Annotated in this window: 46 protein-coding genes and 1 pseudogene (1 of these 47 running past the window's edge); 21 read left to right on the forward strand and 26 right to left on the reverse strand. The window is 70.0% G+C overall.

Annotated elements, in window-relative coordinates:
- Window positions 1–217: 217 nt before the first annotated feature.
- A complete protein-coding gene (locus J2Y46_RS06325) occupies window positions 218–1,213 on the reverse strand; it encodes a LacI family DNA-binding transcriptional regulator (protein WP_396653169.1) in 996 nt (331 codons plus the stop codon).
- Between the two features lie 221 nt (window positions 1,214–1,434).
- On the opposite strand from J2Y46_RS06325, the pseudogene J2Y46_RS20675 reads away from it, so the two are divergent.
- The 5 genes and pseudogenes from J2Y46_RS20675 to J2Y46_RS06345 all read left to right on the forward strand — a co-directional run.
- Window positions 1,435–1,875: pseudogene (locus J2Y46_RS20675) on the forward strand (hypothetical protein); the annotation flags it as partial.
- Between the two features lie 297 nt (window positions 1,876–2,172).
- Window positions 2,173–4,557, forward strand: a complete 2,385-nt coding sequence (locus tag J2Y46_RS06330; protein WP_310241115.1) for a family 43 glycosylhydrolase — start codon at window positions 2,173–2,175, stop codon at window positions 4,555–4,557.
- A gap of 79 nt (window positions 4,558–4,636) precedes the next feature.
- Complete coding sequence (locus tag J2Y46_RS06335; protein ID WP_052676876.1) at window positions 4,637–5,257, forward strand: hypothetical protein; 621 nt, start codon at window positions 4,637–4,639, stop codon at window positions 5,255–5,257.
- Window positions 5,258–5,396: 139 nt separating this feature from the next.
- The gene (locus J2Y46_RS06340) at window positions 5,397–8,399 is read left to right on the forward strand and encodes a family 43 glycosylhydrolase (RefSeq protein ID WP_310241116.1); all 3,003 of its coding nucleotides are present in this window, start codon (window positions 5,397–5,399) and stop codon (window positions 8,397–8,399) included.
- A gap of 164 nt (window positions 8,400–8,563) precedes the next feature.
- Window positions 8,564–8,866 (forward strand): hypothetical protein, encoded by a 303-nt coding sequence (locus J2Y46_RS06345; protein WP_052676877.1) that lies wholly within the window; start codon window positions 8,564–8,566, stop codon window positions 8,864–8,866.
- Window positions 8,867–8,930: 64 nt separating this feature from the next.
- On the opposite strand, the gene J2Y46_RS06350 is transcribed toward J2Y46_RS06345, so the two are convergent.
- Window positions 8,931–9,788: an aldo/keto reductase gene (locus tag J2Y46_RS06350; protein WP_310241118.1), complete on the reverse strand. Its 858-nt coding sequence runs from the start codon at window positions 9,786–9,788 to the stop codon at window positions 8,931–8,933.
- A gap of 123 nt (window positions 9,789–9,911) precedes the next feature.
- On the opposite strand from J2Y46_RS06350, the gene J2Y46_RS06355 reads away from it, so the two are divergent.
- Window positions 9,912–10,301, forward strand: a complete 390-nt coding sequence (locus J2Y46_RS06355; protein WP_310241120.1) for a PPOX class F420-dependent oxidoreductase — start codon at window positions 9,912–9,914, stop codon at window positions 10,299–10,301.
- Here J2Y46_RS06355 and J2Y46_RS06360 read toward each other — a convergent pair whose 3' ends face one another.
- Window positions 10,302–10,787, reverse strand: a complete 486-nt coding sequence (locus J2Y46_RS06360; protein ID WP_310241121.1) for an SRPBCC domain-containing protein — start codon at window positions 10,785–10,787, stop codon at window positions 10,302–10,304.
- A 142-nt stretch (window positions 10,788–10,929) separates the two neighbouring features.
- Between J2Y46_RS06360 and J2Y46_RS06365 the strand changes: the two genes are divergently transcribed.
- Window positions 10,930–12,063 carry a peptidoglycan-binding domain-containing protein gene (locus J2Y46_RS06365; protein WP_310241123.1) on the forward strand — a complete coding sequence of 378 codons (1,134 nt, stop codon included), beginning with the start codon at window positions 10,930–10,932 and terminating at the stop codon, window positions 12,061–12,063.
- A gap of 10 nt (window positions 12,064–12,073) precedes the next feature.
- On the opposite strand, the gene J2Y46_RS06370 is transcribed toward J2Y46_RS06365, so the two are convergent.
- Window positions 12,074–12,535, reverse strand: coding sequence for an isoprenylcysteine carboxylmethyltransferase family protein (locus J2Y46_RS06370; protein ID WP_310241125.1), 462 nt, complete (start codon window positions 12,533–12,535; stop codon window positions 12,074–12,076).
- 51 nt (window positions 12,536–12,586) lie between these two features.
- Between J2Y46_RS06370 and J2Y46_RS06375 the strand changes: the two genes are divergently transcribed.
- The 3 genes from J2Y46_RS06375 (at window position 12,587) to J2Y46_RS06385 (ending at window position 14,379) form a co-directional block, all read left to right on the forward strand.
- A complete protein-coding gene (locus J2Y46_RS06375) occupies window positions 12,587–12,955 on the forward strand; it encodes a hypothetical protein (protein ID WP_310241127.1) in 369 nt (122 codons plus the stop codon).
- A 146-nt stretch (window positions 12,956–13,101) separates the two neighbouring features.
- Window positions 13,102–13,542 carry a VOC family protein gene (locus J2Y46_RS06380; RefSeq protein ID WP_310241129.1) on the forward strand — a complete coding sequence of 147 codons (441 nt, stop codon included), beginning with the start codon at window positions 13,102–13,104 and terminating at the stop codon, window positions 13,540–13,542.
- 30 nt (window positions 13,543–13,572) lie between these two features.
- On the forward strand, window positions 13,573–14,379 hold the full coding sequence (locus tag J2Y46_RS06385) for an isocitrate lyase/phosphoenolpyruvate mutase family protein (protein ID WP_310241131.1): 807 nt from the start codon (window positions 13,573–13,575) through the stop codon (window positions 14,377–14,379).
- On the opposite strand, the gene J2Y46_RS06390 is transcribed toward J2Y46_RS06385, so the two are convergent.
- From J2Y46_RS06390 to J2Y46_RS06400, 3 genes are all read right to left on the reverse strand, one after another.
- Entirely contained in the window at window positions 14,380–16,068 is a 1,689-nt protein-coding gene (locus J2Y46_RS06390; RefSeq protein ID WP_045301204.1) for an MDR family MFS transporter, read from the reverse strand.
- Complete coding sequence (locus tag J2Y46_RS06395) at window positions 16,065–16,706, reverse strand: helix-turn-helix domain-containing protein (RefSeq protein ID WP_310241134.1); 642 nt, start codon at window positions 16,704–16,706, stop codon at window positions 16,065–16,067. The genes J2Y46_RS06390 and J2Y46_RS06395 overlap by 4 nt, the downstream gene beginning before the upstream one ends.
- 156 nt (window positions 16,707–16,862) lie before the next feature.
- Window positions 16,863–17,966, reverse strand: coding sequence for a substrate-binding domain-containing protein (locus J2Y46_RS06400; protein ID WP_310241136.1), 1,104 nt, complete (start codon window positions 17,964–17,966; stop codon window positions 16,863–16,865).
- Window positions 17,967–18,204: 238 nt separating this feature from the next.
- Here J2Y46_RS06400 and J2Y46_RS06405 point away from each other — a divergent pair, with 238 nt between their 5' ends.
- The 3 genes from J2Y46_RS06405 (at window position 18,205) to J2Y46_RS06415 (ending at window position 26,506) form a co-directional block, all read left to right on the forward strand.
- Complete coding sequence (locus J2Y46_RS06405; protein ID WP_310241137.1) at window positions 18,205–23,604, forward strand: fibronectin type III domain-containing protein; 5,400 nt, start codon at window positions 18,205–18,207, stop codon at window positions 23,602–23,604.
- A gap of 112 nt (window positions 23,605–23,716) precedes the next feature.
- Entirely contained in the window at window positions 23,717–25,429 is a 1,713-nt protein-coding gene (locus J2Y46_RS06410; protein ID WP_310241139.1) for an IlvD/Edd family dehydratase, read from the forward strand.
- Window positions 25,430–25,498: 69 nt separating this feature from the next.
- Window positions 25,499–26,506, forward strand: a complete 1,008-nt coding sequence (locus J2Y46_RS06415) for an alcohol dehydrogenase catalytic domain-containing protein (RefSeq protein ID WP_310241141.1) — start codon at window positions 25,499–25,501, stop codon at window positions 26,504–26,506.
- 61 nt (window positions 26,507–26,567) lie between these two features.
- Here J2Y46_RS06415 and J2Y46_RS06420 read toward each other — a convergent pair whose 3' ends face one another.
- The 4 genes from J2Y46_RS06420 to J2Y46_RS06435 form a co-directional block, all read right to left on the reverse strand.
- Window positions 26,568–26,957, reverse strand: a complete 390-nt coding sequence (locus J2Y46_RS06420) for a DUF5684 domain-containing protein (RefSeq protein ID WP_211255951.1) — start codon at window positions 26,955–26,957, stop codon at window positions 26,568–26,570.
- Between the two features lie 147 nt (window positions 26,958–27,104).
- Window positions 27,105–27,275: a hypothetical protein gene (locus J2Y46_RS06425; protein ID WP_157005639.1), complete on the reverse strand. Its 171-nt coding sequence runs from the start codon at window positions 27,273–27,275 to the stop codon at window positions 27,105–27,107.
- Between the two features lie 151 nt (window positions 27,276–27,426).
- Entirely contained in the window at window positions 27,427–28,836 is a 1,410-nt protein-coding gene (locus J2Y46_RS06430; protein WP_310241144.1) for an aldehyde dehydrogenase family protein, read from the reverse strand.
- 89 nt (window positions 28,837–28,925) lie between these two features.
- Entirely contained in the window at window positions 28,926–29,843 is a 918-nt protein-coding gene (locus J2Y46_RS06435; protein ID WP_045301213.1) for a helix-turn-helix domain-containing protein, read from the reverse strand.
- 161 nt (window positions 29,844–30,004) lie between these two features.
- On the opposite strand from J2Y46_RS06435, the gene J2Y46_RS06440 reads away from it, so the two are divergent.
- Window positions 30,005–31,528 carry an APC family permease gene (locus tag J2Y46_RS06440; RefSeq protein ID WP_045301215.1) on the forward strand — a complete coding sequence of 508 codons (1,524 nt, stop codon included), beginning with the start codon at window positions 30,005–30,007 and terminating at the stop codon, window positions 31,526–31,528.
- A gap of 106 nt (window positions 31,529–31,634) precedes the next feature.
- On the opposite strand, the gene J2Y46_RS06445 is transcribed toward J2Y46_RS06440, so the two are convergent.
- The 7 genes from J2Y46_RS06445 to J2Y46_RS06475 form a co-directional block, all read right to left on the reverse strand.
- Window positions 31,635–33,026 carry a DUF222 domain-containing protein gene (locus J2Y46_RS06445; protein ID WP_310241146.1) on the reverse strand — a complete coding sequence of 464 codons (1,392 nt, stop codon included), beginning with the start codon at window positions 33,024–33,026 and terminating at the stop codon, window positions 31,635–31,637.
- Window positions 33,023–33,592, reverse strand: a complete 570-nt coding sequence (locus J2Y46_RS06450) for a dihydrofolate reductase family protein (protein ID WP_056372133.1) — start codon at window positions 33,590–33,592, stop codon at window positions 33,023–33,025. Before J2Y46_RS06450 ends, J2Y46_RS06445 begins: the two co-directional genes overlap by 4 nt.
- Window positions 33,589–34,164, reverse strand: coding sequence for a dihydrofolate reductase family protein (locus J2Y46_RS06455; RefSeq protein ID WP_310241150.1), 576 nt, complete (start codon window positions 34,162–34,164; stop codon window positions 33,589–33,591). Before J2Y46_RS06455 ends, J2Y46_RS06450 begins: the two co-directional genes overlap by 4 nt.
- A gap of 54 nt (window positions 34,165–34,218) precedes the next feature.
- Window positions 34,219–36,291: a primary-amine oxidase gene (locus J2Y46_RS06460; protein ID WP_310241152.1), complete on the reverse strand. Its 2,073-nt coding sequence runs from the start codon at window positions 36,289–36,291 to the stop codon at window positions 34,219–34,221.
- 322 nt (window positions 36,292–36,613) lie between these two features.
- Entirely contained in the window at window positions 36,614–37,144 is a 531-nt protein-coding gene (locus tag J2Y46_RS06465; RefSeq protein WP_045301222.1) for an NADPH-dependent FMN reductase, read from the reverse strand.
- Window positions 37,145–37,169: 25 nt separating this feature from the next.
- Window positions 37,170–38,522: an LLM class flavin-dependent oxidoreductase gene (locus J2Y46_RS06470; protein ID WP_045301224.1), complete on the reverse strand. Its 1,353-nt coding sequence runs from the start codon at window positions 38,520–38,522 to the stop codon at window positions 37,170–37,172.
- Window positions 38,519–39,457, reverse strand: a complete 939-nt coding sequence (locus tag J2Y46_RS06475; RefSeq protein WP_310241154.1) for a PLP-dependent transferase — start codon at window positions 39,455–39,457, stop codon at window positions 38,519–38,521. Before J2Y46_RS06475 ends, J2Y46_RS06470 begins: the two co-directional genes overlap by 4 nt.
- A gap of 209 nt (window positions 39,458–39,666) precedes the next feature.
- Between J2Y46_RS06475 and J2Y46_RS06480 the strand changes: the two genes are divergently transcribed.
- On the forward strand, window positions 39,667–41,193 hold the full coding sequence (locus tag J2Y46_RS06480; protein ID WP_310241155.1) for a glycosyltransferase family 39 protein: 1,527 nt from the start codon (window positions 39,667–39,669) through the stop codon (window positions 41,191–41,193).
- 8 nt (window positions 41,194–41,201) lie between these two features.
- Here the strand turns inward: J2Y46_RS06480 and corA are convergent, their stop codons facing one another.
- On the reverse strand, window positions 41,202–42,200 hold the full coding sequence (gene corA / locus J2Y46_RS06485) for a magnesium/cobalt transporter CorA (protein WP_310241156.1): 999 nt from the start codon (window positions 42,198–42,200) through the stop codon (window positions 41,202–41,204).
- Between the two features lie 155 nt (window positions 42,201–42,355).
- Complete coding sequence (locus J2Y46_RS06490) at window positions 42,356–44,989, reverse strand: penicillin-binding protein (RefSeq protein ID WP_045301228.1); 2,634 nt, start codon at window positions 44,987–44,989, stop codon at window positions 42,356–42,358.
- Between the two features lie 99 nt (window positions 44,990–45,088).
- Here J2Y46_RS06490 and J2Y46_RS06495 point away from each other — a divergent pair, with 99 nt between their 5' ends.
- From J2Y46_RS06495 to J2Y46_RS06505, 3 genes are all read left to right on the forward strand, one after another.
- Window positions 45,089–46,057, forward strand: coding sequence for a squalene cyclase (locus tag J2Y46_RS06495; protein ID WP_310241158.1), 969 nt, complete (start codon window positions 45,089–45,091; stop codon window positions 46,055–46,057).
- Window positions 46,058–46,118: 61 nt separating this feature from the next.
- Entirely contained in the window at window positions 46,119–47,042 is a 924-nt protein-coding gene (locus J2Y46_RS06500) for a trypsin-like peptidase domain-containing protein (protein WP_310241160.1), read from the forward strand.
- A 58-nt stretch (window positions 47,043–47,100) separates the two neighbouring features.
- Window positions 47,101–47,568 carry a hypothetical protein gene (locus tag J2Y46_RS06505; RefSeq protein WP_245619634.1) on the forward strand — a complete coding sequence of 156 codons (468 nt, stop codon included), beginning with the start codon at window positions 47,101–47,103 and terminating at the stop codon, window positions 47,566–47,568.
- A 42-nt stretch (window positions 47,569–47,610) separates the two neighbouring features.
- Here the strand turns inward: J2Y46_RS06505 and J2Y46_RS06510 are convergent, their stop codons facing one another.
- The 3 genes from J2Y46_RS06510 to J2Y46_RS06520 form a co-directional block, all read right to left on the reverse strand.
- Window positions 47,611–48,474 carry a serine hydrolase domain-containing protein gene (locus J2Y46_RS06510; protein ID WP_310241163.1) on the reverse strand — a complete coding sequence of 288 codons (864 nt, stop codon included), beginning with the start codon at window positions 48,472–48,474 and terminating at the stop codon, window positions 47,611–47,613.
- A gap of 67 nt (window positions 48,475–48,541) precedes the next feature.
- Complete coding sequence (arr, locus tag J2Y46_RS06515; RefSeq protein ID WP_045301636.1) at window positions 48,542–48,952, reverse strand: NAD(+)--rifampin ADP-ribosyltransferase; 411 nt, start codon at window positions 48,950–48,952, stop codon at window positions 48,542–48,544.
- Window positions 48,953–48,990: 38 nt separating this feature from the next.
- Complete coding sequence (locus J2Y46_RS06520) at window positions 48,991–49,986, reverse strand: Lrp/AsnC family transcriptional regulator (protein WP_310241166.1); 996 nt, start codon at window positions 49,984–49,986, stop codon at window positions 48,991–48,993.
- A gap of 143 nt (window positions 49,987–50,129) precedes the next feature.
- On the opposite strand from J2Y46_RS06520, the gene J2Y46_RS06525 reads away from it, so the two are divergent.
- Genes J2Y46_RS06525 through J2Y46_RS06535 form a run of 3 tightly spaced genes read left to right on the forward strand, consistent with a single transcriptional unit; the run spans window position 50,130 to window position 54,198 of the window.
- Window positions 50,130–51,359, forward strand: a complete 1,230-nt coding sequence (locus J2Y46_RS06525; protein WP_310241168.1) for an amidohydrolase — start codon at window positions 50,130–50,132, stop codon at window positions 51,357–51,359.
- Window positions 51,360–51,409: 50 nt separating this feature from the next.
- Window positions 51,410–52,807 (forward strand): DUF3100 domain-containing protein, encoded by a 1,398-nt coding sequence (locus tag J2Y46_RS06530; RefSeq protein ID WP_045301236.1) that lies wholly within the window; start codon window positions 51,410–51,412, stop codon window positions 52,805–52,807.
- Complete coding sequence (locus J2Y46_RS06535) at window positions 52,807–54,198, forward strand: L-serine ammonia-lyase (protein ID WP_310241170.1); 1,392 nt, start codon at window positions 52,807–52,809, stop codon at window positions 54,196–54,198. Before J2Y46_RS06530 ends, J2Y46_RS06535 begins: the two co-directional genes overlap by 1 nt.
- A 21-nt stretch (window positions 54,199–54,219) precedes the next feature.
- Here the strand turns inward: J2Y46_RS06535 and J2Y46_RS06540 are convergent, their stop codons facing one another.
- The 3 genes from J2Y46_RS06540 to helR all read right to left on the reverse strand — a co-directional run.
- The gene (locus J2Y46_RS06540) at window positions 54,220–55,617 is read right to left on the reverse strand and encodes a hypothetical protein (protein ID WP_045301238.1); all 1,398 of its coding nucleotides are present in this window, start codon (window positions 55,615–55,617) and stop codon (window positions 54,220–54,222) included.
- A gap of 60 nt (window positions 55,618–55,677) precedes the next feature.
- Window positions 55,678–56,649 carry a hypothetical protein gene (locus tag J2Y46_RS06545; RefSeq protein WP_310241172.1) on the reverse strand — a complete coding sequence of 324 codons (972 nt, stop codon included), beginning with the start codon at window positions 56,647–56,649 and terminating at the stop codon, window positions 55,678–55,680.
- Between the two features lie 62 nt (window positions 56,650–56,711).
- Window positions 56,712–57,671, reverse strand: partial view of an RNA polymerase recycling motor ATPase HelR gene (helR, locus tag J2Y46_RS06550; RefSeq protein ID WP_310241174.1) — the 3' end only. The gene runs 1,215 nt beyond the window's last position; only the last 960 of its 2,175 coding nucleotides appear in the window; the start codon falls outside the window, past its right edge; it ends in the stop codon at window positions 56,712–56,714.

Below are 57,671 nucleotides of genomic sequence, written 5' to 3' on the forward strand. Positions count from 1 at the left end.
TGCAGGGGGGACCCTGTGGGAGAGTAGGACACCGCCGGACACCCATTCACGGAATGGCCACCCCCACGGGTGGCCATTCCGCGTTAACAGCCCGACATTCGCGGTCGGATGAGCCGCCCGTTCATCAGGGGGTGGGCAGTCGCTCTGCGCGGCTGCCCAGCGGAGCGCGCGTTCCCGCCTGGTCGGTGCGGCGGGACGGCCAGGACGACGGGGCGTGCTAACGCGTGGTCTCGCGCACGATGAGGCGTGTCGGCAGCATGCTGCGCCGGGGCTCCTGCGTCGGGCCGCCGGTCTGGAGGCGCATGAGCATGATGTCCACGATCTCGTCGGCCATCTCGTCGTTCGAGGGCTCGATCGTTGTCAATCGAGGCGAGGTGTAGGAACTCGCCCGTACATTGTCGAACCCCACCACCTGAACGTCCTCGGGAACGCGGATGCCGCGATCCGTGAGCGCCCGCAACGCTCCGTGGGCGCTGGAGTCAGTGAGAGCGAAGACGCCGTCGAAGGGGACGCCGGCGTCGACGAGCGCCGAGATCGCCCGGAATCCGTCGGCCATGTCGAGCCCGGTGTTGAGGATGAGTTCCTGCCTCACTCCGAGGCCGCGTCCGCGGTGCGCATCCGCGTACCCCCGTGTGCGAAGGGTCTGAAGGGACTCGCCCCCCGACCCGGCGCCGCCGAGCGCGACCACCGCCCGCGCACCGCGGTCGAGCAGATGACCTGTCGCCATCGCCCCGCCGCCGACGTTGTCCATCAGGACGTGGTCGAACCGGGCGGACACGGCGCGTTCGCCGAGCAGGATGATCGGCTTGTTCGGGAGGATCCGATCGAGCTCGGCGGACTCGCTCGCCGCGATCGCAAGGATGAATCCGTCGTATGTCTCGAGCTGCGACGCCGCGAGGGAGTCCATCTCCGCAGCCATCGCGCCGCGCGTGTTCTCGGTCACCAAACGGATGCCGCGTTCAGCGAACAGGCGAGAAAGCCGCTCGGCCAGCTCGCCGTAGTACTCCGATGCCAGGACGGGCACGCCGAGGCCGACCATCCCCGTCCGCCCCTTCCGCAGCGAGCGAGCACTCTGATTGAGTCGATAGCCCAGCTCGTCGATGACGCGGGCGACACGGTCGATCGTCTCCACACTGACCCGCTCGGTACGACCGTTCACAACGTTGGACACAGTCTGCGCCGAGACCCCCGCCTGCTGGGCGACATCCTGCATCGTCACGTGCGGGTTCGTACGGGATCTGGCTCGTTGTTGCATCCGGGTCGGTTCGTTTCGGCGCCGTGGGATAGAGCGACTCTACCGGCGTCTCGCCGTTCGACGCGCTCAGATCCGCAGTCTGCGCCGCCACTCTCGTCCATCGGTCATCGTGAGACGTGAGCCCGCGTGGTCCTGCAGCCTAGGCGGAGACGTCTTCCGCCCACCACTATGACGTCGCCGAGACCGCCGGTGTCTCGCACGCGACGGTGTCCCGGGCGATCGACGGCGGGGGAGGGCTGACCGATGAGACGCGCCGCCACGTGCTGGTGGTGGTCGCCCGCGTCGGGGACGAGCCGAACATCTCGGCGTGCGTCCTCGCCGGACGCGTGCGTCCTCAGCTCGCTGCCGTCGTGGCGACAAGCGGTGGTTCGCCGCGGGCAGCACGGCCGCTCGATGCGGTCGATCGCGCGACCAGGCGGAGCGGATTCGCGCTGACGATCGTCGCCGCTCACGGCGATCGGCACCCCGACCGACGACTTCGCCGAGCTCGCCGTCGCGATAGTGCTCCATTCGATCGGAGAGGGGCCGCCGTGGCCGGATCCGATGGCGCGGCTCGGCTCGTGCTGCGCGCGACCGCTGGACCTTTGAGCACTCCACGACGGGTGGACGGGGCAGTCTGAGGAGTAGGCGCGATCTGCGGGATGTAGCTCGGGAACATCTTGAGGTAGACGGGTCTGTTCGTTGATAGCGCGAACATTCGCCCTTGTGAGCCCAAGCTGTGACCGCTAACATGCGAACGACCGCCGATGAGGACGGGCCGCACGCAGCAGTGCTCAGCAGATCTGGGGCGCGGGAGACTGCGACCGGCCGTCGTCTCCGCGTTCCGACACGCGGTGCAGGCGGCTCGAGGTTGATCGATCAATGAGGAGGAGACCTTGACCAGAGAAAAGATCCATCACGCGGCAAGACGCCGCAGGATGGCGGCCGTCCTAGGTGTGGCGATCGCCGCCAGCGCGCTCCTCGTGAGCGGGCTCGCCCAGCCGGCCACCGCGGCCGACGAGGAGCTCATCGCGAACGGCGGATTCGAGTCCGGCCTCGAGGGCTGGTTCGTGAACAACGGGAACGCCACCGACGGCGGCACCCTGTCGATCGTCGGCGACGCCTACTCGGGGGCATCCGCGATCAAGATCGCCGGTCGCACGACCACCGGCTCCGGGCCCATGCAGGATCTGAGCGGCAAGGTGCAGGCCGGCCAGACCTACACGATCAAGGCCCGGGTGAAGTACGACAACGCGAGCAGCCCGGCCACCAAGCAGTTCTTCGCCACGATGCACTACGGCGGAGGGACCTACACCAACCTGGGCAGCACCACGCCTGGGCGCGGGCAGTGGGGCTACATCAACGCGACCTTCACGATCCCCGCGAGCCAGAGCGTGTCGACCGCGCGCCTGTTCATCGAGACGCCGTGGACCAGCTCGCCCTCGAGCGACCCGAACACCCACCTGATGGACTTCGTGGTGGATGACGTCTCGCTCGTCGGCACGCCCCCGCCGCCCCCGCCGTCCAAGACGATCGAGGTCGTCGGCAAGCTCCCCGGTGAGCACAACCCGCTCATCGGGCACAAGTTCGGAGCCGATGGCTTCGGCTACGCCGAGGACGGCCGGGTCTACATGTTCATGACCAACGACACCCAGGGCTACGCGCCCGACCCGGTGACCGGCATCTCGCCGCAGATCAACTACGGCAGCATCAACCAGATCACGCTGATCTCGTCCGAGGACCTCGTGAACTGGACCGACCACGGCGAGATCCAGGTGGCCGGGCCGCAGGGCGTCGCACCCTACACGAGCAACTCGTGGGCACCGGGCTTCGCGAAGAAGACGATCAACGGCGTCGACAAGTACTTCCTGTACTACGCGAACGGCGGGGGATCCAGCAACGTCCTCGTCGGGGACTCGCCCATCGGGCCGTGGACCAATGTGCGATCGAGCACGCTGATCAACGGCACCACCCCCGGCGCGTCGGGCGTCAGCTGGCTGTTCGACCCGGCACCGCTGGTGACCGACGACGGCAAGGCATACCTCTACTTCGGTGGCGGCCCGGCCTCGACGAGCTTCCCGGCGGCCGAGCGGTTCAACAACCCGAAGAACATCCGCGTGATCGAGCTCGGTGACGACATGGTCTCCACCAAGGGAACCGCGGCGGTGGTGGATGCCCCCGTGGCGTTCGAGGCCGCGCAGGTCTTCGAGCGCCAGGGCAAGTACTACCTGTCGTACTCGTCGCACTTCGGAGGCAACGACTTCGGCGGCAGCCAGACCGCGCTTCCGGGCTACCCCGGCGGCGGCCAGATCGGCTACATGATCTCGGATGACCCGATGTCGTTCCCGAAGGAGGCCTACGCGGGCGTCCTGTTCCCGAACCAGTCGCAGTTCTTCGGCGCTGGCACGGGCGGCAACAACCACCAGTCGGTGTTCGAGTTCGAGGGCAAGTACTACTTCACCTACCACGCGCCCACCCTGAACAAGCGCGTCAACGGCAACACCACTCAGGGGTACCGCAGCCCGCACATCCAGGAGCTGACCTTCAACGAGGACGGCACCGCGAAGCAGGTCGTGGGCGATTACGCCGGTGTGGCCCAGGTGAAGGACTTCGATCCGTTCCGCACGTTCGAGGCGGAGACCCTCGGCTGGAGCAAGGGCATCGCGACGCAGAAGGTCGATGGCGGATCGCCGCAGTTCGGTGCCGCCGCGCCCAACCTCGTCGTGAAGGACATCGACAACGGCGACTGGACGGCGCTGTCGTCGGTGGCGTTCGGGGACGCCGGGGCGGCCTCCGTCACGGTGAAGGTGAAGCCGCTGCAGAGCGGTGGATCGATCAACGTGCGCACCGACAGCGAGACCGGACCGATCGTGGGCACGATCCCTGTCACCGGCACGGCCGGCCAGTGGACCGATCTGACCGCCGACCTCGCGGGACTGACGGGCACGCACGACGTGTTCTTCACCTTCCAGGGCGGCAGCGGCGACCTGTTCGAGCTCGACACGTGGTCGTTCGCCGAGTCGGCGGCGCCGTCGCTCGACGTCTCCGCCGACGCAGCTTCACGCTGCGTCGCGGGCAAGTCGGTGCTGACGGTCAAGGTGACCAACTCCGATGAGGTGCCCGTGACCGCGACGGTCACGACCCCGTACGGCTCGAAGTCGTCGATCGTCATCGCACCCGGCAAGTCGGTCTCCAGCGCGTTCACGACGCGTCAGGCGAACACGCCGGCCGGCGCAGCCGACGTCGCCGTCACGGCGACTGTCGGGGGCCAGCAGGTGTCCACCGCCGTGTCGGCGCCCATCGCCGCGCACAGCTGCGGTTGACGAACCCGGGGTGGCGGCTCCGTCCGGCCGTCACCCCGACTTCCGCGAGCGGCGATGCCGCCGAGAATCAGGAGACAGAATGAAGAAGCCAGGAATGCTCGCCCGCACAGCGGCGTGCGCTCTGGGAGGGATGCTGCTGCTCGGCGCTGCCGGTGCGGCCGCCGCCGACGAACTCGGTGATGACGACGTGCAGGTCAGCGTCGACATCGCCGCTCTGCCGCCCGTGGGCGCGCTGACGATGAGCGTCGTCGCGGGCGGGGCGGTGCTGACCGAAGCGCCCTCGACCGACCCCGATCTGCGCGAGTTCACCGGGGTGCTGCCGACGGTGACCGTGACCGACGATCGGGAAGAGGTGCCCGAGGGGGCGTTCTGGTACGTCACGGGTCAGTCCTCGGCGTTCACCGCCGCGGGCGCGACGCCGATCGGTCCGGAGCAACTGGGCTGGACCCCGCGCCTGCTCACCCCGAACGACGGAGAAGTCGCAGAGGGGCCCGAGGTCGGTACCGTCTTCGACTCCGCGCCGAACAACGTGGGCCTCGAGGGCGAGGAGTTCCTTGCCCTCGCGCTGGACTCCGGCGAGGCGCGAACGGTCGGGCAGTGGCAGGCGAACGCCGACCTGCGCCTGAAGACGCCCGCGGACGTCGAGCCGGGAAGCTACTCGGCCACCCTCACGCTCACGCTCTGGGAGGACGCGCTGTAGCGATCCCGCGCGTTCCGGGGCCGGCGGGACACACCCGCCGGCCTCGGGACGACGGTGGACCGTCCCGTCGCGGACGGCATCCGGACCACACCCCTCTGCGCAGCCGACTGCGCTCGCGCTCTCGACCAAGGAGAGACCCTTGTCCCCGTCATCCACCTCATTCGGGCCGCGCTCGGCGCAGCCCGACGTTCTCGACCGCCCACCCGCCGGCAGGTCCGGCAGAGGCCGGCTGCGGCACCTCGCCCTCGCGAGCGCCGCCATCGTCGCTGCCGGCCTGCTCCTCGCCGCTCCGCCCGCCCAGGCCGCCGATCCGTGGCAGCCGGACTCCGGTTACACGTCCACCGACAAGGGCGACGGGACCTACAGCGTTCCGCTGCTGAACGCCGACGTCCCCGACGTCTCGGTCGAACGCGTCCCCGCGGCCGAGAACGACGAGGGCCGCGACATCTACTACATGATCAGCACGACGATGCACCTCAGCCCGGGTGCTCCCATCATGAAGTCGTACGACCTGGTGAACTGGGAGATCGTCAACTACGTCTTCGACCGTGCCGACATCAGCGACTCCTTCTCGCTGCGCAACGGACAGACCTCCTACGGGCAGGGGCAGTGGGCGTCGTCGATCCGGTATCACGACGGCAAGTGGTACGTCGCGTTCAACACCAACAACCTCGGCGGGTCCTACCTCTATGTGACGGACGACATCGACGACGGGTCCTGGGAGCGCATCGCGTTGGGTCGTGCGTTCCACGACCCGTCGCTGTTCTTCGACGTCGACGGCACCGCGTACATCTTCTACGGCTCGGGATCGACGAGCGCCGTGAAGCTCAGCAGCGACATGCGAACCGTGGTGGCGGAGTACCCGCAGATCCTCCGGACCTCCGACTACCCGGGGTCGTCGTTCATCGGCGGTCTCTTCGAGGGCGCGCAGGTGCAGTACATCGACGGCAAGTACTACATCGTGATCATCACGTGGCCGTCGGGCCAGGGCCGTCAGGTCGCACTGTTCCGCTCCGATCACCTGCTCGGGCGCTATGAGACCTCCAACGGAAGCAACCCGTACGAGGCGAAGGGCGTGCTCAACTCGAACGGCTTCGCCCAGGGCAGCCTGGTGCCGATCGCACGCGAGGGCGGTGGGACCGACTGGTGGGGGATGTTCTTCCGCGACACGTTCCCGATCGGACGCATTCCCGCGCTGATCCCGGCGACGTGGTCGAACGGGTGGCCGACGTTCGGCAACAACGGGTCGGTCCCGCTCAACGGCACGTTCGCGAAGCCGATCGACCTGAGTCCTGCCGAAGAGCTGTACGAACGGCAGAAGAGCATCGTGGTCTCGGACGACTTCGACAACGACGCGCCGCAGCGCGCGTACATGGACGAGGACTGGACGATCCCCGCGGCTCCCGATGTCGACCAGTCCCTGCTGGGCGTGGAGCTGCTCACCAACCCGGGATTCGAGGGCGGCGCGCAGGGGTGGATCGTGAACGACACGGCTACGCTCGCAGCGTCGACGGATGCCGCCACCGGCGCGGGCTCGCTGCAGGTGACCGGTCGCACGACGACCGGCTCGGGTGCGGCGCAGGACGTGTCGGGGAAGGTGCAGCACAACGTCACGTACGACGTGTCCGCGAAGGTCAAGTACGAGAATCCGAACAGCCCGGCGACGAAGCAGTTCCTGATCACCGCCCGCTACGGCAGCAGCACCTTCACCAACCTCGCGAGCGTCACGGCCACGCGGGGTCAGTGGGCGACGATCTCGGGCAGCTTCACCGTCCCGGCATCCCAGCCCCTCTCGTCGATGCGGATCTTCATCGAGACACCGTGGACGAGCAACGCCAATGCGCTGGCGGCGCCCGACACGCACCTCATGGACCTCAAGGTCGACGACGTGTCGTTGAAGGGCCGGCCACTCACGACCGAGCTGCCCCACCCCGACGAGATCGCCCCGAACGGGTCGCGCCTCGCGATGCAGTGGGAGTGGAACCACGCCCCCGACAACCGGTACTGGTCGCTGACCGATCGCGACGGCTGGCTGCGGCTGACCACCGGCAAGGTCGTCACGGGCAACTTCCGTCACGACAAGCTCTCGAACAAGGATGAGGTCACGTATCTCGAGGAGGCGCGCAACACGCTGTCGCAGCGCACCTTCGGACCGCGCCAGTCGGCCGAGACGAAGCTCGACATCTCGGGGATGAAGAACGGCGACGTCGCGGGCCTCGCGGCCTACAACCGCGGCTTCTCGTACGTCGCGGTCAAGCGTGTGAACGGCGTGAACACGGTGGGCGTCGTCCACCGCGGTCAGCCCTTCGCCGCGACGATCGACCAGGCGGCCATCGAGACGTTCGTCGCCGGAACGACGGCCAATCTCGGAGCGGCCACCGAAGTGCACCTGAAGGCGGACCTCGACTTCGCGAATCCCGCCGGTCAGCTGTGGACGACATTCTTCTACAGCCTGGACGGCGTGACCTGGCAGCAGCTCGGCAACCGCGTCGGACCCCAGACCCTCGATGGCAGTCTCTCGCATTTCATGGGGCATCGAGTCGGTCTGTTCAACTACGCGACGCAGCAGGCGGGCGGGCACGTCGACTTCGACCACTACCTGCTCAGCGACACCCTGACTGCTCAGGGCCTTCCGCTCGACAAGAGCGATCTCGATGCCGCCATCGCGTATGCGGCGACGCTCCAGGAGGTGGACTACCCCGAGAACGAGTGGGTCGAGCTCGAGGAACTCCTGGCGGAGGCGGCCGGAGCCCGCGCGCGCACCGCGGGCACGCAGAACCAGATCGACGCGCCGGAGCGTGCGTTGAGTCTGCAGCTGGCACGGCTCGGAGTGCTCAAGGCCCCCGAGCCCACGCTCGAGGTGTCGATCACGACCGGCGCGCGCTGTGTCAGCGGCAAGGCGGTGCTGACAGTGCAGACGGCGAACGGCGCAGGGGTGCCGGTCTCGCTGGTCGTCACGACGCCGTACGGCGGAAAGTCGATCGCGGCGCTCGCGCCGGGAAAGACCACATCGAGCGCGTTCACGACGCGTCAGGTCGCGATCCCCGCGGGTGTCGTGACCGTCGAGGCGTCCGCGACCGTCGACGGTGACGCGGTGACGGTGCCGCTGGAATCGCCCATCGCGGCGCGCAGCTGCGGCTGAACGATCGGTGCGGCGGTCCGGACGAGCTCCGGACCGCCGCACCCCGCGCCATCCTGCCTCCCGGCAACCCTTCAACACGGCGGCCGCAGCGGCGTGCGCAACGGACCGCGCGCGGGCAGAATGGCCTCGACGACCGCGTGGCCGTCAGGACGAAAGAGGTCGGCGTGGCAGCCATCGACGGCAAGTGGGCGATCGAGGTCGCGACGCTGGCGGGATCCCACCACTTCGACGCCACGCTGACGACGGTCGGAACCTCGCTCACGGGCACTGCGATCGGTCCCACCGGCCCGATCGCGATCCGAGGCGGCACGGCCTCGGGCGACACGGCCGAGTTCACACTCGACCTCGTCGCGCCGCTGCCGATGTCGCTCGTGGTCGCGCTGCACGTCGTCGGCGACCGGCTCACGGGCACGGCGCAGGCGGGTCCCTTCCCACCGTCGACCATCGTCGGCACCCGCACGGGCTGAGCCGGCTCGGTCATCGACGGCAGACGGATGCGCCGCCGCGGCGTCTGTCTGCGTTCGGGCGCGGCTACCCGAGCGGTCGCGGGCGGGCGAGTGGCATGGTCGCCGCCATCATCCAGCGCGGCAGGCGGAACATCGGGCGGTCCTTGCCGAGCGCGTCGATGCCGGCCATCTCGGCGGGACTCAGCTCGAAGTCGAAGACGTCGATGTTCGCGGCGATGTGCGCGGGATCGGTCGACTTCGGGATCGCCACGAAGCCGCGCTGCACGTGCCAGCGGAGGATCACCTGGACTGCCGACTTGCCGTGTGAGGCCGCAGCCCCCACGACCGCAGGCTCCGAGAGAAGCTTGGCCGACCCGTGGCCCAGCGGGTACCACGCCTCGGGGACGATCGCGTGCTGGGCCAGGAACGGGAGCAGGTCCGGCTGCTGCCAATGCGGATGCAGCTCCACCTGGTCCACCGCGGGTGGGATCCGCGCCGCCGGAAGCAGGCGCTCGAGGTCGGGCACCGCGAAGTTGCTCACCCCGATGGCGCGCACGACACCCTGGTCGACCGCATCCTCCATCGCCCGCCACGCGCCCTTCACGTCGCCGACGGGCTGATGCAGGAGCAGCAGGTCGAGGGGGCCGCAGTCGAGCCGCTCCAGCGCGCCGCCGATCGCGGCGCGCGCTTTGTCGTAGGCGTAGTCCGAGGGCCACAGCTTCGTCGTGAGGAAGATCTCCTCGCGGGGGACTCCGGACGAACGGATGCCGCGTCCCACCGCCCGTTCGTTGCGGTAGATGGCCGCGGTGTCGATGAGGCGGTACCCGGAGTCGAGGGCGGACTTCACACTCGATTCGCACACCCCCACGTCGGTGACGAGGTAGACTCCCAGGCCGAGCTGCGGCATCCGTGTTCCGCTCGAGAGCGGGATGCTGGTCACCATCTCTGCTGCCTCCTCCGGGGACTGGAGGCGCATCTACGCGTCCCTCATCGAACTGTAGATTCTCCGCGGCGCGAACGGGAGTCCCGGCGCGTGCGTACGCATCCGGCCGGTAGCGTGGGACCCGTGCGGGAACTGTCGGAGGCGGGTATCGAGTTCGTGCGCGAACGGCACATCGGCACACTCTCGACGCTGGCGCCGTGGGGCGGCATCCACGCGGTCGCGGTCGGCTTCACGCTGCACGACGGGCTGTTGCGGATCATCACCTCGCGTGACTCGCAGAAGGTGCGGAACGTGCGGCGCGACGGCACCGCCACGATCAGCCAGGTGGACGGCGCCCGCTGGCTCTCGTTCCAGGGCGCGGCGACGGTGCACGACGACCCTGACGAGGTCGCGCTCGCGGTCGCCCTCTACGCCGAGCGGTACCGCCAGCCCCGCGTGAACCCCCTCCGGGTCGCGATCGTCCTCACGCCTTCGCGGCTCATGGGCAGCGGGGGGCTCTTTCGGGAGGCGTGACTACGGTCGGGCACCACCCTCGGCCAGGGCGGCGAGCGCTGCCGTGACCGCACTCCATCCCTCGAAGAACCCGAGCGCTTCGTGGCGGGTGCGGGCGGCGGCATCGCCGTGCCGCACCACCACGCGGTAATCGGTGCCGTCCGCGTGGTCGTCGAGGCTGATCTCGGCGGTCATCGCGACGGGCTCCGGCTTCGCAGGGTGCCAGCCGCTGTCGACGGCGTTCGTGAAGACGAGGCGGCGATGCGGCTCGACGACGAGGAACACGGAGTCGGTGTGAGGGGCGAACAGTGCACCGTCGTCGCTCATGCTCGTGACGAAGGCGCCGCCGGGGCTGACCTCAAGCCGGTCCACGCGGGCGACGGTGGGCGCCGGCACCCACCACTTCGCGAGCAGGCTCGGTGTGCTCCAGGCGTCCCAGACGGCCTCGCGGGGCGCGTGGATCACGCGATCGAGGGTGAGGTCGCGCTCAGGGTCGATCGTGGTCATGGCTTCTCCTCCGGATCGCCGGCTCGTCGCAGACTACCTCCGCGTCGACACACGCGGAACTCATGCGATCCGCATGAGGCGTCGAGACCGTTCGCGGTGCCATGATGTGCCTCACATGCTTCGGTTCAGGAGGAGGCGCCACGTGGGGACGATCCGCACCAGGGTGTCTGCGCGGCTGGGCGCCGTCGTCATCGCGGGCACCGTCGCGGCCACGGTCCTCGCCGGATGCTCCGCCGAGGCCGACCCGATCGAGCGGGCGAAAGCCCAGGTCTCGGCGAAGGAGAAGGCGGTCGCCGAGGCGCAGACCGAGCTCACCGCTGCGTCGGGTGCATTCTGCGGCGCGAGCAAGGACTACATCGAGGCGCTCGACCGCTACGGCGACGTGCTCAACGACACCGCTCCGACGGTCGGCGATGTCCGAAACGCGGGCGCGGACCTCGCCGAACCGCGGCAGGATGCGGTCGACGGTGCTGAAGCGGCCGTCTCCGCGAACCAGGCGCTGTACGACGCGCAGCAGGAACTCGTCGACGCGCAGATCGCGCTCGCCGAGGCGGAGGCGGGTCCGACAGGAACGCCGAGCGGACCCGCGCCCGCGGAGCCGTCGAGCACGCCGCTCGCGCCCACTGCGTCCGTCGAACGCGTGAAGCAGGCGGAATCCGAGTTCGCGGCGGCCGAGGCATCCGTTACCGACGACACGCCCCTGAAGGACGCGGCCGAGCAGTTCAACAGCGCCGCGGTCGCGCTCGAGATGGCGTGGCTCGCGCTGGTCGCCGACGCCGGCTGCCTCACCGACGAGCAGGCGGTGCAGGCCGAAGCGGCGGTCCGCGCGTACACGTCGGCGCTCCAGCAGGACCTCCTCGTCGCCGGCTACTACACGGGTGACGTCGACGGCGTCTATGGGCCGCTGACCGTCCAGGCCGTCGAGGATCTGCAGAGGGCGGCCGGACTCCCGGTCACCGGCACCGTCGACAAGGCGACCGCCGAGGCGCTGCAGGCGAAGCTGGCCGAGCTGGGCGGCGCTGCCGCCCAGGAGTCGGTCGCGACGACGGCCGCGATCCAGCAGACGCTCACGCTCGTCGGATTCTGGGACGGCCCCGTCGACGGCGTATGGACGCCCGAGCTGACAGCCGCAGTACAGGCGTTCCAGACCGAGCTGGGCGTCGAGCCGACGGGAACGGTGGATGCTGCGACAATCGCCGCGTTCGAGAAGGCGATCTCCGATCTGCAGAAGGCGGCGACCGCACCGACGCCGACCCCCTCGGGCTCGGACGGCTGAACGCCGGCGGTTACAGCCAGCGGCGCACCCGCGCGCGGTAGTCGTCGTACTCGGCGCCGAACTTCTCGCCGAGGTAGCGCTCCTCGGGCGTGATCGCACCCCACCACAGCGCCGCCACGCCGAGCGGCGTGAGAACCAGCGCCCAGAACGACGGCCACAGCAGCGCCAGGGCGATGTCGAGCGCGATGAGACCGAGGTAGAGCGGGTTGCGGCTGACGCGGAACGGACCGCGGTCGAGGATCGTGCTGGTCGCACCGCCCGGCAGCAGCGCGGTGCGGTGCCGGGCCATGAGCCACAGCGCCCAGCCGTTCCACAGTGCGAACCCGGCGATGAGCACGAGCGCGATCACCCGCGATGGTCCGACCGGGAGTGTGATCGGGTCGCCCACCACGGCCGTGAGGATCCACCCGGCGACGAGGGGCACCCCGAGCGCCACCGGCGGCCAGATCCGATACGCGGGCGCGTCCGCCATTCCCGCAGTGTAGCCGCGAGCCCCCAGGTGTCGGGCCCTAAGGTGGGCGGCATGAACGGATGGGTCCTGGCCCTCGCCCTGGTCAGCGCCGCGGTGAACGCATTCGGGATCCTGGGCGGCCGGGCCGCCGTCGAGGGCGCCCGCGCCGAGGACCATGTCGCGCGCACCACGGGGTGGTACCTCCTCATCCGGTGCGCCGCTCTCGTCGTCGCGGCACTGATCGGCGCACTCGGTGTCTGGCTCGCGTGGAGGTGGGAGGTCAGAGGCTGGGTCTTCGCCGTCGCGGCCGTCACGGTGCTGGTGCAGCTGCTCGATGTTCCCGTCTGGCTGTCGCAGCCGGACAGGTGGAAAGCGGCGGTCGCGCTCTTCCTCGCGCTCGTCGTCGTCGCCGTGGGGGCGGTCGCGCTGCTTGCGCCCTGACGCCTGCGCGATTCCTTCGGGCGACGCGGTCGGATGGTCCGTCTACGCTGAGGCGGTGATCATCGTCCCTCCTTCATTCCGCGACGTGCCGCGGTGGCGGTACGACGGGGTACCGCTGCGCCCGTTCGACGCCTAAGGTCGCGAGGGTGGGTGTCCGCAGCTTCGAGCACATCGGCCTCATCGTCGAGGATCTCGAGGCGATGGCGGGCTTCCTCGAGATGCTCGGATTCCACCGCGGCGAGAAGGCTCGGGTCGGCGGTCCGTGGGCGGATCGCGTCAACGGGCTCACCGGCACCGATGTCGAGATGGTGTTCCTCACCGCGCCCGACGGCTCGGGGACGATCGAGCTCTCGCAGTTCCTGCAGCCGGAGAGCCCCCCATCCGTCGGCGATCTCCCGTCGAACACGCTGGGCCTGCGCCACCTCGCCTACCGCGTCGACGATGTCGAGGGGGTGCTCACCCAGGTCCGCGCCGCCGGGTACGACACCATGGCGGAGCTCGTGAACTACGAGGACGTGTGGCTCGTCTGCTACGTCCGCGGGCCGGAAGGGCTCATCATCGAACTCGGACAGCGGCTCGACGACTGAGCCCGCTCAGCGTGGAGGGAAGGGCGGCTCGTGCCGGCAGATCAGGCTTCGGAGTTCCTCGCGCTGCACTCGGGCGCCGGATTCGTGATCCCCAACGCATGGGATGCCGGGACCGCACGCATCCTCGAGCAGGTGGGTTTCCCCGCCGTCGCCACGACGAGTGCGGGCATCGCGTGGTCTTACGGTGTGCCCGACGGGGGAGCGCTGGACCCCGGCGTCATGTTCGAACGGGTCGCGGAGATCGCCGCCGCGGTGGGCGTGCCCGTCAGTGCGGATCTCGAGGCGGGCTACGGGGACACCGCGGGGGAGGTCGGGCGTACCGTCGCGCTCGCCGCCGAGCTGGGGATCGTCGGCGGCAACATCGAGGATGCCTCCGCAGGCGTCTTGTTCCCGGTCGAGGAGGCGGCGGAGCGCCTCGCGGCCGCGCGTGCGGCCGCGCCGACGGGCAGCTTCGTACTGAACGCGCGCACCGACGCATACTTCATCGGCACGGCGGAGGATCCGTTCGCCGAGACGGTCGAGCGCGCGCAGCGCTATGTCGAGGCCGGGGCCGACTGCATCTTCGTGCCGGGGGTCAAGGACGAGGACACCATCCGCCGACTCGTCGCGGAGATCCCGGCGCCCCTCAACGTCGTCGCGGGATTGGTGGCACCGGTCATCCCCGCGCCCACGCTCTTCTCGCTCGGGGTCAAGCGGGTCAGTGTGGGCGGCAGCCTCGCCCGCGCGGCGCTGTCCGCAGTGGAGCGTGCCGGCCGGGAGCTGATCGAGACCGGCACGCTCGACTTCCTCGATGCAAGCCTCGGCTACGGCGACGTGCAGCGCCGGCTCGGCGCCTGACTACCGCGCGGCGGAGTCCTTCTCGCGCGTGCGACGGCGTGCGCGCCCGGTGGGGGCGGCGCTGTGCTGCTCGGCCTTCAGCCGCTCGGCTTCGAGCCGCTCCGCCTCCTCGCCCCCGATCGCCTCGCCGCGCGCGACCAGCCCGGCAACGTCCGACAGCGGGATCTGCTTGAGGAAGAGGGCCAGCACGAAGGCGATCGCGATGAACGGCACGAGGTACCAGAACACGGGCGCGAGCGCGTCGGCATACGCGTCCACGACTCCCGTCCTGACCGTGTCGGGCAGCGAGTTCAGCACCGAGGGGTCGATGCTCGACGTCGCCTCGCCTGCCTGCTCGGGGCTGGCGCCGGCATCCGTGAAGACCTTCGTCAGGTTCTCGGTGAGACGCGTCGTGAAGAGGGTGCCGAACACCGCAGTGCCGAGCGCCGCCCCGACCTCGCGGAAGTAGTTGTTCGTCGAGGTCGCGGTGCCGAGATCCGCAGCGGGCACGGCGTTCTGCACGACCAGCACGACGACCTGCATGATGCAGCCGAGGCCGACGCCGAAGAGGAACAGGTACGTGCAGATCAGCCAGATCGGCGTCGACGCGGTGAGCGTCGTCATCAGCACCATCGCGATGCCGACGATGAGCGTGCCGACGATCGGGAACAGCTTGTACTTGCCGGTCTTGGTGATGAGCAGGCCCGACGCGATCGACATGCCCATCACGCCGACCATCATCGGGAGCATGAGGAGACCGGATGCTGCGGCCGACGTGCCCGACGACATCTGAAGGAAGGTCGGCACGAAGCCGAGAGCCGCGAACATGCCGATTCCGATCGCCATGCCGATCGCGGTCGCATTGATGAAGATCGGGTTGCGGAACATCGACAGCGGCATGATGGGGTCGGCCGCGCGCGACTCGGTGAAGATGAACAGTCCGGCCGAGGCGACGAGCCCCGCGCCCCACGCCCAGGTCGCCCCGGAGTCCCAGCCCTGGTCCGCCGAGCCGCCGAAGTCGGTGAAGAAGATGAGGCATGTGGTGGCGGCTGAGAGGAACAGCACGCCCAGCCAGTCGATCGGCTTCTCCGCCTTCTTGTTCGGCAGCTTCAGGGCGAACACGGCGATGAAGAACGCCGCGATGCCCACCGGGATGTTGATGTAGAAGGCCCACTGCCAGGTCATGTGGTCGACGAAGAAGCCGCCCAGGAGCGGGCCGGCGACGGCCGCGAGGCCGAAGATGCCGCCGATCGGGCCGAGGTACTTGCCGCGCTGGTCGGCGGGCACGATGTCGGCGATGATCGCCTGCGAGAGGATCATCAGCCCGCCGCCGCCGAGGCCCTGGATCGCGCGGAAGACGACGAACATCCAGAAGTCGGTCGCGAACGCGCAGCCGACCGATGCGAGCGTGAAGATCGCGATCGCCACCATGAACAGGCGTCGGCGGCCGAGCACGTCGCCGAACTTGCCGTAGATGGGCATGACGATCGTGGTCGCGAGGATGTACGCGGTCGTGATCCAGACCTGGTGCGAGACGCCGCCGAGCTCGCCGACGATCGTCGGCATCGCGGTCGAGACGATGGTCTGGTCGAGGCTCGACAGGAGCATGCCCGCGATGAGCGCGGAGAAGATGATCCAGATGCGCCGCTGCGTGAGCAGGAACGGCGCCTCGCCGCCGGGCTTGGCGGTGGGGACGGTGGCGGTGGTCATTCGGGGGTTCCCATCAATACGGTCTGCGTGGCGAAGAGGTCGCGCGCCGCGCCGATGCGCCGCTCGAAGATCTGGATGAACGCGTCGGGGCTGCCGGGCTTCAGGAACTCGCCGGCCGCCGAGCGGACGAGTGCGCCGACGACCTGTGAGGCGACCTGCGCGCGGAGATCGCCCGACGGCAGGTTCTCGCGCTGCTCGATGAGTCGAGCGTCGAACTGCTCGCCCTCGACCCCCAGTTCGAGCATGCGCGCGAGCAGCCGGGGCTCCTTCTCGACCGCGCGGAACAGGTCCTGCACGGTGTCGGGGGCGATGTCGAGCGCGCGCCAGCGCTCCTCGGAGAGGAGAGCGAGGTCGGTGAGCAGGTTCGGCGAGATGCCCGGCTCGTCGGACGCGCCGGCGAGGAAGCGGGCGATGGCGGCAGCATCCGATCGCTCCAGAGGGATGCCGAGGACGGCGTCGTCCTTCGAGGCGAAGTAGTTGAAGAACGTGCGTCGCGACACCGCGGCTTCGCTGCACAGCTCCTCGACGGTGAAGCCGGCCAGGCCGTGCTCGGCGGTGAACCGCCGTGCGGTGCGGATCAGGGTGCGCGTGGTCGCGGCACGCCGGCGCTCGCGAAGTCCGTCTGCACTATCTGTCACATCATGCAGTTTTGCACTAAAGGTGTGATCGTGCAAATTGGCCTGCGGCGGCGCCCTCCGGCGATGCGTTTCAACAGGTCAACCGCGCCTCCGCAGGACCGCACTGAGTTCGGAGGGCCTGCAGAGCCCCGGTTGACCTGTCGAAGTGGGGGCGGGTCAGTGCACGGTGCCCACAGTGGAGGCGCGCGGCAGCAGTTCCGGAAGGAGGTACACGCGCTGCACCGGGCGCCGCGCGCCCTCGCTCAGGCGGGCGACCATCGTCTCGACGGCGAGACGGCCGACCTGCTGCTTGGGCGGACGCAGCGCCGTGATGGCGGGCTCGGCGCTCTCGGCGACCTCGTCGTCGTAGGCCACGATCGCGAGGTCCTCGGGGATCGACCAGCCGTGGTCGCGCGCGTGCTGCTGCAACAGCACCGCCTGAGGGTCGTTGTGAATGAGGAGTGCGGTGGTGCGGGTCTCACGGCAGCGCTCGAGCACGTCGGCGATGAGGGCCTCGCGGGCGACCCCGTCGAGAGCGTCGAGCGTCGCGTCGACGTCGACGAGGCACTCGAGTCCCAGCCCCTCGACGGCGCGGTCCCATCCTCGGCGGAGCTGCCACGACGTGGGCGAGCCGGCCGAAGTGAGGATGCCGACGCGCCGGTGGCCGAGTGAGGCCAGGTGGTCGGCCGCGAGCGAGCCGCCGAAGACGTGGTCGGTGGTGACCCACTCGAGGCTCGTGAGCGCGAGCGCCGACGGCACGCGCCGCTCGGCGAGCACGACGGGGATCGGCAGCGCCTCGAGCCAGTGCAGCAGGGCGCGCCCGTCGGCGCCGAGGGTCTCGGGCGCCACGATGAGCCCGTGCAGGCTGCCGGACTCGACGAGCGAGGCGATCTGCCGGCGCTGATCGTCGACGGAGTAGGTCGCACCTCGGAGGATGAGCTGGACGCCGACCTCGGTCGCCGCGGCCCGCGCGCCGATCATGATGTGGGGCCAGTAGTAACTGAGCGACGGAACGACCATCCCGACCCGGAACCGGATGGGGGCGCCCGAGGATGCAGGAACCGTCGTGTCGAGCCGGCTGCGCAGCGTCGCGCCGCCGTGCACGCGTGTGACGAGGCCGCGGTCGGCCAGCTGTCCGATGTCGCGCCGGATGGTGAGCTCGGAGACTCCGAGCCCACGCGCGAGGTCGGCCACCCGCACCGAGCCCGAACGCCGCAGTTCGTCGAGGATGTGCTCGCGGCGCGAGAGGCCGAAGGCCGGCGGGTCGGTGGGCTGCTCCATGATCGCCTCAGCGTACAAGTGTGTTCGAGTCGGTTCAAGACTGAACGAATCTGTTCGTTTCGGTTTCCGCATCCGCACATCCCACGAGAGGATTTCGCTGCGGGCACGCGGTCGTGCCCCACTCGTGCGTCGACGCCGGTCCGGGTCCGCGTGCGCACGCGAGAGCCCCAGGGGAACGGAGACTGCGATGTCGCAGGGATGGATGCCTCGTCCGAAGGACGGACGGAGACCACGACGGGTGCGCACGACGCTGGTGGCGGTGGTGACCGCTGCAGTGGTCGCGGCGCCGCTCGCCGTGCCGACCATGGCTCAGGCGGCGGGCGCGGATCCGGTCACCGTGAACGTCACGGGCGCCGACATCGCGGCCGCCGCGCAGAATAGGAACGGCCTCACGTTCAAGGGGTTCGGCGTGCTGTCGGCGAACTCGACGAGCGCGCTGCTGCTGGACTACAAGTCGCAGCATCCCGACGCGTACTGGGAGCTCATCGAGACGCTGTTCGGCGGGGACCACCCGATCATGAACACGGTCAAGATCGAGATGGGCAACGACCGCAACACCTCGACCGGCCCGAACGCATCGACGATGCGCACGCGCGACGAGTACCCCAACGTCCTGCGCGAGCCCGGCTTCCAGCTCGCCGCCGACGCCCAGCTCGTCGCCCACGGCGACGTGCACGTGAGCCTCCTGCGCTGGAACCGCCCGGCGTGGGTCGCGAATGACGCCGACCAGTACATCTGGTTCAAGAACACCGTGCTCGCCGCCTACCGCGAGTTCGGGGTCATGATCGACTCGATCAACCCCGACACGAACGAGACCTCGAGCCCCAACATCCAGCTGTACAAGAACTTCTCGGGCTGGGTGCGCGGCGACGAGAAGGGCTACGAGGGAGCGACCGCGTCCGACCCGAACAACGGCTTCGCGTCGGAGGAGGAGAAGAGCCTCTACCGCGCCATCCAGACCATCGCGGCCGACACGGTCGGCACGCCGCCGGTGTCGTTCGGCAACGCCATGACCTCGGCCACCGACTCGTCGCTGCGCGACGCGGTCGACGTCGTCGGGTTCCACTACTCGAGCGCCGACGACAGCGCCGGCAACATGAAGAAGATCGCCGAACAGCTCGACAAGGAGGTCTGGAACTCGGAGGGCCAGTCGACCTTCTCGAGCTCCGCCGACCGCCCGAACAACAACGCGAGCGACGAGCAGGGCGGCTTCGGCACGCAGTTCGGCGGCACGAACAGCGCGCTCGAGATGGGCAACTGGGTCACGACCGGCTTCAACGCGTCGCGCCGCACCATGAACATCTTCCAGCCGGCGATCGGCTCGTTCTACGACGGATTCCAGTACTCGTCGAAGGAACTCGTGAACGCCCGTGACCCGTGGTCGGGCTGGATGTACTACGACGGCGGCCTCGCCGTCATCGAGCACTTCACCCAGTTCGCGAAGCTCGGGTGGGAGAACGCCGACAACACCGCCGGCATCTGGCGCGCGATCCCGAAGGCGTCGGGCAGCGAGCTCGGCACGGGCAACCCGCCGAGCGGCGCGCGAGCGGGCGGAGCGTCGTACACGACGCTCGCGGCGCCGGACGCGTCGGACTTCTCGACCGTCATCATCAACGACTCGAAGTTCACGAAGACCTACCGGATCGTCGCCAAGGACCTGAACCTCGGCGCCGACCAGACCGGTGAGGTGTGGGAGACGCGGGCGGCCGACGCCGGCCAGGCGTACGACGCGAACTACCTGAAGCCGGTCGGCGAGGTCACCCCCGCCGCCGACGGCACGTACAGCGTCACGGTCAAGCCGTGGTCGGCGGTCACGTTCACGACGCTCGACCACGCGACCGTCGGTGCGGCCGGCAAGCTCGCGGCGAAGGACGGCTACGGCAGCGCGCTGCCGTCGTCGAAGGAGTACACCGACGCCGACGGGGGCCGCGACGTGCTCGACACCGATGCGAGCGGCAACGTCAACGGCGTCACCGACGACGCGGTCCTCTACGCCGACGACTTCGACTACGCCGAACAGGGCAACATCAAGGACTACGACCCGGCGAGCGGTGAGCTCTCCGACGGGACGGTCTCGTACCTCGACAGCCGCGGCAACCAGACGAAGCCCGCCGGCACGCCTGCCGTCCAGAGCGAGGACAACGGCGCCACCCCGCGGTACGCGAACGACACGAACGGCGCGTTCGAGTCGGTTGCGACCCCGGACACGGCGCACGACCGTGTGCTCCGCCAGCAGGTGGGCCCGGGCATGGCCGGGGGTGCATGGAACGGCGGCGACCCGAAGACGACGATCGGCGACGCCCGCTGGGCGAACTACACGGTCTCCTCGGACGTGCTGTTCGAGGCATCCGGATCCCAGTACGCGACCATCGGCGCACGCGAGCAGGGCGGCACAGCCAACGGCCAGAGCGTCTCGGCCGCTGAGCTGAAGATCGACCCGACCGGCGCCTGGACGTTCATGCGCTTCGGCGCGACGCTCTCGACGGGCACCGTGGCGGGCAACGCCGCCGCGGCGTTCAAGACCGGCGCGGGCGTGTGGAACAACATCGCCGTGACGGTGGCCGGGTCGGTGTACACGGCATACGTCAACGGCGTGGAGGTCGCGGCGTACACGGATGCTGCACCCCAGGCGACCGGTCGCATCCAGCTGGGTTCCAGCTTCAACTTCGTGCAGTTCGACAACCTGAAGATCGAGACGGTGCCCGGCTACACGCCGTACTACGCCGCGATGATCGACGGGATGCACCAGACCAGCTGGGCGGACCGCTCGGTGCCCGTGCTGCAGTTCGACAAGAACTGGAGCCACGCGAACGGCCAGGGCATGTTCGAGTGGCAGCGCACGGCCTCCAAGAGCACGGCGAAGGGAGCGTCGATGACGTATTCCTTCACGGGCACCGGCATGGACATCATCGGCACCAACGCCGGGACCACGACCGTCGACGTGATCGTCGACGGCGTGCAGGTCGCAACGGCCGCGCCGACGTTCGCCGCCGGCAGTGAGCGCACCACGTTCATCCTCCGCGGTCTGTCGAGCGGCCCGCATACCGTCGTGATCAAGACCGCGAACGACGCGTCGATCAACGTCGACGCCGTCGGCGTGGTCACCGCGACGGCCGACTCGGCGAAGGCCGACACCACGGCGCTCGCCGCGGTGGCCGACGCCGTGAAGGGCCTCGACGAGGGCGAGTACAGCGCCGAGACGTGGGCGGTGTTCGCGGCTGTCAAGGCGAACGCGACCGCCGCGCTCGACGACCCGGCGGCCTACGGCCTCGATACCGAGGGTTCCGTGGCGATCGCGGCCCGACTGACGGCGGCCGCGGACGGCCTCGTGCCGAAGGATGTCAGCGCCGACGTGCTCGACCTGGGCGTCGTCACCATCACCTCGACCGATCGGGCGCTCCCCGCCAAGCTCGACCTCGGCGGCACGAACGCGAAGGTCACGTGGAGCCTCGCGTCGACGACGAGCGCGAAGAGCGTCGCCGAGCTGGGTACGTTCGTCGCGGCCGGCCGATCGACCGAGAAGCTGTCGTCGGGCGTGTACCAGCGCTTCAGCGCCACGGTGCTCGTCGTCCCGGCGGATCTCGACTACTTCATCGACTCGGGCGCGACGGGTGCTCCGGCCGGGTCGGTGTACGCGGCGGTGAAGGCATCCGCTCCGGGGCTCGTCAACGACACCAGCGACCAGAAGTGGGACGGCACGACGGCGGGCACGACGTGGGGCTACTCGACCACGGCGACCACGATCGCGGCGGGCACGCCGGCGGACTGGGGCTCGTCGTACGTCGGCGCCGACTACAACAAGCCGATCACCTACCACCTGACGCTGCCCGCGGGCTCGTACAACGTCGTCGCCGTTCAGGCACCGCGTGCGGGGCTCACGACCAACGTCTACTCCAAGGTGAGGGCGGCCGGCACCGAGACCACGAAGAACGCCACGTCGACGGGATCGGCCACGCCGGTCGCGCAGGCGCTGACGCTCGACGCGGACGCCGTGGTCGACGTCGAGTTCGGCACCAACGGCACGAGCGGCTACAACGCCCGCCTCGCGCTCGTCTACGTGCAGAGCCTTCCTCGCGACGTCGGGGTGCAGGGTGCGCTGACCGTCGACGAGGACCTGCCCGAGACGGTGACGGTCGCAGGCTCCGAGAAGGCCGTGGAGTGGGATGCCGCCTCCGCCGCGCAGCCGCGCACGGTGTACCGCAAGCTCACCGTCACGGGTCGCCTGACCGACACCGATCAGGCCGTCATCGCCGGTTACGAGATCATCCCGCCGGCGCTGGTCTACTACATCGACTCGGGGACGAGCGGCGCTGCCTCGCCGCAGTACACCGCCGTCGCCGGCTCGGTGAGCCTGCGCAACGACAGGGTGGACCAGGTCTCGACCGCCGCCGACCAGTGGGGCTACATCGCCGACGGCATGAAGACGAAGGGCACCACCGACATCAACGACAAGTACTCGACGGGTCTGTACCAGGACACGACGAAGCTCGTCTACCGTCTGCCCCTCGACGCGGGCACGTACACGCTGACGGCCGGCTTCACCGAGTGGTGGAACCTCAACCGCGCGATGTACCAGACGGTGTCTGTCGGCGGCACGGAGCTCGCCAAGGGCACCGTCCCGCTGTCCGGATCGAGCACGCCGATCGCGGCGCCGCTCACCTTCACGCTGACGGCTCCGGCCACAGTCGACTACCTCGTCACCAACGAGGGCGCCGGCGCCGAGAAGCCGGTCATCTCGTGGCTCGCCGTGGCCGACGAGACGCTTCCCGGCGCGCCGCAGAACGTGACGGCCGCGCTCGCGGGCGACACCTCGATCACGGTCGCGTGGGATGCCTCGGCTGTCACCGGTCCGGGATTCACGGGGTACCGCGTATACGAGGCGGGCGGCGCCGACCCGGTGTGCGAGACGAGCAGCACCAGCTGCACGGTCCGGGCGCTCGAGCTCGGCACGACCCACTCGTACGAGGTCGCGGGCGTGAACGCCCTCGGCGAGGGCGAGCGGTCGGCGGCGACGGCGTCCGTCACCCTCCCGGAGGTCGCCTCGAACGACGGCGCGAAGACGGCCCCGGCCAAGGGCGTGCTCTCGTCGAACGACGGATGGGACACCGGCCTCAAGGACGGCACGTTCCAGCTGACGATGAACCTGTGGTGGGGCGAGAACGGCTCGCTGTTCAAGCTCTACCGCGACGGCGAGCTCGTCGCCAAGGTGCCGCTCACGATGATGACGCCCGGCGCGCAGAGCGCGGTCGTCGACATCACCGGCCTCGTCAACGGCACGTACGTCTTCACCGGTGAGCTGGTCAACTCGAAGGGCACGACCGCGACGCAGCCGCTCACCGTGAAGGTGACGGATGCCTCGCCCGGCAAGCCCGTCCTGTCGAGCGACGCACGCGGCGGCACCGGGTCGTACACCGTGACCGCCGATCTCTGGTGGGGCACCAACGCCACCTCGTACCGGTTCCTCGAGAACGGCGTCGAGGTCGGCGCGGGCGACCTGAAGGCGGCCACCCCGGGCGCGCAGCGCGCGACCCTGCCGGTGTCGGGCAAGGCCAAGGGGACGTACACCTACACGGTCGAGTTCACGAACGCCGCCGGCACGACGGCGAGCGCCCCGCTCAAGGTCACCGTGACCAAGTAGGCCGACCCGAGCGCCGCGGGCGGAGCACCTCCGGGTGTCTCCGCCCGCGGTGTTTTGCGGCAGGATGGCGGAAAGCGCCCGCGATCGCTGCGGGCGAGGATGAGGGTCGACGGTGACGCTGCGCAGCTCCCACTGGTATTCGGGCGACGACCGGAACGCCTACATCCATCGGGCGTGGATGCGCCGCGGTGTTCCGGACTCGGCCTTCACGGGGCGTCCGCAGATCGCGATCGCGAACACCGCGTCGGATCTGACGCCGTGCAACGCGCACCTGAACGAGGTCGCGCAGTCTGTCAAGAACGGCATCTACGAAGCCGGCGGCATCCCGCTCGAGCTCCCGGTGGTGTCGCTCGGTGAGACGAACGTACGCCCGACGGCGATGCTGTGGCGCAACATGGCGGCGATGGCGACGGAGGAGATGCTCCGCGCGAACCCGATCGACGGGGTGGTGCTGCTCGGCGGCTGCGACAAGACGATCCCCTCTCTGCTGATGGCCGCGGCATCCGTCGATCTGCCCGCCGTCGTCGCCCCGGGAGGGCCCATGCTCACCGGCCATTTCCGCGGTGAGGCGCTCGGCTGCGGCACCGACGTGTGGCGGCTGTCGGACGAGGTGCGCGCGGGCACGCTGAGCGAGGAGATGTTCCTGAAGTCCGAGTCCTCGATGATCCGCTCCAAGGGTCACTGCAACACGATGGGAACCGCCTCGACGATGGCGCTGGTCGCCGAGGCTCTCGGCGTCGTGGTGCCCGGAGTCGGGGGAACACCCGCACCGGATGCCCGCCTGCTCGAGGCCGCCCATTCGACGGGTGCGCTCGCCGTGGCGCTGGTGGCGGAGGATCGTCGCCCGTCGACGTTCCTCACGAAGGCGAACTTCCACAACGCGATCGTCGCGCTCGCCGCCATCGGCGGGTCCACCAACGCGGTCGTGCATCTGCTCGCGATCGCGGGGCGCCTGGGCATCGACCTGTCGATCGATGACTTCGACCGGATCGGCGCCGAGGTGCCGCTGCTGGTCAACCTGCAGCCCGCAGGTCAGTACCTGATGGACGACCTCTTCCGCGCCGGCGGGTTCCTCGCGGTGATGCGCGAGGTGCGCGACCTGCTCGACCCCGCGGCCCTCACCATCACGGGTCGCCCGTTCGTGGAGTACCTCGACGACGCCCGCATCTGGGACGCGGACGTGATCACCCCGCGCGACACCCCGCTGCAGCCGCACGCCGGCATCTCGGTGCTGCGCGGCTCGCTCGCTCCGGGCGGTGCGCTGATCAAGCCTGCGGCGGCATCGCCGCACCTGCTGAAGCACCGGGGTCGGGCTGTGGTGTTCGACTCCATCGAGGACTTCCACACCCGCGTCGACGACCCCGACCTCGACATCGACGAGAACTCGGTCATGGTGCTGCGCGGCTGCGGACCGAAGGGCTACCCCGGCATGCCCGAGGTGTCGAACATGCCGCTTCCGACCAAGCTCCTCGAGCGCGGCATCCGTGACATCGTCCGCATCTGCGACGGCCGCATGTCGGGCACCGCGTACGGCACGGTCGTGCTGCACGTCACCCCCGAGGCCGCCGCCGGGGGACCGCTCGCCCTGGTGAGGACCGGCGACTGGATCGAACTCGACGTGCGCGACCGCCGCCTCGACCTCGACGTGCCGGCCGACGAACTGGCGAGCCGGATGCCGAACCAGGCCACCGTCGACGGCTACGCGAACCCGCGGCGCGGGTGGGAGCGGCTGTACGTCGACCACGTGCTGCAGGCGGACCGCGGCGCCGACCTCGACTTCCTGGTCGGAGCGTCGGGTTCGGGGGTGACGCGTGAGTCCCATTGAGCCGAGGGGCGCGGGTCCCGACATCCGGGCGGGGGTCTGCGGCATCCGTCCCCACCTGTGGGCGGGGCGATGAGGGCTCTCGTGATCACGGCGCCGCAGCGCGCCGAGATCCAGGAGGTCCCCGACCCCGAGCCGGCGGCAGGCGAGGTCGTCGTCGACGTGCGGCGCGCCGGGATATGCGGCACCGACATCGAGTTCTTCACCGGGGAGATGGCGTATCTGCACGCCGGTCATGCGGCCTACCCGATGCGGATCGGCCACGAGTGGACGGGCACCGTCTCGGACGTCGGAGCCGGCATCGACCGTGCGTGGATCGGGCGACGGGTGACCGGCGACACGATGCTGGGCTGCGGCGCGTGCCGCCGATGCGAGCACGGTCGCCAGCACGTGTGCGAGAACCGGCTCGAGCTCGGCATCCGCGGCGGGAAGGCCGGTGCGCTGGCAGAGAAGGTCGCGACCCCCGTCGCGTCGCTGCACCGGCTGCCCGACGGCGTCGACGACGCCATGGCGGCCATGGTCGAGCCTGGCGGCAATGCCTTTCGCGCCGTGCAGGGGGCGTCGCTGCGTCCAGGCGATCGCTGCCTCGTGCTCGGCCCCGGCACGATCGGGCTCCTGAGCGCGATGTTCGCGCGCGCCGCCGGCGCGGACGTCCACCTGCTCGCCCGGGACGACCGCGCGCTCGAGTTCGCGCGGTCGCTGGGCTTCGACCGCATCTGGACGCAGGAACGGATGCCGCAGCTGCCGTGGGACGCCGTGATCGAGGCATCCAACGCTCCGCAGCTTCCTGCGAAGGCGCTCGAGCTCGTCGAACCGGGCGGGCGGGTCGTCTACATCGGCCTTGCCGGCACGCCGAGCCTCATCGACACCCGCGACCTGGCGCTGAAGGACGTGACGGCCGTCGGCGTGCTCAGCGCCTCGCCCGGCCTGGCCGGCACGATCGACGCGTACGCCGCGGGAGTCGTCGATCCGCGTCCGCTCATCGCCGCGACGGTCGCCCTCGAGGAGCTGCCCGCGATCCTCGCCGGCGAGCGGCCGGCGGGCGCGGGGCCGGGGCCGAAGTTCCACGTCTCGCTGTGACCGCAGACGCGGACACCCCCGGCCGCGGGCCGGGGGTGTCCGCTGTCTGAGAAGAGGGCGGTCAGGCGGGCTTGGTGTACGTGTCGTTGCTGAAGCCGGTGATGAAGTAGCCGATCGGGTTGAGCAGGAACAGCAGGAAGAACGCGAACGCGCCCCCGTGGCCGAACGCCCGGCCGTTGCGGAAGGCGACGATGATCGCGAGCACGATGTTGGCGATGGGCACGAACCACAGCAGTCCGAGCCAGGCCGAATACCCTGCGACCTTGACGAGTACGAAGAGATTCACGATCGGGATGATGGCGAGCCATCCCGGGTAGCCGGCCTTCGTGAACGTCCTCCAATAGGCGGCGATCGTGGCGATCCAGTAGATCAGGCCGACGACCACGTAGCCGAAGACGGCACCGGCCGAGACGCCCTGGCTGATGGGCTCGATGTCAGAGAGCAGTGTCATGCGCTGAGCGTATTGGGATCACGAGGTGCGACCCGTGAGCGCCGCAGCCCGACGTCGCAGATGCGCCGGACCCTGGTCGGGCCGCCTTCGCGTTGACACCCGGACGAACTGTCGAACCAGACGAGGTCCCGCCTCCGGGCCCCGTGCTCAGCGGCCGGTGCCCCACAGCCGGTTCGTCTGGGCGTGCGCCTCCAGCAGATCGTCCCGCGCCGCTTCGAGGGCGCGCTGCGCATCGATGAAGGCATCCCGTGCCTCGATGAGGCGGACCGGAACCCCGTCGTCCAGGCTTGCGATGCTGAAGCTGTGCGTCCACGACATGGCGTGCTCCTCTCGTGCGAGCCGGATCTCGGCGCGCCCCCGAACCGGCTGGGGAAGTGTCTCCCCGATGCCGTGCCACGACGTTAGACAGCGGCATCCGTCTCGTCCACGGTGCGATGAAACACCAGGACACGGGCCGTAATGCACGAGGTCAGCGGCTGATGACCTTCGGCGCGGCGACGGCTTTGAGCCCGGCGACGCCGAACTCCTGGCCGTAGCCCGAGGCCTTGGTGCCGCCGAACGGCACCATCGGGTTCAGCGCGCCGTGCTGGTTGATCCAGACGGTGCCCGCCTGCAGGCGCTTGGCGACCTCGACGGCGGCGTCGACGTCGGCCGACCACACCGAGGCGCCGAGCCCCTGCGTCGAGGCGTTCGCGCGGCGGATCGCGTCGTCGACGTCGGAGTAGCGGATCACCGGGATGGCGGGACCGAACTGCTCCTCGTCGACGAGGCGCGCGCCGTCCTCGATGTCGGCGACGACCGTGGCGCGGTAGAACAGCGGGCCGAGCTCGGGCGCGGCCTCGCCGCCCACGACGACCCGCGCGCCGCGCTCGCGCGCGTCGTCGACGAGTCCGCGGACGATGTCGAACTGCTTCTCGTTCTGCAGCGGGCCGAGCACGTTGCCCTCGTCGAGACCGCGGCCCATCGGCGACGCCAGCGCCATGCCGGCGAGCGTGTCGACGACCTCGTCGTACACCGAGTCGTGCACGTAGAGGCGCTTGAGCGCGGCGCAGGTCTGGCCGGTGTTGATGAAGCAGCCCCAGAACAGATCCTCGGCGATCGCGGCGGGCTCGGTGCCCGCAAGCACGATGCCGGCGTCGTTGCCGCCGAGCTCGAGGGTGAGGCGCGCGAGGTTGCCCGCCGAGGACTCGACGATGCGACGGCCCGTCGCGGTCGACCCGGTGAACATGATCTTGTCGATGCCGGGGTGCCCGGCGATCGCCGCGCCCACCTCGCGGTCGCCCGAGACGACCGTGAGCACACCATCGGGCAGGTGCCGGTTGTAGACCTCGGCAAGGGCCAGCACCGACAGCGGCGTGAACTCGCTGGGCTTGACCACGACCGTGTTGCCCATGCGCAGCGACGGCGCGATCTGCCACACCGAGATCATCATCGGCCAGTTCCACGGGCCGATCGCACCCACGACGCCGAGCGCGTCGTAGTGCACCTCGGCACGAGACTCGCCTGCCTCGAAGACCACCTCGGGCTCGAGCGGGGTGTCGGCGGCGGTGCGGGTCCACACCACGCACGCGCCGACCTCGAACCGGGCGTTGGGGCCGTCGAGCGGCTTGCCCTGCTCGCGCGACAGCAGCTGCGCGAGCTCCTCGGCGTTCGCCTCGAGGTCGTCGGCGATGGCGTTCAGGATGCGAGAGCGCTCCTCGTGGCCGAGCGCGTCCCACGCCGGCTGGGCCTGACGTGCGGCGGCGACGGCGGCGTCGAGGTCGGCCACGGTGTGGACGGGCGCGTAGCCGATCGTCTCGCGGGTGGCAGCATCCGGAATCGCCCGCCCCTCCGTCTCGGAAACGGTGATGGCGTCCAGAATCGACGTCGCAACGGTCATGGGATCCTCCTCGATCGGGTCTGACTCGATTGTCGGAGGATGCGGCGGGCCGCAGTTGACCGCCCGCGCAGGCTGCTTGACCGCCCGCGCTACGCCAGGCGCACGCCGCTCGGTGGCACGCCGAAGTGCGCGCGGAACGTGCGGCTGAAGTGCGCCGCATCCACGAAGCCGTTGGCGAGCGCGACGTCGGTGATCGAGCGATGCGCCTGCTGCGGGTCGACGAGCATGTCATAGCAGCGCTCGAGGCGGCGGGTGCGGATGACCGTGGAGACGGTGGTGCCCTGCTCGTTGAACAGGGCGTGCAGGTGACGCACCGAGACGAAGTGCGCCGCGGCGATCTGGCCGGGGGAGAGCTCGCTGTCGGAGAGGTGCTCGTCGATGTGGTCGAGCACCCGGCGCAGGAGCGTGCCGTGCGCATCGGTGCTTGTCGCCTCGCGTCCGAGGTTGGCCTCGAGCAGCGTGCCCACCATGTCGACGGCGGTGCGGAACATACGGCGTGCGAGGTGGGCGTCGAGTTCGCCGGCGCCGCGCGCGAGTGAGGCGACGTAGGGCGCGATCATGGCGCCCACGCCTCCGGCGCCGTCGAGGCGGGTGGCGGTGAGGCGGCCGATCGTCTCGGCGGGGATGTCGAGCATGACCTTCGGGAACATCACGACCGACATCCGCATCGTCTCGTCGAACAGGAGCGAGTACGGGCGGTCGGTGTCGTAGATCGCCATGTCGCCGGCGCGCAGCGAGATCTCGCGGCCGTCCTGCACGATGAGCCCGGTGCCGCGTTCGATGAGCGAGAACTTGAAGTACTGCTGCGGTGCGCGCGCGATCAGGCCGGGAGTGCGGTGGACGCTGTGTCCGTCGGCGGCGATGTCGAAGACGTGGATGTCGCCGGCCACGGCGGCGTCGAGCGCACCGCGGAAGCTCTCGTCCTGCTCGGCGTGCACATCGAGCGCGACGACCGCGTGCGACACGGCGTGGCGATACGCCGTGAACGACAGGGGTTCATCTGACATGGGCTCACCTCACTGTGGCCGAATCGTATACGATTCGCGAGTTTACCATGCCGAGGCCCGATGTGCCCCCACAGGCAAGGACTCTGCCCGCGGCGTCAATCCCGGATGTGCCGGGCTGGGGACGATGATCCGACCCGACCTGAGCATCGAAGGAGCTGCACATGGCCACCTCAGGCCCCACGACCTCGACGACCCGGACCGCTGCGCATCGCCGCCTCGGGGTCCTCGCCGTCGCTTTCATGATCATCGCCGCCTCGGCGCCGCTGACCGTCGTCGCCGGCGGCGTGACCAGCGCCTACTCGGTCACGCATGTCGACGGCATCCCGTTCGGCTACATCGTGCTGGCCGCGGCGCTCGCGATCTTCGCGATCGGCTACGCCGCCATGAGCCGCTTCATCACGAACGCGGGCGCGTTCTACTCGTACGTCGCGCAGGGCATCGGCCGCCCGACCGGCGTCGGCGCCTCGGTGCTCGCGCTCATCGCCTACAACGCCATGCAGATCGGCATCTGGGGAATGTTCGGCTTCCAGATCTCGTCTTTCATCGAGTCGAAGACCGGCTGGGCGAGCCCGTGGTGGGTGTGGGTGATCCTGGGGATCGTCGTCGTCGGCATCCTCGGAGTGAACCGCGTCGATCTCTCGGCGAAGGTGCTCGGTGTGCTCGTGGCGCTGGAGTTCCTGGCCGTCATCGTCTTCGATGTCGCAGCGTTCGCGAACCCCGCCGAGGGCTTCACCGTCGCGCCCATCACCCCGTCCGCGCTCTTCGTTCCGGGCGTCGGCGCCGTGCTCGCCTTCGGCATCGCCGCGTTCATGGGCTTCGAGTCGGCCGCGATCTACGGCGAGGAGTCGAAGGACCCCAAGCGCACCATCCCGCGCGCGACGTTCCTCGCCGTCGCCGTCATCGGCGTGTTCTACGCGATCTCGTCGTGGGCGCTCGCCCTCGCCGTCGGCCCGGCGAAGATCACTGATCCCACCGGAATCACGCCCGAGGAGGCCGGTCCGCCGCTCTTCTTCAACTTCGTCGCCGAGCAGCTCGGGGTGCTGTGGGTCGACCTCATGTCGATCCTCTTCATCACGAGCCTGTTCGCGGCTCTGGTGAGCTTCCACAACGCGGTGTCGCGCTACGCGTTCTCGCTCGGGCGCGAAGGCGTGCTGCCGCGCCGGCTCGGCACCGTGCGCACGTCGAGCGGCGCGCCGTGGGCGGGCTCGCTCGCGCAGTCGGTGCTGGCGCTCGTGGTGATCATCGGGTTCGCGATCGCCGAGAGCGGTTGGAACCCCGAGAACGGCCCCTACCCGGTGCTCACGCTCTTCACGTGGCTCACGAACCTCGGTGCCTTCGGCCTGGTGCTGCTGATGGTGCTGGTCTCGGCCGCCGTCATCGGCTTCTTCCGCCGGGACGGGCGCGACGTCGGCGCAGGCAGCCGCCTGGTGGCCCCGATCGTCGCCCTCGTCACGCTCGGAATCGTCTGGATCCTCATCCTCGTGAACTGGGACGTGCTGCTCGGCCAGCCGGAGTCGACGCCCACGACCTTCATCCTGCCCGCGATCCTGCTCGTGCCCTCGATCGCGGCTGTGCTGTGGGCGTACTGGCTGCGCAGGGCCAAGCCGGACGTCTACCGCCAGATCGGCCACGGCGCCGACGAGGCCGACGCGCCGCACCTCGGCAGCGAGCCGGTGGGCGTGTAGTCCGCAGGCGTCGGCGAGAAGGGCGACGGATGCTGCAGCATCCGTCGCCCTTGCTGCTCGGGGCGTGCCGCACCCCCGGTCGAACAGCGGCGAGGTCCGCCGTCGTTCAGAAGGGCGCTTCTGTGCCGAGCCCGTCGTCGATGTGGGGCCGGGGCGAGGGGCGCACCGTGAAGGTGGGGACTTTGCGCTCGGGTTGCACGACGTATCGACGCCCAGTCGGAGACGTCCACGCCACAGCTCCGCCTGACCCCTCGATCTGCCGGACCTGCCAGTCGGTGCTGTCTTTCACCAGGTGGTGCCCCTTGCAGAACGGAAGGGTGTTGTCGAGGCACGTCTCGCCGTCGTCGGCCCAGCGGATCTGGTGGTCGATCTCGCACCGGGAAGCGGGCATCGAACAGCCGGGGCCCATGCATCGGTCGGCTCGCCATCTCACGAGTCTCTTCAACGGGGCTGGGGGCGGGTAACTGTCGCGCCCGACCGAGAGGACCATCCCGGTCTCGGGGTGTGTGAGCACCCGCATCCACCGGCTGTCACCTCCGCACAGTTCGCGGGCCTTGGACAGCGGGATCGGGCCGATGCCCTCCACGACGGGCGGGTCGCCGGCATCGGCGAACTCGTCGTCGAGAAGGGCGAGGACCGGCACGGTGACGACCACCTGCGCCCGGATGCCGGACGCGGCCGCGGCGAGGTGATCGGTAGACCCGTCGAGGAGGAGGTCGGCCGCAACGTCGGCGCGGAGCTGGTCGAGTGTGCGGGTCTCACCGTCGGCCTTGCGGATCGATTTCGCCATCTGTGTGAGCCGGCCGTGGATCGCGTGGATCTCCACGTCGGGCGCGAAGATCCACAGCCCGGACATTCCGTCCTGTCCACGTTCGACGGCGATGCGTCGTTGCGTGAGCGCACGCTGGTGACGGTCTTCCAGGGTGGTGGCCTGGGCGCTGTCGATCAGGGCGCGCAGCGCCCGACGAAAGGTGCCCACCGGCTCCGATTCTGCCGACGGCATCGCTCGCTCCAGCAGCCTGTCGCGAAGCTCCGGCGGCGCCTCGTCGAGCAGGTCGGCGATGATCTCGGCGTGCCTCTCGGTGATCCGTCCCGAACTCAGGGCGTCGAGCGCCGCGGGATACCGGCGTACCAGCGCCTCGGCCTGAGTGATGAGCCGGCCGGCAGCGTACTCCGTCACCCGCATGGCTGCTGCCAGTTCGAGCCGGATCGACCGCTCGACGATGTCCCGGACTCCGTCGCCGCGGCCACTCGCCTCGCGAAGCAGTTCGCGCCGCATCGAGTCGATCCGCGTCAGCCGCTGCGCCGCGAACACCGACATCATCGTCGCCGTCTCGAGGACCAGGTCTACCGCGTCCGGCACGGGCGGAAAGCACTCTTCACCGATGTCATCCGCCCACGCGTCATCCCTGCTCTCGGCGGGAAGAGACGTTTCGGGCATGCTTCGAGTATAGAACAAATGTTCGAATCTCGCCATACACGGGACCGGTCGCGTCAAGCCGCTGCTCGCTTCGGCCGGTACCGCAGGGCGACCGCTCCCGATCGGAAGTCATGGCGATCCACGAGCTCGAGCGGGATGCGCTCGCGAAGACCGGCGAGCAGCGTCGGCCCGTGTCCGGCGACGATCGGCTGCACCACGAACACGTACTCGTCGATGAGTCCCAGATCCGCCAGCGCGAGGGGGAGCGTCACGCCACCTACGAAGAGACCCTTGCCTGGCTCCTGTTTCAGCCGGTGAACCCCTCGCCCCAGGTCGCCTCGCAGCAATTCGGCGTTCCAGTCGACGTCGCCGAGTGTGCTCGACACGACGTACTTCTTCGCTCGGTCGATGGTCTCGGCGAACGGGATCTCCCACGCTCTCATCCAGTCCGGCCACGTGCCCGTCGTCGGCTGCCGCCACGCCGACTCCATCATCTCGTAGGTCACCCTGCCGAAGATCAGGGCGTCGGCTCGTGCCATCTCCGCGGTCCAGTAGCGCATCGACTCCTCGTCGGGGGCGAGCCCCGCCTCGTGATGGCAGCAGCCGTCGAGTGTCACGTTGATCGCATATCGAAGTGGCCTCATCTCGTTCCCCTCCTGTCCGGGTGGTGCTGCACGTCGTACCTCACGTGCGTGATTCCCTTGGACGGGATCACGCGCGTCGGCTGCAGCCGGATGGGCGTGCTCGCAAGATGATCGAACAGCTTGACGCCCGAGCCGAGAAGGACTCCCGTGATCGCGAGCTCCACCGCGTCGACCGCGTCGGCTGCAAGGAGCTGCTGTGCCACGTCAGGGCTGCCCATGATGTAGACATCGCGGTCGCCTGCCGCCTGCATGGCCCGGGCGAGCGCATGTTCCGTGGAGTCCACGAAGGTGAAAAGGGAGCCATTCCTGAAGACCGGCTCGCGCGCCTCGTGCGTGGGCACGAAGACCGGCATCGGGAAGATGTCCTCGTCGCCCCAGGCCGCATCCCCCGCTCGGAGAGTGCGGGCGCCGAAGATGACCGCGCCGGCGCCCAGGAACTCGCGGCCCACCTGCGGATGCATCTCCATCGTCGGGTCTCCGAAGGCCCATCCGTGCAGCACGGACAGATCGTCGTCGGGACCCGTGGCGAATCCGTCGAGAGACATCGACGCGTAGAGCACGACTTGCGACATGACGGCAATGTATACGCTGTCCACATTTGTGTCCAGAGCCGCGTCCGGTTTCTGTCAGTGACCGCAGGCGCACCCCTCGCCCATGCCGCAGCCGCCGTCGGCGGTCGCGCCGGCGGCCCGAGGCCCGGCGGCGCCCCCAGCCCGGTGACCGACGGCATGCGCCTGCGAAGACTCGGGGACGTTCATCGCGGGGTTCACGTCGAGGAAGCCGTAGGGCTTGAGCCAGAACCCGGCGTAGTCCACCGGCATGATGGGCCAGTCCTCGGGGCGCGGGATGTGGGTGAGGCCGAACGTGTGCCACAGCACGAGGTCCTCGCCGTCGATCGACCGGTCGTCGGACGTGTAGGCCGGCAGCCCCGCGCCGCCCTGGTGGGCGTTCGGGTACCGGCCGGCGGGCCAGCGCTCGTCGTGGTCGTACGCGGTGCCCCACAGGTGCTTCGTCGCGAAGGCGGCGCGCGCGGCCACCGACGAGGCCGGGTCGGCCATGAGCAGCGCGGTGGGCTGGGGGAGCAGGTGGTATGCCGTCGGCTTGCCGAGGTAGTTCGTCTTCGAGGCGCTGCGCACCTCCCACACCCGGGCGACCGAGGTGTCGGCGAGCCGCTGGGCCTCGGCTTCGGTGCGCAGCGGCGTCTCGGTCCAGGTGAACGCGTTGCCGAACGGGTTCGCCTCGCCCATCGGGATGCGGGCGGCGTCGATCTCGACGAGCTCGTTGTCCTCGCCGTCGATCGCGACGTCGAGGCGCGCCGAGAACAGGTGCTGGTGCACCGGCGCGAACACGCCCGGCGCGATCTCGGGGGCGTGCGGATTGGCCGAGCCCGGGTGCCCGCCGCCGACGAACACGATGCCCGTCGCCTTCGCCTCGAGCTGGATCGAACCGTCGAGGTAGAAGTACCAGTAGAAGCCGTAGTCGTAGTTGCCGATCGTCGAGAAGTACGAGACGACCAGGCGCCGCGACCGCCGCACGTGCGAGCCCACCGGCCCCTGCTCGGTGTGCTTCCAGAGGATGCCGTAGTCCTCCTCGTGCATGCACACGACGTTCGGGATCTTCACCGGGTGGCCGTGGTCGTCGGCGACATGGCCGTCGAAGTACGTGATGACGCCGAGGCAGTCGCAGCCGAGCTCGAGGTGGTTGGCGTTCTTGCCGAGGAGGTATTCGCCGGCGTCGAAGTAGCTGATCCAGAAGCGGGTGTTGGACGTGTCGCCGTAGGGCACGACCATCTCGGGCACGCTCGCGCGGGTCAGCACCGGGCGGTCGTCGAATCTCACATCGTGCAGCACGAGGCCTTCGCGCGCGTTGAAGTCGACGCGCATCGACCAGTCCTCCCACTCCACACGCGACCCGCTCACAGTGAAGCTCGGGCCCTCGGGCTGCACGATCTCGATCGGCTTGAGGCTCGTGCGGGCGGGGCCGACGGCATCCGGGGTGTACTTCCCGCTACCCGGGGGAACCGGCACGTCGCCTTCGTCCTCGATGCCGATGACCGCGTTCGACACCAGGTCGACGTGCACGATGAGCCCCTCGACGGGGTGCGCCCACGGGATGTCGTCCTCGCTGTCGCGCAGGAACGTGAGCGAGCGGATGACGCGGCGCCCGACCTCGTTCTCGCGTCCGACGAATCCGGGGGCGAGAGGCGAGCAGAATGCGAGTTCGATCCGGTCCTCGAGTCCGCGGCGCGTCATCGCCGCGCGCCACTCGGGCGAGGCCTTGACGATCTCGGCCGCGCGGTCGTACTCCTCGAACAGATACTGCGGCTGGCCGTACGGCGCCTGCGACGGGTCGAGCTCGCGCGTCGCGACCACCGCCCCGCGCGAGACGGACACGATCGCCTCGACGAGCGCGCCGGTCGCAGCATCCATCAGCGTCACGTCCACGCGACGGTCGAAGGGCTCTCCGGGCGACCAAGCGGCGAGCTCGTCCTTGGTCGGCTCGTCGGGCAGTAGCATCGGCACCCGCACCGTGTCGCCGAGGAGGCCTGCCGACACGAGGATCCTCCGGGCCGCCTCGATCTCGTCCGCGGTGAGCGGATCGAGCGGATGCCGCGGCTCGGCCTTCCTCACGGCAGTCACCGGAATGAGGTCCGGGTCGTCGTGGGGCTGGGTGGGCGCGTCGTGCGTGTGCGCAGGCATGGGGCCTCCTTCATATCCGCCTCCACTCTCCCTCTCGCTGGCGGCGGTGTCTTGACCCGGTGCGCAGGACGCGTGACTGCGGGCGCGGTGTTCCGCGTGTTCGTCGCCGATCGGGCACGCGGCGTGGGTCTGGCGCGCGGCCGGGGCGAGGCATCCGAGGCGTGCTCACCGAGCGCGGCCTGCCGTCGGAAGTGAGGGGGCCTCGACCGAACGGCCCCCGCCCGCAGCCGGGGCCCGTTGTTTCGCGTCGGGGTCCGGACGCGTCAGCGCTGCCCGGCCGAACCGGCTCGCGCGTGGCGGACTCACGCCGGGCAGGACCGGATCAGCCGACGCGCACCGGCTCGACCGGCGAGCCGAGGGCGGGAGCCAGTCGGGGCCATTCGCCCTCGAGCCACGACGCCACGATCTCTTCGCGGCGGTCGGTGTCGCCCGCGGGGAACGCGATACCGCGGGTCGGGGTCGATGCTCCGAGCTCGACGAGCAGCGGGCGAAGTCCGTGCTCGACCGCCAGCGCGTGGCCGGGACCGCCGATCGTGAGCAGCGGCACCGCCGTCACGCCGGCGAGTCCGTTCGCGCCGTAGCGGTCGAGGAACGCCTTCAGCAGCCCGGTGTAGGTCGCCTTGTAGGTGGGGCTCGCGACGATGAGCACGTCGGCGCTCGCGACCCGTCCGAGCAGCGCGTCGATCTCGGCGTCGGGGAAGCGGAAGAGCGAGCCGGCCACGTCGGCCAAGTCGATCGTCGGCTCGATCACGGCACTGCCGCGGTCGGCGAGCTGGTGGGCGACCTCCTCCGCCACCAGCCGGGTGCGCGAGGCGGGCTGCGGGTTGCCGACGAGGACGACGATCGATGACATTGGCGTTCCCTTTCAGAGGTCGGGCTCAGAAGGCCGACAGATTGGCGCGCAGACCGCCGTCGACGTACTCGGAGCGCAGGATTCCGCGACGGCGCAGGATCGGCACGAGTTCGTCGAGCGCGCGGTGGATCGTGACGGGGTGCAGGTCGCCCGAGAAGATGACGCCGTCGTTGTCGGCGTCTTCGCCGAGCGCCTCGATGACGTCGGCGATCTCATCGGCCGTGCCGACGGTTCCGCCGATGCCGTCGGTGACGTCGGTGACCCGGCCGAGGCGCGCCTTGCCCGTGAGGATGTCGCGCAGCGGCACACCGTCGAACGAGTCGAATGTTCCCTGGAGGCCCCGGATGGTGCCCTTCGAGACGTGCTCGCCGAAGATCGCGGGATCCAGCGGGCGATCGAGGTCGAGCACCGTCAGGTCGGTCTCGAGGTCGCTCGACCACGCCTCGGCGACCTCTCGCAGCGTGCCATCGCCGGGCGATGCCGACGCGGCGACGATGCGATCGGCTTCCTCCCGGCTCGCCGCGACGATGGGCTTGAAGACGAACAGCACCTTGACGTCGGAGGGGTCGCGGCCGTTCTCTGCGGCTGCGGCGTGCACGCGAGCGCGGTACGAACGGATGCTGTCGGCATCGAGGTTCGACAGCGCCAGCTGGATCTGCGAGTTCGCGCCGGCGAAGCCGATGCCGCGCGGCGATCCGCCCGGCGACGCGACGATCGGGTCCCCGCTCTCGCCGTTCGGCCCCGACGGCAGCGGCTCGGCGTTCAGCGGCCCATCGAACGAGAAGTACTCGCCGCGGTGCTGCACGGCGGAGATCTTGGAGCCGTCCGCGTAGATCTGCGACGCCGGGTCGGCGATGAGCGCCCCGTCGCCCCAGCTGTGCCAGAGCAGGCGCAGCGCGTCGAGCCACTCCTGGGCGCGGTCGTAGGCGGCGTCGTGCGACAGGCGCTCGAGCCCGAAGTGGTGCGCGCTGCCCACGTCCGTGACCACGTTGAGCCCGAGGCGGCTCGAGCTCAGGTGCTGCAGCGACGCGAACTGCCGGGCGGCGAGATACGGCGGGTAGGCGCCGGCGTTCACGGTGGGGATGACGCCGAGATGCCGCGTCGCCGCGAACAGGTACGGCGCGAGCGTCCACGGGTCGTGCTTCGGACCGCCGTACGCCTTGCGCACGCGCAGGTTCAGCGTCTCGGGGGTGATGCCCACCGACAGCGCGTCCTCGATGAGCACGAAGTCGAAGCCCGCCTGCTCGAGGTCGCGCGCGGACTGCTGGTAGAGGTCGGGCTTCTGCCAGGCGTAGTTCCACTCGTAGGAGGGGCGGCCCCAGCCGTGCGGGCCGAATCCACGCGAGAGGAACCAGCCGAAGTGCTGCTGACGGGTCATGACGCTCCCACGGTGCTCAGAAGGTCGGCGGCCGCGACCGCGACCGTCGTGTCAGGGACTGCCGAGTCCGGGACTCCGGCGTCAGAGGCGCCGCCGGCCGCTGCGGCGGCCAGGGCGTGGTCGAGATCGGCGATGAGGTCGTCGGCGTCTTCGAGGCCGATCGACAGGCGCAGCAGGCCGGGACCGATGCCGCGTGCGGCGAGCTGCTCGTCGTCGCGCAGCACGTGCGTGGTGGTGGCCGGATGCAGCACGAGCGACCGTACGTCGCCGAGGTGCGTCATCCGAGTGAACAGCCGCAGCGCGTCGGTGAACGCTCGCGCGGCCTCGCGGCCGCCGTGGAGGGTCACGGCGGCGAGTCCGGCGACGTCGAGCACGTCGTTCTTCGGATTGGGGATCGACTCCGCGAACACGAGCTTCGTACGAGGACGGATGCCGCGGCCCCAGGCCGCGAGGTCGTTCGGGTCGTCGACGAAATCGACGACGACGCCGAAGCGCGCGAGGTCGTCGCGCAGCAGTTCGCGAGTGCCCTCGTAGATGCTCGACGATGCCAGTACGTGGTCGCCCGCTGAGACGAGCGACAGGATCGCCGTGGTCACGGCCGCCTGACCGCTGGCGACGAGGAGCGCGCCGACACCGGATTCGAGGTCGGCGATGCGCTGTTCGACGGCGACGTTGGTGGGGTTGCCCACCCGCGTGTAGCTGAACCCTTCGTCGGTGCCGGCGAACCTGGCGTGCGCCTGGTCGAAGTCCTCGAACTCGAATCCCGCCGTCAGGTAGATCGGGGTCGCGCGTGGCCGATGCGGACCCGCCGGACGGTCGCCCGCGTGCAGCTGACGGGTCGCGAAGCCGAGGCTCGCCTGAGGGAGGCCCCCTGACCGGAACGCGTCGTCGGCGGGCGCCGTGGGGTCGGGCGCGGGCGGGGCGTTCTCGGGCATGGGGTCACGCTAGGCGCATCGTTGCTCGTGCCTCGGTGTCCCCGTCATCCGGCGTCCCAGGACGACACGCGGCGTCATCCGATCGGGGACCGGGTTCGAGGAATTCACACCTCGCTCACAGGCCTCCGGCGGAACCTGAAGCCGTGGGCGTCTCGGCGGACGGATCCGGAACGGCCGGGGTCGCGAGCGCGGACGCGACCCGGAGGCGGATGCCGCGCGCCTCCGCGCCGCGCGGAGCGACCGCCGATCCGAGGCGCCTGGGCTTCGCCGCCGTGCTGGTAGGGGTGTTCGCGGCCGTGGTGAGCGCGAGCGGCTCATGGATCCCGTCGCTGTGGGGCGACGAGGCGGCGAGTGTGCTCTCGGCGCTGCGGCCCGGCGAGAGCCTGCTCACGATGCTCACGCACGTCGACGCCGTGCACGGGGCCTATTACCTCGGCCTGCACGCGTGGGTGCACCTGTTCGGCTCGAGCCCGTTCGTCGTGAGGCTGCCGTCGGCCTTCGCGGTGGCGGTCTGCGCCGCAGCGGTGACGTGGCTGTGCGGACGGTTCGGATCGCTCGGGTTCGCGGTGCTCGCGGGAACCCTGACGGCGATCCTCCCGCGCCTGACCTACGCGGGCGAGGAAGCCCGCGGCTACGCGTTCGCGGCGGCGCTCGCCGCGCTGCTGTGGATCGTCGTCGTGGAGCTGATCCGGCGGCCGGACTCCTCGCGGGGCTGGTGGGTGGTGTACGCGGTCGTGCTGTGCATCGGGATCTACGTGTTCCTCTACCTGGCGCTGCTGACGCTGGCCGTGGGCGTCGCACTGGCGCTCGCTGATGGGGGGCGGCGCCGGCTGAAACGCTGGATGATCGCGTCGGCAGGCGCGGTCATCGCCGCAAGCCCCGTCATCCTGCTCGCCGTCAGCCAGCGGCAGCAGATCGCGTTCCTGGCGCATCGCGACCGCGTGACCCCGATCATGGTGCTGGTCAAGATGTGGTTCAGCGCCCGGCCCTTCGCGGTCCTCGCGTGGACGCTCATCGCCCTCGCGATCGTCGTGTGGGTGCGGCGCCGGCTGAGGCTGCGGCGGCAGGGCGAGCCCTCCGGGCTCGACCTCGAGACCGTCGCGCTGGCGTGGCTCGTGGTTCCCACCGGGATCCTGCTGGCCGCGAGCCCCTTCGTCGCCGGATACACCCCCCGCTACGGCACCATCGCCGCGCCGGCGGCCGCGATCCTCATCGCGCTCGGCGTGTGGCGTCTGGGCGATCTGCACTTCGGCTCCGGCGTCCCGCGGAGCGCGCTCGCCGCGCTGGCCGTGGTCGCCGTGGTGGTCTCGGCCATGCCGGTGTGGGCCGCGCAGCGCACGCCCTGGGCGAAGAACAAGTCCGACTGGAACGACATCGCGGCGACCATCCAGCGCGACGCCCAGCAGGGCGACGCGATCGTGTTCGACGACTCGGTGCGTCCGTCGCGGCGTCCCCGGCTCGCACTCGACACCGATCCGGCGGCGTTCGCGGGAATCGCCGACGTCACCCTCGAGACCTCCTACGCCGACAGCACGACCTGGCACTCGAGCGTCTACTCCGTGGCCGAGACCGCGCGCCTCGGGCGGTTCGCCGGCGTGAGCCGCGTGTGGGTCGTCGAGTACGCGAGGAACGGCGACGCCGACTCCACCGCGATCCCCGACCTGGAGGCGCTCGGCTACCGGCAGGCCGAGCGGATCACGCTGCACACCAGCGTGGTGCTGCTCTTCACGCGCTGAGATCTGTTTCAGAGCCAGTGGCGCCTGCGGAACACCCAGTACAGGGTGAGGCTCGTCGCCGCCATCAGGGCGAGCGCCATGGGGTAGCCGAGCGGCCATGCCAGTTCCGGCATGTATTCGAAGTTCATGCCGTAGATGGTGCCGACGAGGGTCGGGCCGAACAGGATCGCCGCCCAGCCGGAGATCTTCTTGACCTGCTCGTTCTGGACGAGTGCGGTATCGGTCTGGCGCTGCGTGACGATCGTCGCGTTGACCGTGAGGGCGTTGTCGAGGATCGAGCGGAACGCCGAAGCCTTGTCGATGATGCGCAACGCATGGTCGTGCACGTCGCGCAGCGACCGCTGCAGCTCGAGGTCGACCTCGTACTTCGGCGCCCCGCGCTGCAGCGACTCGAGCATGTCGGCGAGCGGGGCGACCGCGCGCTGGAGCATGATCACCTCGCGCGACAGGTCGTAGATGCGCTTGGAGAGGGACACGCCCCCGTTCTCGAACAGCGCGTCCTCGATCTCGTCGATGTCGTTCTCGACGCCCTCGATGACCGGCGTGTACTCGTCGACGACCTCGTCGAGGATCGCGTAGAGCACCGCCTCCGGTCCCAGCGCGAGCAGCTCGGGCTCCTGCTCCATGCGCCGGCGGACCCGGCTGAGGTCGGGGGACTCCGCATGCCGGATCGTCACGATGAAGTCGGGGCCGACGAACACGTGCAGCTCGCCGAAGTCGACCGTCTCGGTCTCGTCGATGTAGCGTGCCGGTCGCAGCACGACGAAGAGGATGTCGCCGTAGCGCTCCAGCTTCGCGCGCTGGTGGCCGGTGAGCGCGTCCTCGACCGAGAGAGGGTGGAGGGTGAACTCGTCGGCGACCTGCGCGATCTCCTCCGGGGTCGGGCGGAACAGCCCGATCCACGCCATGCCGTGGTGCGCACGGGTGTACTCGAAGGTCTCGGCCAGGCTCGACGGGTTCTCGATCCGCTTACCGGCGACGTACACGCCGTTGTCGACGATGGGCATCAGGCGATTCTCCTCGGCACGTGACTGGGTGGGCAATGATCCTCACGATTCCATGACGAGCGGTCCCCCCAGCCTCTCCACGCGCCGCCGGCGCGTGGAGAGGCCGGCCGCGTGGGCCCAGCGGCGCCTCGCGTCCGTCGTCAGGAGGCGTCGGATCAGCCGCTGCCGTCGGTGCCGCCTCCGCTGTTCCCGCCGCCCCCGTTGCCGTTGCCGCTGCCGCTGCCGTTGCCGTTCCCGTTGCCCGTCCCTGCGTTGCCGGTCCCGCCGGTTGCGTTGCTCTCGCCGTTGCCCGGGTCGGCGGCCGGGCCGGCGCTGGGATGGATCGTGACGGTCGCGCCGGCGGTGGCCCGGCCCGCGCCGGGGTCCTGGCTCGCGACGAGCCCGGCCGTGACGTCCGACTCGACCGTGTCGCCGACCTGTGCGACGAATCCCGCCGCCTCGAGCCGGCTCTGGGCGTCCGCGAGGCTCAGCCCCGTCACGTCGGGCACGGTGGCCTGCGAGGTCCTGGTCAGCTGCGGGTCCGGACTCGGGAAGGCATCGCCGCCGTAGGCGGCGTTCGCCGCGGCCTGCACGGCCCTGCCGATGCGGTAGCGGATGTCCGACAGTCGTGTGCCCTGATTCCAGGTGTTGAAGACATCGCCGCCGCCCTGCACGTTTCCGGCCCAGGTCGCCGTCGTCACCTTGGTGCTCGACTCGATCATCCAGGTCTGCCACGCCTCGTGGGTGCCGGTCTTGCCGAGCAGCGGGGTGCCGTCGCCGGGATTGCCCGCGGCTCCCGTTCCCCCGGAGGCCATCACGCCCTGCAGCGCGTAGGCGGCGGCCGCCGCGATGGTCGGGTCCAGGGCCTGGCTGCACGTGCGCTCGGGCTTGGCGATCTCGTTGCCCGCAGCATCCGTCACGCGATCGATGGCCTGCGGCTGGCAGTAGGTGCCGCCGTTGGCGACGGTGGCGTACGCGGCGGCCATCGCGATCGGAGAGACCTGGGCCGTTCCGATGACCGAGCTGAGGGTGTCCATCGAGATCGGCGTGCCGTCGCTCTGCGTGACGCCGAGCTTCGCCGCCACGTTCTGGATGTCGCAGAGGTCGAGCTTCTCGGCCATCGCGAAGTAGCCGGTGTTCAGCGATGCGGCCGTGAACTGCATCGGCGTGCCGATGCGGCCAGACGCCTTGCCGAAGTTGTTGACGAGGGTGTTCGACGTGTTGTCCCAGTCGCCGTCGCACGAGTTGGTGAGGTGCGTGAAGACCCGCAGTCGCCCGTCGAGGGTCTCGTTCACCGAGTGCCCCTGCTCGAGCCAGTCGAGCAGGGTGAACAGCTTGAAGGTGGAGCCGGCGCTGAACCCCGTGGATCCGCCCACCGAGGGGTCCCCGGCGAAGACGAGCGACGAGTAGTCCGGATCGTCATCGGCCGCGGCGTCTTCGCCGTACCTCGTGTTCTGCGCGATCGCGAGGATGCGACCGGTGGATGCCTCGATGCTCACTGTGGTCGACCCGAATCGTCCGGTCGACGCGCCGCTGGAGGTCGGCATGGTGGCCGAAGCCGGCGCGTACTGCGTCATCGCCTCCTCGGCGGCGGACTGGACGCGCGAATCCAGGGTCGTGTAGACGTTCAGGCCGCCGCGCTGGAGGGTCTGGAGGCGGTCCGTCTCGGTCTCACCGAACGCCGGGTCGCTCAGGATCACATCCTTCACGTATTCGCAGAAGTACGCCGCACCGCCGGCGGCGGCGCAGCCGGTGACCGTGGGCGTGATCACCGGGGTGATCGGCTCGATCGCGGCGGCGACGTACTCGTCGTGCGTGATCTTGCCGTCGTCGAGCATGCGGTTCAGCACGTAGAGCTGGCGCACCTTCGTCGAGGTGTACCCATCGGCGGCGGCGAGCTTCTGCTCTTCGGTGATCTCGCCCGACGTCACCAGCGCGTCGAGCGCCCCGAGCCTCGCGCCGTCTTCGATGACGCCGTCCGGCGCTTTGTTGAGTGTCGCGCCGTCCGATGTCGTGATCGAGCCGGCCGGCCGGTCGATCCGGTAGCTGTTGGGGTTCTGCACCATGCCGGCGAGGGTCGCCGACTGCCCGATGGTCAGGTTCGCTGCGGTCGTGCCGAAGTAGTAGCGCGCGGCCGCCTCGACGCCGTACGTGGTGCCGCCGAAGTTGGCGATGTTGAGGTAGCCGAGCAGGATCTCGTCCTTCGAGTAGGTCTGCTCCAGCGCGATGGCGTACCGCATCTCCTGCAGCTTGCGCTCGATGCCCGCCGTGCCGGAGGACGTGGTCGCCTCGGACCAGCAGTCGTACTTGGCCTGCGGCGTCTTCGCGGTCGCCTCGCACTGCTGCACGAGGACGTTCTTGACGTACTGCTGACTGATGGTCGACCCGCCCTGGGTCTCACCGCCGCCCTCGAGGTTCGACAGCACGGCCCGGGTCGTGCCGATGATGTCGACGCCGCCGTGATCGTAGTAGCGCGGGTCCTCGCTCGACAGGATCGCGTCGTACATCGCCGACGAGACCTGGTCGTACGTGACCGGCGTGCGGTCCTGCTCGAGGAACTGCGCCAACAGCTGCTCCTCACCCGTGTCTGGGTCGGTGGCGTAGAAATTGCTCGGCACCATCAGCTGGTCGATCTGGAGCGTGCTCGGCAGGTTGTCGAACAGCGTGATCGCCTGCGATGCGGCGGCGCCGGTGAGGGCGACCGCCGGGGTGACGGTAGCGGCCACCAGGACTCCGGCCAGGGCACTGAGGCCGAGCAGCCCGGCGAGACCGCCGAGGAATCCGCTCGCCCGTCTTCGGGATTCGGGCATGCGGACGAGCGTAGGAAGCAGGCCTGGGCGGTTCTGGTGACGAAGCTATGCGCCAGGTGGACGCCGCGGACTGTCGGCAGGTGCGACTAACCTGCCCGCATGACCATCGATCAGGATCTGCTCGACTGGCTGCTCGACTCCGACCCGGCGCTGCGCTGGCAGGTGGAGCGCGATCTCGCCGGGGCTCCGCCCGATGTCTGGGAGGCGACGCGTGCGCTCGTGGCGACCGAGGGCTTCGGTGCGCGACTGCTCGCAGAGCAGGATGCCGACGGCCAGTGGGCCGGAGGGGCGTTCTTCCCCTCGGGTTTCTTCGGCAGTGCCGAACAGGACGAGCCTGGTCAGCCGTGGGTGGCGACGACCTGGGTGCTGAAGGATCTCCGCGAGTGGGGCGTCGACGCGACGGTGCTCGACGGCACCGCCGGCAAGCTCGCCGCCAACAGCCGGTGGGAGTACGAGGAGCTGCCGTACTGGGGTGGCGAGGTCGACGTCTGCATCAACTCGTACACGCTGGCGAGCGGCGCCTGGCTCGGGGCCGACGTCTCGCGGCTGGTCGCCTGGTTCCCCGAGCATCGTCTTGCGGACGGCGGCTGGAACTGCGAGGCGGAGGAGGGCGACTCGGTGCGCTCCTCGTTCCACTCGACGCTCAACGCGGCGCGAGGAATCCTCGCGTACGAGCGGATCACGGGTGACACGAGCATGCGGGCCGCCCGCCACGGCGGCGAGGAGTACCTCCTGTCGCGCCACCTGATGAACCGTGCGACGACCGGTGAGGTCGTCGGCCCGTTCGTCACGCGCTTCGTGTACCCCAACCGGCACCGCTACAGCGCGCTGGTCGCGCTCGATCATTTCCGCGATGTCGCGCTGGTCGAAGGCACGCCGCCCGACCCACGGCTCACGGACGCGGTCGACGTCGTGCGCGCCGCCCGACAGCCTGACGGCACCTGGCTGCAGACCACGCCGCTGCCCGGTCGCACCTGGTTCGACGTCGACGTCGCCGAGGGCGAGCCGTCGAAGTGGCTCACGCTGATCGGCACACGGGTGCTGGATTGGTGGGATGCCTCGACCTGACGCGCCTTCCGCTTTCGGCGAACTTCCGCCGCAGCACCCGTGACGGGTCGACACTGGTCTCGTGGATGACCAGGAAGCGCTCGACGCCTACTCCTCGACGGTCATGCGCGTCGCTCAGATCGTGCTGCCGTCCGTCGCCGCGGTGAGCGTGCGCACGCGGCAGGGTGCGGGAGCGGGCAGCGCGTCGGTCATCACCTCGGAGGGGCACCTGCTCACCAGCGCGCATGTCGTCGAGGGCGCGATCGGCGTGGAGGTCGCGTTTCCGGACGGCACGGTGGCGGCAGCATCCGTCATCGGCGCCGATCCGCTGTCGGACCTCGCCGTGCTGCGCGCGGACGTCGACACCCCGCCGCCGCTGACGATGGGAGATGCCTCGAAACTCGGTGTCGGGCAGCTCGTCGTAGCGCTCGGCAACCCTCGGGGGTTCTCGGGCAGCGTGACCGCGGGGATCGTGTCCGCGCTCGGCCGTTCGCTCCCGACGCGGTCGGGGCGGGTGATCGACGAAGTGATCCAGACGGACGCGGCCCTCAACCCCGGCAACAGCGGGGGGGCGCTCGCCGACAGTGCCGGGCGTCTGGTGGGTGTGAACACCGCTGTCGCCGGGGTGGGACTCGGACTGGCGGTGCCTATCAATGCCACGACTCGCGAGATCATCGACACCCTGCGGGCGTCGGGGCGCGTGCGGCGTGCCTGGCTCGGCATCGCCGGTTCGACGGTGCCGCTCGGCCCGGACGTCGCGGCCAAGGTCGGATCGAGGGTCGGGATGCAGGTGATCTCGGTGGTGCCCGAAAGCCCGGCCGCCGTCGCCGGCGCCCGGGTCGGCGACATCGTGCTGTCGCTCGATGGCGTCACGATCGCCGACCCGACGGCGCTGCAGCGGCGCATGGTCGAGGGTGCGATCGGCCGCCGCATGGAGATGACCGTCTGGCGCAACGGCGCTCTGGTCGACGTCGTGGTGCTGCCGCAGGAACTCCTGGTGCGCTGACCGTGCGCTGACCGTGCGCGGATCTACTCTGTGACTGTCGCCGAAGGAAGGAGTCGCCGTGTCGACGTATGACGAACACTTCTCTCACGTCCATGTTCCGGGCCCGGGTGAGTCGAGCATCCCCGAGCTCGAAGTCGACGAGACGATCCCGCCGCGCCCCGAGGAAGAGGTCGCCGACGTCGCCAGGGCGGAGCCCGATGTCGAGGACCACAGTCGGCATCGGAACATCGTCCGGGTATGGCGGGGAGTGATCCGCACGGAGGACCGCGACGAGTACGTCGACTATGTCGAGCGGACGGGAATCGAGGAGTACCGTGCGCTCCCCGGAAATCGGGACGCGTGGACCCTGACACGCGACCTCGCCGACGGCCTCACTGAGATCTTGACGGTCTCGCGATGGGACAGTCTGGAAAGCATCCGGGGATTCGCGGGCGACGACGTCGACAGGGCGGTGTACTACGCGGAGGACGACCGGTTCCTCGTGGAGAGGGACGACACCGTACGCCACTACGTGCAGCGCAGCTGAACTCCGCCGGTCCGACGCCCGGGCGCCGGTTGCTCCCGGAATTCAGGCTCGAAGGGTCTCGACGGCGAAGGCGGCGATGCGATCCGCGCCGAAGTGGTCGTCTGCGGTGATGGTCACGACCGCGTCGCCCGCGAAGATGAGCAGCTGGCCGTAGGCGCCGTGAAGGCGCCACGCCTCGCCAGGGCCGCGCCAACCCGCGAGCGCGTAGCCGTCGTAACCCGGATTCTCGCCGGAGACCACCCAGTCGGAATGCATCGCGTCGATCCACTCCGGTGACACGAGGTGCCGTCCCTCCCAGTGGCCGCGATCGCGGATGAGTCGCCCGACGCGGGCCAGCTCCTCCGTGCGCAGGGGGAGGCCGCCGCCCGCGACGATGCGACCGTTCGGGCAGCGCTCCCACTCGACGTCCTCGATGCCGAGCGGCGCGAACAGGCGCGGGTCGAGGTAGTCGCCGACATCGCCGACTCGCTCCGCGAGCACGCGCATCGCCGTGTATGTGCTGGCGTTCGAGTACTGGAACACCCTCCCGCGGGAGGGGCGCCTGAGAAACTCCGCGGCGAGGTCGGGCCAGTCGGTCATCATCGTCTCGGACCAGGGCAGATCGATGCCGCTCGTCATCGTCAGCAGATGGCGGAGGGTGACACCGTCGACGCCCTCGCCGAGATCAGCAACGGGGAGGTATGTCGCCACCGGAGCGTCGAGCGAGATCAGCCCCTCGTCTGCGGCGATGCCCGCGGCGAGCACGCAGACGCCCTTCGCGACGGAGTGGATGTCTTCGCGCACATCCGCGGTCCAGCGGTGCTCGGCGACGTCGTCACCGACGAGGACATGCAGGCCATGGGCCCGGAACCCCGAGGCATCCGTCTCGAGCACGATGCGGTCGGAGACGGACTGGGCGCGAGTCACGGCTCCAGTCTGCCTGCCGTCGGGTGGCTCGGGTGTCAGGTGCGCAGCGGTGTGACGATCGGGCTCGTCAGTTGATGATCTCGCCACGCTCGTCGGCCCGGAGTTCGGCGAGCCGCTCCTGCCACTGCGCGAGCGCTTCGGGGGTCTGGCGAGTCCAGTCGGTCACCTCGCCGACGATCCTGAGCGGATCGCGGCTGCGATAGGAGCGCGTGGGATTGCCGGGGAACTTCTTGTCGGTCACGTTCGGGTCGTCCTCGAACGGACCCGTCGGCTCGACAGCGTACACACGGGGCGCGGCGGCTCCGGGGGCGAGCTCGGCGGCGAGGCCCGCGCCGTCGCGCAACGCGGTGAAGTAGATGTGGTTCATCACGACCTCCGGCCGGTAGTTCGATCGGAAACCGGCGCTGAGAAGGTCGCCCTCCCGCAGATCGGCCTTCGTGCCGTGGTAGAACGGCCCTTCGTCGCGCACCTCGCTCACGGCCACAGCCTAGGCGCCCGGCATCCGCGCCCGGCCGATCACGTGGCGACCGGCCCCGCGAACCCCGTCGCGCGCGTGTCGGCGCCCACCGTCTGATTCATGTGCTTCGCGATGCGCAGCACCACGGCGCGGTCGCCGATGCGTGCGCCCCGCAGCGCTGACTCCAGTGCCACCTCGAATCGGTTCACGTCGGCGAGGCGGCGGAGCCACACGGCGAGGATGAGGTTGTACCGACTGGCGGCGGTGAAGGCCAGCCGCACCTCGGGGACGGAGGTGATGGCAGGCCGCGCCGCTTCGAGCAGTTGCGCGGGGGCCTCGACGAAGTACCAGGCGTAGATGGGCCACCCCGACGCCGCACGCGCCATGTCCGTGCGGAAGCGAAGGCTGCCGCGCGCACGCAGCGTGGCCAGCGCGTCGGCGACGCGCTGGGGCGCGAAGCCGTTGCGCTCCGCGATCGTCGCGACCGGCACGCGTCCGTCGGCCCAGACCTCGCGCTCGATCGCCGCGCGCAGGTCGTCGGGTACGCGCTGCGCGGCGCGCGGCCGCGGCGGACGCGGCGGACGCACATGCTGCGCTTCGGCGGGATCGAGCGCGCGCAGGCGCCAGCTGCCGCCGTCGATCAGCGTCTCGTTGGCCAAGTGCGTGCGGACGGACCGCACACCGTCGAGTCGTCCGAGCCGGTGCAGCGCGTAGTCCGACAGCCCTGAGATGTCGGGTGCGAACACCAGCGCCATGAGGTCGCGTGAGCCCGACGTCACGTCGAGCACGTACACGGCGGGGTCTCGCTGGAGCTCCTGGACCACGGCATCCAACCTCGCCCGCTCGCAGTCGATCTCCATCAAGGACAGCTGGCCGTCGGTCGAGTGGCCCGTGACCCAGGCGATGCCCTCTTCCCGCAGGCGCGTCCAGCGACGAGCGAGGGTGCTGGCATCGACGCCGATGACGGGCGCGAGCTCGTTCCAGCTCGCGCGCGGCTCGATCTGCAGCGCGTGCACGAGCCGGCGGTCGATGGTGTCGAGCGAGATCTCCTGCATCCGGACCCTCCCTGGAACCGATCCCCGAATCAAGTGTCCCGCAAGAAGCTCTCGCTTTCCGCAGATATCGCGCATCGTCACGGAGTCGAAACATGCGAACGCGCACGATATCCGCAACGTTCGCAACGACGAGAGGACACCTCGTGAGCCTGACCACCACCGATGCCGTGACCGTCACGGAGTTGAAGGACCGCGCCGCCCTGGGCGTCGACGCCCGTCGCGACGAGCTCATCGGCCTGAGCCACGCCATCCACGAGAATCCCGAGCTCTCGTGGGAGGAGCATGACGCCGCTGCACTGGTTGCGCGCACTCTCCAGGACGCCGGTTTCGAGGTCGAGGTCGGCGCCTACGGCGTCGAGACCGCGATCGAAGCGGTGTACGGCACCGGCGATCTCACGGTCGCGATCTGCGCCGAATACGACGCGCTGCCCGGTATCGGGCACGGCTGTGGGCACAACGTCATCGCGGCGTCAGGGGTGGGCGCCGCGCTCGCGCTGGCACCGCTCGCGGACGACGCCGGCCTGCGGATCAAGCTGCTGGGCACTCCCGCGGAAGAGCACGGTGGCGGCAAAGTCGCCATGCTCCTCGAGGGTGCGTGGGAGGACGTCGACTTCTCGCTCATGGTGCACGGCATGACGGGTCAGGACATCTCGGCGACAAGCTTCCGCTCCACGGCGGTCGACCGTTTCGAGGTGGTGTTCCACGGCCGCACTGCGCACGCCGCCGGCATGCCGGAGCAAGGCCTCAATGCCGGCTCGGCTGCAGCGATCGCCCAGACCTCGATCGCGTTCCTCCGCCAGCATCTGCCGAAGGAGACGAACCTCAACGCGTTCGTCTCGCTCGGCGGCGAGGCGACGAACATCATCCCCGACCGCGCCGTCGTGCAGGTCGAGCTGCGCGCCTACGACATCGACATGTGGCGCGACATGAAGGGGCGCGTGCTCGCGTGCTTCGAGGGCGCCGCGATCGCGACGGGATGCCGCTGGGAATGGGCTCCGACCGAGCACCCGTACGCCCCCATGAAGCACGATCCCGCCCTCGGTCAACTGTGGGACGCCAACCTCCTGGCCCGTGGACGTACGATCGCGCCCGCCCCGCTCGGGGGCGGATCCACCGACATGGGCAACGTGTCGCAGGTCGTTCCGGCCATCCACCCGACCATCGCCTTCCTCGGGCAGTCGGGCCCCGCCCACAATCCCGAGTTCACCGCCGCTGCGGCCACGCCCGCAGCCGACGAGGCCGTCATCGACGCCGCCACGATCCTCGCGTGGACGGTGCTCGACGTCGCCCTGGACGACGCCCTGCGCGCCGACCTGCTCCACCGCACCGCCGAACGCCCCGCCGGGGCGACTCGGATCACGCTCGAGGCCTGACCGATCCCGCTCGCCGGGGCCGCGAAGCCTTCCCACCTGGAGAACCCGAAATGACCGCTCACACCCGCACAGGCGATGTCGCCTCCACCGGAACATCGTCGAGTCCGATCGCGAACGCGGCGTCCGCAGTCGCCGTCGGCTTCCGCAGTCCCCGGCTGTGGATCCTCATCGGACTCATCGTCGCCATCTCAGCCGGCGCACAGGCGATCGGCCCGATCGTCATCCCGCTCGGCATCGCCTCGGTGACGCTGCTGCCGATGATCTGGGGCATCACGGCCGGCGCCATCGTCTCCGGTCAGCGCCTCAAGCCGCTTCCGATCGACCTGCAGCAGGCCGCCACGGTCATCATGGGCGTCGCGGTGCTCTTCCTCTGCGCCCGCCTGTCATTCACGATCGGGCCCAACATCCCGATGCTCCTGCAGGCGGGTCCCGCTCTGCTGCTGCAGGAGGTCGGCCACCTGTTCGGCACCATCGCGCTGGCCCTTCCGCTCGCCGTGCTCCTGCGTATGGGCCCGGCGACCGTCGGCGCGACCTTCTCGATCGACCGCGAGGGCTCGTTCGCGATGGTGAGCGAGCGCTACGGCTCCGACTCGCCGCAGTATCGGGGCGTGCTGTCGATGTATGTCTTCGGCACGATCTTCGGCGCCGTCATCGTGAGCCTCATCGCCTCGCTGGCCGCGTCGCTCGGGATCTTCGACCCGCTCGCGCTCGCGATGGGCGCCGGTGTCGGTTCGGGGTCGATGATGGCGGCCGCCGCGTCGGTGATCGTCTCCGCGCACCCCGACATGCAGGACCAGGTGCTCGCGCTCGCCGCCACGTCGAACCTCATCACGGGTGTGCTCGGTGTGTACATCGGCGTCTGGATCTCGCTGCCGCTGGCCGACCGCTTCTACAAGCTCCTCACGCGCAACAAGGACGCGACCCTTCCCGGCCGGCGCCCGAAGGCCACCGGTGCGATGCCGACCTCGGCGGTGAAGACCGTCGAGGAGACGGTGCTCGAAAAGCCCACCGTCACGGTCCCACTGTGGGTGTCGCTGCTCATCATCGGCTTCGCCGGGCTCGTCGTCGCGGCGATCGCCGCCAAGGGGTTCTCGTGGGACATGGTGATCGCCTACGTCGTGATGGGAGCGCTCGTCGCGGGTGGCATCGCTGTGGCCAAGGTCACCCGCGGCAAGGTTCCCGCGATCATCGTCGTCATGACGATCGGAGCGTTCCTCACGTCGCCGGTCTCGCCGGTCGCCGGCTGGTTCACGACAGTGTCGAACACGATCGACTTCCTGTCCCTGATCACCGTGATGCTCACGATCGCCGGCCTGAGCCTGGGCAAGGACCTTCCGATGCTCAAGAGCATCGGCTGGAAGATCATCCCGGTCGGGACCGTCGCGATCGCGGCATCCTTCCTTCTGTCGGCCGTCGTCGCCGAGTTCGCCCTGGGACTGTGGGGCTGATGACGCGCACCGCCGTCGGGGTCGAGCGCGGGGTGTACACCTCCGCGCTCGACCTCTTCTCGATCGGCATCGGTCCGTCGAGCTCCCATACTGTCGGACCGATGCGGGCGGCCGCCGATTTCCGGACGCGGCTGGCCGATGCCGGCGTCCTGGCCGACGTCGTGCGGTTCGGCTGCCGGCTGCACGGCTCGCTCGCCGCAACCGGGGTCGGACACGGGACGCCGGATGCCGTCATCGCCGGGCTTCGCGGACTCCGGCCCGAGACGGTCGATCCCGAGGCCGTGCACGGAGGGTGGGCGCTGCTGGAGTCGGGGGTGTCCCTCGACATCGCGGGAGTCCCGTTCGTGCTCGACGACCTCGTGTTCGCTTCGCGCGAGCGCCCGCACGGACACCCGAACTCGATGCTGCTGACAGCCGAGCTCACGGCAGGGGGCGGGGTCGTCGAGGAGTCGTACCTGTCGGTCGGCGGCGGGTTCATCCGCAGGCTGGGCGACGAGGGCGACGGCGGCGACGGCGCCGACGCCGGGTCGCGGCCCGAGACGCCCGCCGTCGCCGGCTTCCAGACGATGCGCGAGCTCCTCGACCTCGCCCGCGGACGCACCATCGCCGACATCGCCTGGCAGACCGAGGCGTCCATCCATGGTGCCGCGGCTGCGCGGGCTGGCCTGGACGCGATCTGGGCCGCGATGCGGGCGTGCGTCGAGAACGGTCTACAGGCGGACGGCATCCTGCCGGGAGGGCTCCGGGTGCCTCGGCGCGCCGCCGCCGCCTGGCGGCAGCTCGCCGAGCGGGGAGGACCGCGGGATGCCGCCGAGGCGGTGTCCGTCTACGCCCTCGCGGTCAACGAGGAGAACGCCGCCGGCGGGAGGGTCGTGACCGCGCCCACGAACGGCGCTGCCGGCGTGCTGCCGGCGGTCCTGTATCAGGCCGCCGCTGCGGACGGCTTCGATCCGGACCGCATCCGCACGTTCCTGCTGACGGCGACCGCGATCGGCTCGATCATCAAGGCGAACGCCTCGATCTCGGGCGCCGAGGCGGGCTGTCAGGCCGAGGTGGGGAGCGCGTGCGCGATGGCCGCCGCGGGCCTGACCGCCGTGCGCGGCGGCACGCCCGAACAGATCGAGAACGCCGCCGAGATCGCCATCGAGCACCACCTGGGCCTCACCTGCGACCCCGTGTCGGGCTTGGTGCAGATCCCGTGCATCGAGCGCAACGCGGTGGCCGCATCGACGGCGATGACCGCGAGCCGGCTCGCCCTGCTGGGCGACGGCAGCCACATCGTGGATCTCGACACCGCGATCGAGACCATGCGCCAGACCGGCGCCGACATGTCGTCGCGCTACAAGGAGACCAGCGCCGCCGGCCTCGCCGTCAACGTCGTGGAGTGCTGACCGGTTCCGGGAAGGGGCCCGTCACGGAACCGCCGGCGCCGGAAGCGCGCTCTCGGCGGGAGGGGCGGCGCTCGGCTCCTCCGCCACCGGCGGTGCCGCGGGCTCGTCAGTCGACGCGGGCGGTTCGCCGGCGGGGACGGATGCTGCGCCCTCCGGCTGTGGCGCCGGCTCGGCGCCGACGGGGGCGGGCTCGTCCGCTGCGGGCTCGGCTGCCGCAGGCTGGTCCGCTGCGGGCTCGGTCGCGACGGCCTCGCCCTGGGGCTCGGTCGCTGCGGCTGGGACACGAGCCTCCGCGACGTCGGCTGCCTTGAGGCTCGTGACCTCGGCTGTGGCCTCCGCAGCGGCGAACGGGTCCACCGGCTCATCGAACTCGTCGTCCGGGTCACCGGTGTTGTTCTCGCCCACCTCCGGAGACGTTCCCTTGACGCCGGGCTGCGTGTTCCAGTTCCGCGGCGGGTCGAGGCTCTCGTCGACGGTGAACGTCAGCGGGTTGTCCCACACGACCACCGTCATCCGCGGGTTCTCGGGCCCCTCCGGCTGCGTGGGGTCCTTCAGCTCTGTGAGCGTGTACGCGACGTAGTGGTGAACCGGCCGGAGACCTCCGGGGCACTGCAGGCTGTCGGCGGGGACGCCGGTGAGCGAGAACGTCAGGGCCCGGTAGAGGTCGCACTCGGGCTCGCGGTAGCCCCGGCGCCATGGCGGCGTCACCGGGTTGCCCCCGCCGTTCTCCGCCGCGGGATGCGACGGGTGGTCGAGGCCCTGCGTCCCCCACTGGTTCATCGCGTACTGATAGCTCACTCGCGCCGCGTCGAACTCGGAGCGGCACATCGCGATGCCGGCGGAGAGCAGGACGACGTAGCGCGGCGTCTTCATCTTGAACACCCCGAACGAGGGGTTGTTGGTGAATTCGCTCGGCTCGAGGAAAGAGGCCGCGCCGTCGCAGTCCGCGGCCAGCAGTCTCGCGTACGCGGGGCCGTCCTGGAAGTCGTTGGGACTCGTGTCGGTCTTCGGAAGGCTCCACGAGTAGACGGCAGGCGGGGGCTGGCCGCCGTTGCCGCCGTTCCCGCCATTCCCGCCGGAATCGCCGAGACCGCTCGATCCGCTCGATCCGCCCGACCCGCCTCCCTGCCGATTCCGCGGGGTGGCGCCCCCTCCGGAACCGGGCGGCGGCGTGTCGGTACCCGGCGGCGTCGCCGGGGGCGCAGCATCCGGAATCGAATCCGGTACCTCCGGCACGGCCGGGTCCGTCGGATCCGCGCCGTCCCGGGAGTCGGTGTCACGCTGCGTCGCGGGCGGCTGCTCCTTCTCAGGTGCCACGGGCGAGTATTCGCCGCACCCCGCGAGGCCGAGGGCGACCGCGACCGCGAAGGCGGATCCGATCGCGAGCGATCGCTTCGGAGTGGTTCTTGTCGGAGACATCGCTTCCCTCCTTTTCTGAGGATCTGCAGTGGAGGAGGTCGGTCGGACGGCCGAGATACCTCAGCCCTGCCCCGCGACCTCGGCCTCCGAGCCGCCGCTCGCGCACGGGCCGAAGCCTCCGGCATCCGCGATCCCGTAGACGTCGCGGACGAACGTGAACCGCAGGCCGTCGCCGTCGACGGGGAGCATGACGACCACGCCGTAGTCGAACGTCCACTCGTCGGAGATCAGGAAGTAGTTGCCACCCGTCGACTCGAGCAGGCGGAGTCCGCGATAGCGGTAGCGGAGGTCCTCGCCGGAACCGGCGCACGTGACGTCGACGCCCGGCGACACGATGTCGAGCGGCGCCGCGCTGTCGACCATCACTCCCGGAAGCTTCTCGATCTGGTTCGGGAAGTCGCGGGCGAGCTCGGTGCCCTCGACCGTCGCGTAGTTCATCGCCGACCAGAACAGCCCGATCGCCACGAGGATCGCGATCGCGCCCCGCAGCACCCCCTCGGTCATCGGGGCGAACCGCACCGCGTCGCGGAGTCCACCGCGCAGCATCAGTCCGTAGAGGAGCAGCAGCATCCCGCCCGCACACACAAGAGGCGCTGCGATGTACGTGATCGCGTAGCCGATCAGCCCGAGGACGAGCCCCAGCATGAGCACGCCGACGGCGATGAGCCACATCCACCGCGCGACCCACGTGACGATGCGATCGTCGCTTCCGAACCGGATGCGCCGGCGCCGGAGCCATTGGTCGAGCCCCACCCATGCGAGGCCGGCGATCGCCGCGCAGATCGGGAGCAGCACCACCGGCTGCACCCTCCGGCGGACGTAGTCGTCGACCGTCATCCCGAGGATGGCCTCGTCGATGCCGAGCATCTTCGCCATCTGGTCGCTGCGCACCCAGCCGAAGTACACGAGCAGGGCGGTCAGCACACCGACGTTGGCGACGACGGCGAGGAGCGAGCGCACGAGCGACCCGCGCGTCTCGCGATCCGCGGCCTCGACGGCCCCGGAGGCCTCGTCTTCGACGTCTGTGCTCACACAGGGGAGAGCTGCCGCGAGGCGCCGCAGATACGCGGCGCCTCGCGGCAGCCGGTCGCCGGCTACCCCTCGAGCAACACGAGCCGCTCGGTCGCGCGTGTCATCGCCACGTACCGATCGACCGCGCCCTCGACGCCCTCGCCGAAAAACGAAGGCTCGACGAGCACGACGAGGTCGAACTCGAGGCCCTTCGCGAGCTCGGGGGCGAGCGAACGCACCCGCTCCCGAGGTGTGAACGACGGGTCGCCGATGACGCACGCGACCCCTTCGCCGTGCTCCGCCAGCCACTCCGACAGGATCCGGTCGCGGTCCGCCGGTGCGGCATGACGCACCGGCACGCCGCTCGACCGGATCGAGGTCGGCACGTTGGCGTCGGGGATCGCGGCGCGGATCACCGGCTCGGCCTCGGCCATGACCTCGCTCGGCGTGCGGTAGTTGAGCGTGAGCGAGGCGATCTCCACCGCGGTGAGGCCCGCCCGCTCCAGGCGCTCGAGCCACGACTCGCGGAACCCGTGCCGCGCCTGCGCGCGATCGCCGACCACCGTGAAGCTGCGTGACGGGCACCGGGCCAGCAGCATCCGCCATTGCGCATCGGTGAGCTCCTGTGCCTCGTCGACGATGACGTGCGCGAACGGCCCCGCGAGCAGGTCGGGGTCGACGGCGTCGAGCACGGCTTCGTCGACCAGGCTGTTGCGCAGGTCGTCGCCGTCGAGCCACTGCATCATCTCGTCGCCCGCCTCCTTCAGGCGATCGACCACCTGCGCCATGTACTCGCGCTCCTGCGCGAGCTTCGCCTCGCGCTCACGGCGTCGCCGCGACGCCCCCGGGTCGCCCAGCCGGCGCCGGGCCGCGTCGAGCAGGGGCAGGTCGGAGATGGTCCAGGCCGTGGGGACCGCTCGCTGCAGCGCCTCGATGTCGTCCGGCTCGAGCCACGGCGCGCAACGGCGGAGATACGCGGGCACGCTCCACAGATCCGAGACGAGAACGGATGCCTCGACCAGCGGCCAGGCGCGGCCGAACGT

Source organism: Microbacterium sp. BE35 (assembly GCF_031457705.1).
In the GTDB taxonomy this organism is placed as follows: domain Bacteria; phylum Actinomycetota; class Actinomycetes; order Actinomycetales; family Microbacteriaceae; genus Microbacterium; species Microbacterium trichothecenolyticum.

What these genes read in the sequence shown, in the direction of transcription:
- J2Y46_RS06325 (WP_396653169.1), bottom strand. Translation starts at nt 1,213, where the DNA reads ATGCAGGATGTCGCCCAGCAGGCGGGGGTCTCGGCGCAGACTGTGTCC.
- J2Y46_RS06330 (WP_310241115.1), top strand. Translation starts at nt 2,173, where the DNA reads ATGGCGGCCGTCCTAGGTGTGGCGATCGCCGCCAGCGCGCTCCTCGTG.
- J2Y46_RS06335 (WP_052676876.1), top strand. Translation starts at nt 4,637, where the DNA reads ATGAAGAAGCCAGGAATGCTCGCCCGCACAGCGGCGTGCGCTCTGGGA.
- J2Y46_RS06350 (WP_310241118.1), bottom strand. Translation starts at nt 9,788, where the DNA reads ATGGTGACCAGCATCCCGCTCTCGAGCGGAACACGGATGCCGCAGCTC.
- J2Y46_RS06360 (WP_310241121.1), bottom strand. Translation starts at nt 10,787, where the DNA reads ATGACCACGATCGACCCTGAGCGCGACCTCACCCTCGATCGCGTGATC.
- J2Y46_RS06370 (WP_310241125.1), bottom strand. Translation starts at nt 12,535, where the DNA reads ATGGCGGACGCGCCCGCGTATCGGATCTGGCCGCCGGTGGCGCTCGGG.
- J2Y46_RS06375 (WP_310241127.1), top strand. Translation starts at nt 12,587, where the DNA reads ATGAACGGATGGGTCCTGGCCCTCGCCCTGGTCAGCGCCGCGGTGAAC.
- J2Y46_RS06390 (WP_045301204.1), bottom strand. Translation starts at nt 16,068, where the DNA reads ATGACCACCGCCACCGTCCCCACCGCCAAGCCCGGCGGCGAGGCGCCG.
- J2Y46_RS06400 (WP_310241136.1), bottom strand. Translation starts at nt 17,966, where the DNA reads ATGGAGCAGCCCACCGACCCGCCGGCCTTCGGCCTCTCGCGCCGCGAG.
- J2Y46_RS06415 (WP_310241141.1), top strand. Translation starts at nt 25,499, where the DNA reads ATGAGGGCTCTCGTGATCACGGCGCCGCAGCGCGCCGAGATCCAGGAG.
- J2Y46_RS06420 (WP_211255951.1), bottom strand. Translation starts at nt 26,957, where the DNA reads ATGACACTGCTCTCTGACATCGAGCCCATCAGCCAGGGCGTCTCGGCC.
- J2Y46_RS06425 (WP_157005639.1), bottom strand. Translation starts at nt 27,275, where the DNA reads ATGTCGTGGACGCACAGCTTCAGCATCGCAAGCCTGGACGACGGGGTT.
- J2Y46_RS06430 (WP_310241144.1), bottom strand. Translation starts at nt 28,836, where the DNA reads ATGACCGTTGCGACGTCGATTCTGGACGCCATCACCGTTTCCGAGACG.
- J2Y46_RS06435 (WP_045301213.1), bottom strand. Translation starts at nt 29,843, where the DNA reads ATGTCAGATGAACCCCTGTCGTTCACGGCGTATCGCCACGCCGTGTCG.
- J2Y46_RS06440 (WP_045301215.1), top strand. Translation starts at nt 30,005, where the DNA reads ATGGCCACCTCAGGCCCCACGACCTCGACGACCCGGACCGCTGCGCAT.
- J2Y46_RS06450 (WP_056372133.1), bottom strand. Translation starts at nt 33,592, where the DNA reads ATGAGGCCACTTCGATATGCGATCAACGTGACACTCGACGGCTGCTGC.
- J2Y46_RS06455 (WP_310241150.1), bottom strand. Translation starts at nt 34,164, where the DNA reads ATGTCGCAAGTCGTGCTCTACGCGTCGATGTCTCTCGACGGATTCGCC.
- J2Y46_RS06460 (WP_310241152.1), bottom strand. Translation starts at nt 36,291, where the DNA reads ATGCCTGCGCACACGCACGACGCGCCCACCCAGCCCCACGACGACCCG.
- J2Y46_RS06465 (WP_045301222.1), bottom strand. Translation starts at nt 37,144, where the DNA reads ATGTCATCGATCGTCGTCCTCGTCGGCAACCCGCAGCCCGCCTCGCGC.
- J2Y46_RS06470 (WP_045301224.1), bottom strand. Translation starts at nt 38,522, where the DNA reads ATGACCCGTCAGCAGCACTTCGGCTGGTTCCTCTCGCGTGGATTCGGC.
- J2Y46_RS06475 (WP_310241154.1), bottom strand. Translation starts at nt 39,457, where the DNA reads ATGCCCGAGAACGCCCCGCCCGCGCCCGACCCCACGGCGCCCGCCGAC.
- J2Y46_RS06480 (WP_310241155.1), top strand. Translation starts at nt 39,667, where the DNA reads ATGCCGCGCGCCTCCGCGCCGCGCGGAGCGACCGCCGATCCGAGGCGC.
- corA (WP_310241156.1), bottom strand. Translation starts at nt 42,200, where the DNA reads ATGCCCATCGTCGACAACGGCGTGTACGTCGCCGGTAAGCGGATCGAG.
- J2Y46_RS06490 (WP_045301228.1), bottom strand. Translation starts at nt 44,989, where the DNA reads ATGCCCGAATCCCGAAGACGGGCGAGCGGATTCCTCGGCGGTCTCGCC.
- J2Y46_RS06495 (WP_310241158.1), top strand. Translation starts at nt 45,089, where the DNA reads ATGACCATCGATCAGGATCTGCTCGACTGGCTGCTCGACTCCGACCCG.
- J2Y46_RS06520 (WP_310241166.1), bottom strand. Translation starts at nt 49,986, where the DNA reads ATGCAGGAGATCTCGCTCGACACCATCGACCGCCGGCTCGTGCACGCG.
- J2Y46_RS06530 (WP_045301236.1), top strand. Translation starts at nt 51,410, where the DNA reads ATGACCGCTCACACCCGCACAGGCGATGTCGCCTCCACCGGAACATCG.
- J2Y46_RS06535 (WP_310241170.1), top strand. Translation starts at nt 52,807, where the DNA reads ATGACGCGCACCGCCGTCGGGGTCGAGCGCGGGGTGTACACCTCCGCG.
- J2Y46_RS06540 (WP_045301238.1), bottom strand. Translation starts at nt 55,617, where the DNA reads ATGTCTCCGACAAGAACCACTCCGAAGCGATCGCTCGCGATCGGATCC.